The sequence below is a fragment of the Streptomyces sp. NPDC005393 genome, assembly GCF_040606675.1.
In the GTDB taxonomy this organism is placed as follows: Bacteria; Actinomycetota; Actinomycetes; order Streptomycetales; family Streptomycetaceae; genus Streptomyces.
In genome coordinates this window covers 1-57,671 of the sequence record NZ_JBEXFG010000019.1, presented here as the reverse complement: position 1 = coordinate 57,671, position 57,671 = coordinate 1, and the positions used below count along the sequence as shown (strand labels likewise).

48 protein-coding genes and 2 pseudogenes (1 of these 50 running past the window's edge) are annotated in these 57,671 nt (G+C 70.8%); 16 read left to right on the top strand and 34 right to left on the bottom strand.

Features of this window, described 5'->3' with window-relative positions; genetic code table 11:
• Positions 1 to 84, bottom strand: partial view of an alpha/beta hydrolase gene (locus tag ABZS71_RS17980; RefSeq protein WP_356211142.1) — the start only. Its footprint begins 756 nt before the window's first position; the window shows 84 of its 840 coding nt (coding positions 1–84); it begins with the start codon at positions 82 to 84; the stop codon falls past the left edge of the window.
• 63 nt (positions 85 to 147) lie between these two features.
• Complete coding sequence (locus ABZS71_RS17975) at positions 148 to 990, bottom strand: YwqG family protein (RefSeq protein WP_356211139.1); 843 nt, start codon at positions 988 to 990, stop codon at positions 148 to 150.
• A 129-nt stretch (positions 991 to 1,119) separates the two neighbouring features.
• Between ABZS71_RS17975 and ABZS71_RS17970 the strand changes: the two genes are divergently transcribed.
• Positions 1,120 to 2,322, top strand: coding sequence for a TerD family protein (locus ABZS71_RS17970; protein ID WP_356211251.1), 1,203 nt, complete (start codon positions 1,120 to 1,122; stop codon positions 2,320 to 2,322).
• A 311-nt stretch (positions 2,323 to 2,633) separates the two neighbouring features.
• Here ABZS71_RS17970 and ABZS71_RS17965 read toward each other — a convergent pair whose 3' ends face one another.
• Positions 2,634 to 4,076 carry an alkaline phosphatase PhoX gene (locus ABZS71_RS17965; RefSeq protein WP_356211136.1) on the bottom strand — a complete coding sequence of 481 codons (1,443 nt, stop codon included), beginning with the start codon at positions 4,074 to 4,076 and terminating at the stop codon, positions 2,634 to 2,636.
• 351 nt (positions 4,077 to 4,427) lie between these two features.
• Entirely contained in the window at positions 4,428 to 5,945 is a 1,518-nt protein-coding gene (locus ABZS71_RS17960; RefSeq protein WP_356211133.1) for a hypothetical protein, read from the bottom strand.
• A gap of 366 nt (positions 5,946 to 6,311) precedes the next feature.
• Here ABZS71_RS17960 and ABZS71_RS17955 point away from each other — a divergent pair, with 366 nt between their 5' ends.
• Together ABZS71_RS17955 and ABZS71_RS17950 are read left to right on the top strand one after the other, a co-directional pair.
• Positions 6,312 to 8,141: an endonuclease/exonuclease/phosphatase family protein gene (locus ABZS71_RS17955; RefSeq protein WP_356211130.1), complete on the top strand. Its 1,830-nt coding sequence runs from the start codon at positions 6,312 to 6,314 to the stop codon at positions 8,139 to 8,141.
• Between the two features lie 653 nt (positions 8,142 to 8,794).
• A pseudogene (locus ABZS71_RS17950) lies at positions 8,795 to 8,908 on the top strand (4-hydroxy-tetrahydrodipicolinate synthase); the annotation flags it as partial.
• Between the two features lie 78 nt (positions 8,909 to 8,986).
• Here ABZS71_RS17950 and dapD read toward each other — a convergent pair.
• The 11 genes from dapD to ABZS71_RS17895 form a co-directional block, all read right to left on the bottom strand.
• Complete coding sequence (gene dapD, locus ABZS71_RS17945) at positions 8,987 to 9,985, bottom strand: 2,3,4,5-tetrahydropyridine-2,6-dicarboxylate N-succinyltransferase (RefSeq protein ID WP_356211127.1); 999 nt, start codon at positions 9,983 to 9,985, stop codon at positions 8,987 to 8,989.
• 515 nt (positions 9,986 to 10,500) lie between these two features.
• Complete coding sequence (locus tag ABZS71_RS17940; protein WP_355847228.1) at positions 10,501 to 11,040, bottom strand: TetR family transcriptional regulator; 540 nt, start codon at positions 11,038 to 11,040, stop codon at positions 10,501 to 10,503.
• On the bottom strand, positions 11,040 to 11,360 hold the full coding sequence (locus tag ABZS71_RS17935; protein ID WP_355847225.1) for a multidrug efflux SMR transporter: 321 nt from the start codon (positions 11,358 to 11,360) through the stop codon (positions 11,040 to 11,042). The genes ABZS71_RS17940 and ABZS71_RS17935 overlap by 1 nt, the downstream gene beginning before the upstream one ends.
• A gap of 117 nt (positions 11,361 to 11,477) precedes the next feature.
• A complete protein-coding gene (locus ABZS71_RS17930) occupies positions 11,478 to 11,816 on the bottom strand; it encodes a metal-sulfur cluster assembly factor (protein WP_356211123.1) in 339 nt (112 codons plus the stop codon).
• Entirely contained in the window at positions 11,813 to 12,277 is a 465-nt protein-coding gene (gene sufU / locus ABZS71_RS17925; protein ID WP_355847219.1) for a Fe-S cluster assembly sulfur transfer protein SufU, read from the bottom strand. Before sufU ends, ABZS71_RS17930 begins: the two co-directional genes overlap by 4 nt.
• A gap of 9 nt (positions 12,278 to 12,286) precedes the next feature.
• Positions 12,287 to 13,543, bottom strand: a complete 1,257-nt coding sequence (locus ABZS71_RS17920; RefSeq protein ID WP_355847216.1) for a cysteine desulfurase — start codon at positions 13,541 to 13,543, stop codon at positions 12,287 to 12,289.
• Between the two features lie 45 nt (positions 13,544 to 13,588).
• Positions 13,589 to 14,356 (bottom strand): Fe-S cluster assembly ATPase SufC, encoded by a 768-nt coding sequence (gene sufC, locus ABZS71_RS17915; RefSeq protein WP_356211120.1) that lies wholly within the window; start codon positions 14,354 to 14,356, stop codon positions 13,589 to 13,591.
• Between the two features lie 7 nt (positions 14,357 to 14,363).
• Positions 14,364 to 14,684 carry a bifunctional 3-phenylpropionate/cinnamic acid dioxygenase ferredoxin subunit gene (locus ABZS71_RS17910; RefSeq protein WP_356211117.1) on the bottom strand — a complete coding sequence of 107 codons (321 nt, stop codon included), beginning with the start codon at positions 14,682 to 14,684 and terminating at the stop codon, positions 14,364 to 14,366.
• Complete coding sequence (gene sufD, locus ABZS71_RS17905) at positions 14,681 to 15,850, bottom strand: Fe-S cluster assembly protein SufD (protein ID WP_355847207.1); 1,170 nt, start codon at positions 15,848 to 15,850, stop codon at positions 14,681 to 14,683. Before sufD ends, ABZS71_RS17910 begins: the two co-directional genes overlap by 4 nt.
• Positions 15,851 to 15,939: 89 nt before the next feature.
• Complete coding sequence (gene sufB, locus ABZS71_RS17900; RefSeq protein ID WP_355847204.1) at positions 15,940 to 17,361, bottom strand: Fe-S cluster assembly protein SufB; 1,422 nt, start codon at positions 17,359 to 17,361, stop codon at positions 15,940 to 15,942.
• Entirely contained in the window at positions 17,358 to 18,161 is an 804-nt protein-coding gene (locus ABZS71_RS17895) for a helix-turn-helix domain-containing protein (protein ID WP_356211114.1), read from the bottom strand. Before ABZS71_RS17895 ends, sufB begins: the two co-directional genes overlap by 4 nt.
• A gap of 170 nt (positions 18,162 to 18,331) precedes the next feature.
• Here ABZS71_RS17895 and ABZS71_RS17890 point away from each other — a divergent pair, with 170 nt between their 5' ends.
• The 3 genes from ABZS71_RS17890 to ABZS71_RS17880 all read left to right on the top strand — a co-directional run bounded on the left by ABZS71_RS17890 (position 18,332) and on the right by ABZS71_RS17880 (position 21,086).
• Positions 18,332 to 19,258 carry an ABC transporter ATP-binding protein gene (locus ABZS71_RS17890; protein WP_356211111.1) on the top strand — a complete coding sequence of 309 codons (927 nt, stop codon included), beginning with the start codon at positions 18,332 to 18,334 and terminating at the stop codon, positions 19,256 to 19,258.
• Positions 19,255 to 20,028, top strand: a complete 774-nt coding sequence (locus tag ABZS71_RS17885; RefSeq protein ID WP_356211108.1) for an ABC transporter permease — start codon at positions 19,255 to 19,257, stop codon at positions 20,026 to 20,028. Before ABZS71_RS17890 ends, ABZS71_RS17885 begins: the two co-directional genes overlap by 4 nt.
• Positions 20,029 to 20,093: 65 nt before the next feature.
• Complete coding sequence (locus ABZS71_RS17880; RefSeq protein WP_356211105.1) at positions 20,094 to 21,086, top strand: COX15/CtaA family protein; 993 nt, start codon at positions 20,094 to 20,096, stop codon at positions 21,084 to 21,086.
• On the opposite strand, the gene ABZS71_RS17875 is transcribed toward ABZS71_RS17880, so the two are convergent.
• The 3 genes from ABZS71_RS17875 to ABZS71_RS17865 all read right to left on the bottom strand — a co-directional run bounded on the left by ABZS71_RS17875 (position 21,056) and on the right by ABZS71_RS17865 (position 23,639).
• Positions 21,056 to 22,105: an amidohydrolase gene (locus ABZS71_RS17875; protein ID WP_356211249.1), complete on the bottom strand. Its 1,050-nt coding sequence runs from the start codon at positions 22,103 to 22,105 to the stop codon at positions 21,056 to 21,058. The genes ABZS71_RS17880 and ABZS71_RS17875 overlap by 31 nt on opposite strands.
• Positions 22,106 to 22,289: 184 nt before the next feature.
• Positions 22,290 to 22,664: a hypothetical protein gene (locus tag ABZS71_RS17870; RefSeq protein ID WP_356211102.1), complete on the bottom strand. Its 375-nt coding sequence runs from the start codon at positions 22,662 to 22,664 to the stop codon at positions 22,290 to 22,292.
• Positions 22,665 to 22,688: 24 nt separating this feature from the next.
• The gene (locus tag ABZS71_RS17865; RefSeq protein WP_356211099.1) at positions 22,689 to 23,639 is read right to left on the bottom strand and encodes a heme o synthase; all 951 of its coding nucleotides are present in this window, start codon (positions 23,637 to 23,639) and stop codon (positions 22,689 to 22,691) included.
• A gap of 282 nt (positions 23,640 to 23,921) precedes the next feature.
• Between ABZS71_RS17865 and tkt the strand changes: the two genes are divergently transcribed.
• Genes tkt through pgl form a run of 5 tightly spaced genes read left to right on the top strand, consistent with a single transcriptional unit; the run spans position 23,922 to position 30,638 of the window.
• The gene (gene tkt, locus ABZS71_RS17860) at positions 23,922 to 26,015 is read left to right on the top strand and encodes a transketolase (RefSeq protein WP_356211096.1); all 2,094 of its coding nucleotides are present in this window, start codon (positions 23,922 to 23,924) and stop codon (positions 26,013 to 26,015) included.
• A gap of 42 nt (positions 26,016 to 26,057) precedes the next feature.
• Positions 26,058 to 27,176, top strand: coding sequence for a transaldolase (tal, locus tag ABZS71_RS17855; RefSeq protein WP_355847181.1), 1,119 nt, complete (start codon positions 26,058 to 26,060; stop codon positions 27,174 to 27,176).
• Entirely contained in the window at positions 27,173 to 28,708 is a 1,536-nt protein-coding gene (gene zwf / locus ABZS71_RS17850; protein WP_355847178.1) for a glucose-6-phosphate dehydrogenase, read from the top strand. Before tal ends, zwf begins: the two co-directional genes overlap by 4 nt.
• On the top strand, positions 28,705 to 29,862 hold the full coding sequence (opcA, locus tag ABZS71_RS17845) for a glucose-6-phosphate dehydrogenase assembly protein OpcA (protein WP_356211092.1): 1,158 nt from the start codon (positions 28,705 to 28,707) through the stop codon (positions 29,860 to 29,862). Before zwf ends, opcA begins: the two co-directional genes overlap by 4 nt.
• Complete coding sequence (pgl, locus tag ABZS71_RS17840; protein ID WP_355847172.1) at positions 29,859 to 30,638, top strand: 6-phosphogluconolactonase; 780 nt, start codon at positions 29,859 to 29,861, stop codon at positions 30,636 to 30,638. Before opcA ends, pgl begins: the two co-directional genes overlap by 4 nt.
• 94 nt (positions 30,639 to 30,732) lie before the next feature.
• On the opposite strand, the gene pgi is transcribed toward pgl, so the two are convergent.
• From pgi to ABZS71_RS17775, 13 genes are all read right to left on the bottom strand, one after another.
• Positions 30,733 to 32,385, bottom strand: coding sequence for a glucose-6-phosphate isomerase (gene pgi / locus ABZS71_RS17835; protein ID WP_356211246.1), 1,653 nt, complete (start codon positions 32,383 to 32,385; stop codon positions 30,733 to 30,735).
• 50 nt (positions 32,386 to 32,435) lie between these two features.
• Complete coding sequence (locus ABZS71_RS17830) at positions 32,436 to 33,665, bottom strand: MFS transporter (protein ID WP_356211243.1); 1,230 nt, start codon at positions 33,663 to 33,665, stop codon at positions 32,436 to 32,438.
• Between the two features lie 104 nt (positions 33,666 to 33,769).
• Entirely contained in the window at positions 33,770 to 34,105 is a 336-nt protein-coding gene (locus ABZS71_RS17825) for an RNA polymerase-binding protein RbpA (protein ID WP_009718803.1), read from the bottom strand.
• Positions 34,106 to 34,322: 217 nt separating this feature from the next.
• Positions 34,323 to 34,550 carry a preprotein translocase subunit SecG gene (gene secG / locus ABZS71_RS17820; RefSeq protein ID WP_355847423.1) on the bottom strand — a complete coding sequence of 76 codons (228 nt, stop codon included), beginning with the start codon at positions 34,548 to 34,550 and terminating at the stop codon, positions 34,323 to 34,325.
• Between the two features lie 113 nt (positions 34,551 to 34,663).
• On the bottom strand, positions 34,664 to 35,440 hold the full coding sequence (tpiA, locus tag ABZS71_RS17815) for a triose-phosphate isomerase (protein ID WP_355847169.1): 777 nt from the start codon (positions 35,438 to 35,440) through the stop codon (positions 34,664 to 34,666).
• Between the two features lie 5 nt (positions 35,441 to 35,445).
• A complete protein-coding gene (locus tag ABZS71_RS17810) occupies positions 35,446 to 36,648 on the bottom strand; it encodes a phosphoglycerate kinase (RefSeq protein WP_356211088.1) in 1,203 nt (400 codons plus the stop codon).
• A gap of 81 nt (positions 36,649 to 36,729) precedes the next feature.
• The gene (gene gap, locus ABZS71_RS17805; protein WP_356211085.1) at positions 36,730 to 37,734 is read right to left on the bottom strand and encodes a type I glyceraldehyde-3-phosphate dehydrogenase; all 1,005 of its coding nucleotides are present in this window, start codon (positions 37,732 to 37,734) and stop codon (positions 36,730 to 36,732) included.
• Positions 37,735 to 37,908: 174 nt separating this feature from the next.
• The gene (locus tag ABZS71_RS17800; RefSeq protein ID WP_356211082.1) at positions 37,909 to 40,872 is read right to left on the bottom strand and encodes a M14 family zinc carboxypeptidase; all 2,964 of its coding nucleotides are present in this window, start codon (positions 40,870 to 40,872) and stop codon (positions 37,909 to 37,911) included.
• Between the two features lie 183 nt (positions 40,873 to 41,055).
• Positions 41,056 to 42,045 (bottom strand): DNA-binding protein WhiA, encoded by a 990-nt coding sequence (gene whiA, locus ABZS71_RS17795; RefSeq protein ID WP_176183588.1) that lies wholly within the window; start codon positions 42,043 to 42,045, stop codon positions 41,056 to 41,058.
• The gene (yvcK, locus tag ABZS71_RS17790; RefSeq protein ID WP_355847154.1) at positions 42,036 to 43,055 is read right to left on the bottom strand and encodes a uridine diphosphate-N-acetylglucosamine-binding protein YvcK; all 1,020 of its coding nucleotides are present in this window, start codon (positions 43,053 to 43,055) and stop codon (positions 42,036 to 42,038) included. Before yvcK ends, whiA begins: the two co-directional genes overlap by 10 nt.
• Positions 43,052 to 43,993 (bottom strand): RNase adapter RapZ, encoded by a 942-nt coding sequence (rapZ, locus tag ABZS71_RS17785; protein WP_356211079.1) that lies wholly within the window; start codon positions 43,991 to 43,993, stop codon positions 43,052 to 43,054. The genes yvcK and rapZ overlap by 4 nt, the downstream gene beginning before the upstream one ends.
• Positions 43,990 to 46,050: an excinuclease ABC subunit UvrC gene (gene uvrC / locus ABZS71_RS17780; RefSeq protein ID WP_355847148.1), complete on the bottom strand. Its 2,061-nt coding sequence runs from the start codon at positions 46,048 to 46,050 to the stop codon at positions 43,990 to 43,992. The genes rapZ and uvrC overlap by 4 nt, the downstream gene beginning before the upstream one ends.
• A gap of 83 nt (positions 46,051 to 46,133) precedes the next feature.
• Positions 46,134 to 46,556, bottom strand: coding sequence for a Rieske (2Fe-2S) protein (locus tag ABZS71_RS17775; RefSeq protein ID WP_355847145.1), 423 nt, complete (start codon positions 46,554 to 46,556; stop codon positions 46,134 to 46,136).
• 359 nt (positions 46,557 to 46,915) lie between these two features.
• Here ABZS71_RS17775 and ABZS71_RS17770 point away from each other — a divergent pair, with 359 nt between their 5' ends.
• Both ABZS71_RS17770 and ABZS71_RS17765 read left to right on the top strand, forming a co-directional pair.
• Complete coding sequence (locus ABZS71_RS17770) at positions 46,916 to 47,914, top strand: LacI family DNA-binding transcriptional regulator (protein WP_356211076.1); 999 nt, start codon at positions 46,916 to 46,918, stop codon at positions 47,912 to 47,914.
• Between the two features lie 56 nt (positions 47,915 to 47,970).
• Positions 47,971 to 48,906, top strand: coding sequence for a carbohydrate kinase (locus ABZS71_RS17765; protein WP_356211073.1), 936 nt, complete (start codon positions 47,971 to 47,973; stop codon positions 48,904 to 48,906).
• Between the two features lie 48 nt (positions 48,907 to 48,954).
• On the opposite strand, the gene uvrA is transcribed toward ABZS71_RS17765, so the two are convergent.
• Positions 48,955 to 51,972, bottom strand: a complete 3,018-nt coding sequence (gene uvrA / locus ABZS71_RS17760) for an excinuclease ABC subunit UvrA (RefSeq protein WP_355859798.1) — start codon at positions 51,970 to 51,972, stop codon at positions 48,955 to 48,957.
• Between the two features lie 223 nt (positions 51,973 to 52,195).
• Between uvrA and ABZS71_RS17755 the strand changes: the two genes are divergently transcribed.
• The 3 genes from ABZS71_RS17755 (at position 52,196) to ABZS71_RS17745 (ending at position 55,002) form a co-directional block, all read left to right on the top strand.
• Positions 52,196 to 52,927 carry a maleylpyruvate isomerase family mycothiol-dependent enzyme gene (locus ABZS71_RS17755; protein ID WP_356211070.1) on the top strand — a complete coding sequence of 244 codons (732 nt, stop codon included), beginning with the start codon at positions 52,196 to 52,198 and terminating at the stop codon, positions 52,925 to 52,927.
• A 4-nt stretch (positions 52,928 to 52,931) separates the two neighbouring features.
• A complete protein-coding gene (locus ABZS71_RS17750; RefSeq protein ID WP_355859794.1) occupies positions 52,932 to 53,588 on the top strand; it encodes an MBL fold metallo-hydrolase in 657 nt (218 codons plus the stop codon).
• 103 nt (positions 53,589 to 53,691) lie between these two features.
• Positions 53,692 to 55,002 carry an MFS transporter gene (locus ABZS71_RS17745; RefSeq protein WP_356211067.1) on the top strand — a complete coding sequence of 437 codons (1,311 nt, stop codon included), beginning with the start codon at positions 53,692 to 53,694 and terminating at the stop codon, positions 55,000 to 55,002.
• Between the two features lie 26 nt (positions 55,003 to 55,028).
• On the opposite strand, the gene ABZS71_RS17740 is transcribed toward ABZS71_RS17745, so the two are convergent.
• Both ABZS71_RS17740 and ABZS71_RS17735 read right to left on the bottom strand, forming a co-directional pair.
• A complete protein-coding gene (locus ABZS71_RS17740) occupies positions 55,029 to 56,030 on the bottom strand; it encodes a TerC family protein (protein ID WP_356211064.1) in 1,002 nt (333 codons plus the stop codon).
• Between the two features lie 223 nt (positions 56,031 to 56,253).
• Positions 56,254 to 57,498, bottom strand: a pseudogene (locus tag ABZS71_RS17735) (export associated protein); the annotation flags it as partial.
• Between the last annotated feature and the right edge of the window lie 173 nt (positions 57,499 to 57,671).

Genomic DNA, 57,671 nt, shown 5'->3' with positions numbered 1-57,671 from the left:
ACCGGGCAGGCAGACCACCGGCGGGCCGTCTCCGAACACGTGGTAGGCAAGCTTGGTTCCGTCGTGCGCGGAGAAGGTAGGCATGGCCAAAACCCTGTCAGCGGCGTGCGGACAGGGCAACTGGGTTTCTGACCTGCGTGAGGGACGTCAGCCGCACTGCCAGGTGAACATGGCCGCCTCGAAGCGGCCCGCGGCAAGGTCGTCCGGGCGGATCAGCCAGTACAAGGCTCCCGCGTCGCCCCACATCATGTCCGCGTCCTCGTCCGAGTCGAACTGCGCGAGCAGCACCCAGCGCTGCGCCTCCTCCTCGATACGCGGATCCCGCCACGGCACATCACCGCCCAGCGCGCCGTGGGCCACCTCGATCTCCACGGCGTCCTGAACGCACTGCGCATGGCCGCCGATCTGATGCGCGGTGCCGCTCTGGTGGTCCCGGAGTGCCCTCTCGAACGCGTCCGGGAGGTCGGACGGACCGAACGCGGCCTGCTTCAGCGCGAGTGACGCGAAGTCGGGGGCGCTCGGCTCCATCCGGACGGTCAGCGGCACCGCCGGGTACGGGGTGAGACCGGCCGGCGCGGGCCGCTCGGGCGCCTCGGCGGACTCGGGCGGCAGGTGGATGACGCGGGCACCCGCCCAGGTGTCCGGGTCGGCGGTGTCCACCAGGGCGTCGTCGTCCTCGTCGCCGTAGTAGAAGAAGGCCAGCCAGCCGTCCGTGGGGAGCGGTATGTCCAGTTCGCCGGTGGGCAGCGCGGCGCAGTCGACCGCCGCCACGAAGCCCAGCGGTCCGTGCCCCTCCCATACCGGCCACTCCGTGCCCTCGGGCAGCCGGGGCAGCCCGCCGAGCCGGCCGACGACCGGATCGCCGGCGTGGGCCCTCCGCAGGTGGGCCGCCGGGCGCAGCAGACCGGCCCAGCGGTCGGCGAGGTCGGCGGGCAGATGGGCGTGGGCCAGGGTGCGCAGCGCGTCAGGGGCGGGCGTGGCGATCGTCATGCGCGCCATGATGGCGGGCGCCACTGACAACGGCGGCAGGGACCACCGTGGTGGTGACGACCGCGGCAGGCAAGGAGTGGGTCAAGGAACCGTAAAGCGGGGCTGTTCGTTACCCCGGACATGACCGCTATGACTCCCGGCTCGAACATCCCCCTCTCCGTCACGCGCGTGGCGGTTGACGTCACCGCGCCCGTGCGGCTCGACGTATCGGGCCTGCTGCTCACCGCCGACGGCAAGGTCCGCTCGGACGACGACTTCGTCTTCTACAACCAGCCCACCGGGTCCGGGGTGGCCCACCGCGCCGGGGCCGAGGGCGTGGGTGACACGATCAGCGTCGACACCGCCGCCGTCCCCGCCGACATCGACAAGATCGTGGTGACGGCGAGCCTGGACACGCCCGGTGCGACCTTCGCGGGCACCGAGCCGACCGCCACCGTGCGCGGCGCGGACGACGGTGCCGTGATCGCGACCTTCACCCCGCCGCGGCTCGGCTCCGAGACCGCGCTCGTGGTCGTGGAGGTCTACCGGCGCAATGGCGCATGGAAGGTCCGCGCGGTCGGGCAGGGGTATGCGAACGGGCTGGCGGGCATCGCCACCGACTTCGGCGTCTCGGTCGAGGAGCCCGCCGCGCCGGCCGCGCACGCCACCCAGACGCCGCCCCCGCCGAGCGGCCCGCCCGCCGGTTTCCAGCCCCCGCCGCCCATGCCGACCGCGCCCCCGCCCGCCGCGCCCGCCGCCCCGGCGCCGGCCACCGGGAAGATCAACCTGGACAAGGGCCGCGTCAACCTCCAGAAGAACCAGACGGTCTCCCTGGTCAAGGGCGGCCGCCCGCTGCTCAGCTCCGTGAAGATGGGCCTCGGCTGGGAGCCCGCCTTCCGCGGCGCGGACATCGACCTCGACGCGTCCGTGATCGCCTTCGGTGCCGACCGCAAGAAGATCGACGCCTGCTTCTTCGGCAAGCTCGCCATCCTCAACGGCGCCATCCAGCACTCGGGCGACAACCTCACCGGCGAGGGCGGCGGCGACGACGAGACCATCACCGTCCACCTCGGCGGCCTCCCGCCCGAGGTCACCGGCCTGGTCTTCACGGTCAACTCCTTCTCCGGCCAAAAGTTCACCGACGTGGCCAAGGCGTACTGCCGCCTGATCGACGCCGGGACGGGCGAGGAACTGGTCCGCTTCGACATCACCCACGCCGAGCCGCGCACGGGCCTGATGATGGCGAAGTTGATCAAGCAGTTCTCGGGCGAGTGGGAAATGACGGCGATGGGCGAGTACGTGGACTCACGCACCGTGCGCGGCATGGTCAAGCCTGCCGGAAAGGCCCTCTGAGCCCGCAGCGGATGGCCCTGCCCCCCGGGGGCAGGGCCAGGCCGAAAACGCGCGCGAGACGATGCCCTCCTGAAGCTCTCCAGCCGCATCCGGATGCTTCTGCAGGAACGCCGCCGGCTGGATCATCAGCTCACTGCGCAGCCGTTCCTCGACCGGACCGCGCTCACTCTCAGCGCTCTCGACGAGCCGCAGACGCGCCGCGTCGATCAGACATCAGACGCAACTCCTGCTCGGACCGCTCCCGCCCCTGCCGGGTGCGGGAGCGGTCCAGAACGATGGCGGGTCGGGAGGATTCCCGAGCCCGGTACGCATCAGCCGCGCTGGCGGCGCCAGGGGCCGGTGATCGCGAGCATGATGCCCGGCGTCTGGATGTTGGCGTAGAGGGTGCGGCCGTCGGGCGAGAAGCAGACCCCGGTGAACTCGCTGAACTCCGGCTTGTCCGCCGCGCCGATGTTGAGCTCGTTGCGCGCGATCGGGTACGTCCGCCCGTTCTCGGTGGCCCCGAAGAGGTGCTGGACGCCCTCGCCGTCCTCGGCGATGACCAGACCGCCGTAGGGCGAGACGGTGATGTTGTCCGGGCCGTCGAAGGCGCCGTCCTTGGCGGGGTCGGGGTTGACGGCGAGCAGCACCTTGAGGGTCAGGGTGCGCCGCTTGGGGTCGTAGAACCAGACCTGTCCGTCGTGCTGGACCGGGCTCTCGTCACGGGCGAACGAGGAGACGATGTACGCGCCGCCGTCCGCCCACCACATGCCCTCCAGCTTGCGCGCGCGGGTGATCTCGCCGTCGGCGAACTGCTTGCGCACCGGCACCGACTTCGCGTCGCGGTCCAGCACCGCCTCCCAGTCGACGCCGTAGACCGTGCCGGTCTTGGTGGCGCGCGAGAGGTCGTCCACGAACTTGCCGCCGGAGTCGTAGCACTTGGGCGCCTGGAGCACGCCCGCGTCGTCGGCCAGCGTGCGCAGCTGTCCGCGCCCGTGCCGGAAGCCGTGCGGCGGCACCCACCGGTAGAAGAGGCCGTTCGGGCCGGAGGCGTCTTCGGTGAGGTAGAGATGGCCGCGCTTGGGGTCGACCACGACGGCCTCATGGGCGTACCGGCCGAGGGCCTTGATGGGCTTCGGGTTCCGGTTGGCCCCGCGGTCGTGCGGGTCCACCTCGAAGACGTAGCCGTGGTCCTTGGTCATACCGTGCTGGCCGGCCTTGTCCTCGGTCTCCTCGCAGGTCAGCCAGGTGCCCCAGGGAGTGCGCCCGCCCGCGCAGTTGGTGGAGGTGCCCGCGATGCCGACCCACTCGGTGACATGGTCGCCGTGCTTGGAGACCTCGACCACGGTGCAGCCGCCGGAGGCCGCCGGGTCGTAGACCAGGCCCTCGGCCAGCGGCACCGGATGCGGCCAGTCCGAGCGGGGGCCCTTCAGCTCGTGGTTGTTGACGAGCAGCGTCGCGCCGCGCGTGCCCTCGAAGGTGGCGGTGCCGTCGTGGTTGGACGGGGTGGACTCGCCCGACTCCAGCGTCGTCTCACCGGTGCGGGTGATGATCCGGTAGCTGAACCCCTCGGGCAGGGCCAGGATGCCCTTCGGGTCGGCGACGAGCGGGCCGTAGCCGAGCGCACCGCCAGGGCCGTGGTGGTCGCTCTGGTCGCTCTCGTCGGCGGCGAGCGCGCCGGGCGCGGTGGCGAGCACACCGGCGCTGCCGACGAGGGCGACCCCGGCCCCGGTGTACGCGGAACGCTTGGCGAAGTCTCTTCGAGTGAGCGGCATGTCATCTCCTGAGCGGCGGGGACGGTCCTCCGGACTGCGGGCACAGATTCGCGTCCCCGACCGAACAGCAGTTGAACGAGACGCGACATCGATGGGCCAATGGGCCGTCGGCCCACGACGTCGGGCGCGCCTGACGTCATCGGACTTGCCCTGCCGGGGCTCCGCCCCCTGCCCCCGCTCCTCAGTCGGGGCTCCGCCCCGGGCCCCGGACGCCCTTCGGCCGTGTTCTCGAACGCCGGACGGGCTGGATCCTGCCCGGCCGGGCTCGATCGGTCTCCTGGCGCCCCAGGAGCGGGGCAGGGGCGGAACCCCGGCGGGGTTCCGGGCTCACGGCGTCAAGCGGCTACGGCGTCAGGCCCGTGAGCGTGCCTTGAAGGCCGCCTTGCGGGCCTCCTTGGCCGCCTTCTTGTCCGGGTGCAGCCGGCCCATCGCCTCCAGGACCTCCGCGGTCGCCGGGTGGTCCACCCGCCAGGCCGAGTCGAAGAAGCTCCCGGTCTGGTCGACCAGGCCCCGCACCAGATCCCGCAGCTCCTCGGAGTCGCCCTCGGTGGCGAGCTGCGCCGCGAGGGTGTCCACGGTCAGCCAGAAGACCATCTCCTCCGACGGCTCCGGAACGCCCGCCGCGCCGTGCTCTGCCAGCCAGACCCGGGCGAGCCCGCCCAGGTGCCGGTCGTCCAGCACCTCGCGCAGCGCGGGCTCGGCCGCCCCGCCGACCAGCGAGAGCGTCTGCTGACAGGTGAGGCGGCGCAGCGGCGCGTCCTCGTCGTCGCCGCGCGCGGCGGCCAGCAGCTCGCGGGCGGCGTCCTCGGACGTACGGCGCGCGAGCCACTGTTCGGCCTCGGCGTGCGCGGCGGGCTCGGGGTGGCCGGGCAGGGCGCCGAGCAGGACGTCGGCGCCCTGGTCGGCCAGATCGCCGACGACCGGGGCGGCGATGCCCGCCTCGACCATTCGGGACCGTACGGCGTAGACGCCGAGCGGGGTGAGCCGGACCATGCCGTAGCGGGAGACGTCCTCCTCGTCGTCGGCGGTCTGCGCGGCGTCGGGGTCGTGGATCCGGCCCTCGCCGTCGACCTCCTCGATGAGCGCCTCGTCCACCGGCTGGTAGTCGATGAGACCGGTCGGCGCGAGCAGCCGGAACTGGTCGTCCAGCCGCACCATCGCCTCGGAGACCTCTTCGAGGATGTCGTCGGTGGGCTCCTCCATGTCATCCGGGACGATCATGGAGGCGACGAGCGCGGGCAGCGGCACGGAGCCGACGGCCGCCTCCTCGTCCAGGGCGGTCAGCAGATACAGATTGCCGAGCACCCCATCGAGGAACTCGGCCTCCTCCTCCGGGTTCCAGTCGATCGCGTCGAGGTCGAGCTCACCGCCCTCGCTGATCTGGTCCACGATGTCGCCGAGGTCGGGGGCGGCGGCGTCGGCCAGCACCGTCTCGAATCCGTCGAGCCAGATGTCCAGGACGTCCTGGGGGCTGCCCCGGGTGATCAGAGCGAGCTCCTCTCCGCTGACCGCGACGGCGGACGGCTCGTTCTCGTTCTCGTCCTCGCCCTCGTCCTCGCCCTCGCCCTCGGTGGACGCCCCGGGCGCGTCGAACTCCTGGATCTCGACCAGCCCGGTATCGACGGCCAGCTGCCACGCCTGTGCCGTGTACTCGGGCCCGTCCTCGTCCGCCGTGAGCCCCAGCAGCTCGACCGCCGCCCGCAGCTCATCCGCCGGCAGCACCCCGCCCGACCCCACCGGCTTCCCCGGCTCGACCCAGCGGGCGAGCCGCACCGCACGGGCGAGGAGCGGCGCGGCGAGCGCGTCCCGCGCGAGTTCCGCGTCGGTGCGCAGCCGCACGGGCGGCATGGTGGGGCGGTCTTCGGGCATGGGCGGAGTCATCTCCTCGAGGGTGCGGTTATCACGGGCACGGGTGGGTACGCAGGGCCCGGCCCTGGGGCGCGTCTCGCGGACCATGCCGGGCTCGCGGGGTCTGCTCCGTAAGACGCCCCCCAGCGTAGACGGAAGACAGCGGCACTTTCGTCCCGATGTGGCCCCGCGGGACGCCAACTGGTGAATTCTGCCATGGACCGCCAGGTCGGCCCGGGGCGCCGGGTCGTTCAGAAGTTCCCGGTTCATGCGTCCGACCGGTGCCGTACATCGTTCCGCCCTTGACAACTGCCGTGGCAAGGCAAGACATTGACGCGCGTAGAGGCCCACTTTCCCTCTGTTCACTCCTTTCCGGAGGCCACCACCATGTCCCCTCGCGCCCTGCGCGGACCCGTCGCCGTCACCGCCGTCGCCGCCTCCGCCCTCGCGGCCGGGCTGCTCGTCGCGCCGTCGTCCTCGGCTGCCGCCGCCGAGACCCGTATCCACGACATCCAGGGCAGCACCCGAATATCCCCGCTGGCCGGAAAGCAGGTGACCGACGTCCCCGGCACGGTCACGGCGATACGCGCCTTCGGCTCGTCGCGCGGCTTCTGGATCCAGGACGCCAAGCCCGACCGTGACCCGGCCACCAGCGAGGCGGTCTTCGTCTTCACCGGTTCCACCACGCCCTCCCTCACCGTGGGAGACACGGTGCTGGTCTCCGGGACGGTGTCCGAGTACTACCCGGGCGGCGCCGACGCCGGTCTGCAGTCGCTGACCGAGATCTCCAAGGCGACCTGGACGGTCCAGTCCTCCGGCGACGCGCTGCCCGCCGCCTTCAAGCTGAACCCCCAGGCCGTCCCCAACCGGTACGCGCCGGACGCCGAGGGCGGCTCCATCGAGGGGCTGACGCTGCGGCTCCGCTCGTACGCGCTGGACCGCTACGAGTCCCTGGAGGGCATGCGGGTCTCGGTCGCGGACGCGCCCGTGGTCGGCGCGACCAACACCTACAAGGAGCTGTGGGTCACCGCCGAGCCCCACCACAAGCGCACCGCGCGCGGCGGTGCCCTCTACGACGCGTACCGCGATCCGAACGCCGGCCGGGTGAAGGTCGTCTCCCTCCTCCCGTACGCCCAGCACCCGTTCCCCGTCGCGGACGTGGGCGACGAGCTGACCGGCACCACCGCGGGCCCGCTGGACTACGACAACTTCGGCGGCTACACGATCGCGGCCACCGCGCTCGGCGACCTCGCCGACCACGGCCTGGAGCGGGAGCGGACGCGCGCGCAGAAGTCCGACGAACTCTCCCTCGCCACCTACAACGTGGAGAACCTCTCCCCCAAGACCGCGCAGTCGAAGTTCGACCGGCTCGCCTCGGCTCTGGTCGACAACCTCGCCTCGCCCGACATCGTCGCGGTGGAGGAGGTCCAGGACGACAACGGCGCGACCAATGACGCGGTCGTGAGCGCCGGCGCCACGCTCAGGAAGCTCACCGACGCCATCGCGGCGGCCGGAGGTCCCTCGTACGAGTGGCGCCAGATCGACCCGGTGGACGACCAGGACGGCGGACAGCCGGGCGGCAACATCCGGGTCGCCTTCCTCTACAACCCCGAGCGGGTCTCCTTCACCGACATCCCGGGCGGCGACTCCACCACGCCGGTGAAGGTCGTGGCGAAGGGCGGGACGGCCACCCTGTCGGCCTCCCCGGGCCGTATCGACCCGGCGAACGGCGTCTGGAAGGACAGCCGCAAGCCGCTCGTCGGGCAGTTCTCCTTCCGCGGCCGCCCGGTCTTCCTGGTCGCCAACCACTTCAACTCCAAGGGCGGCGACCAGGGCCTGGACAGCCGCTTCCAGCCCCCCGCCCGCTCCTCGGAGACCCAGCGCACCGGCCAGGCCACGGCGGTCAACACCTTCGTCAAGCAGCTGCTGGCCACCGACCCGAAGGCCGCGGTCGTCGTCGCGGGCGACCTCAACGACTACCAGTTCTCGCCCGCGCTGGCCGACCTCACCCAGGGCGGGGTGCTGACCGACCTGGTCACCGGGGTGCCGCGCGCTGAGCGCTACGGCTATGTCTACAGCGGCAACTCGCAGGTGCTGGACCACATCCTCACCAGCCGCGCCCTGCGCCGCCCCGACTACGACATCGTCCACATCAACGCCGAGTTCTCCGACCAGTCCAGCGACCACGACCCGCAGGTGGTGCGGGTGCGCCCCTGATTAAGGTGGCCCGGAGCCCGGCCGGCACCCGTCCGGGCTCCGGAGCGCGAACACCAGCGGGGAACACATGTCTGCGAGCGGACGACGGTGGATGATCACGTTGGCGACCCTCGGCGGGGCGCTCGCCCTGGTCATGGGCTTTCTGGCCCTGATCCTCGGCTCGCAGGACAGCGACGCCCGACCCTAGGCACTCGACCGCGCCGAACAGCGCGCCCACCTCTCCCCCGGCCAGAACCCCCAGGCCGGCCGCTACTACATCCCGGACGCGGGCCGCTCCACCGAGCACACCGCGTATCTGCGCTACCGGCTCCTCGGCGGACAGGACAGCAACCCCAAGGACTTCTGCCGCACCTACCGGATCACCGGCCCGGGACGGACCGACGCCCCCATTCGCCGGGACGTCGCCGACGGGCTGGGGGCCACGGTCCCGGCCCGCGCGGACATCGCCTTCACCGATCGCGACGGCGGCGTACGCCAGCAGGTGTACGCCGGCAGGTGTACACCGTCTACGCCGGCCCGGACGGCGGCAGCAGCGATGCCGAGCGGTTCGGGGAAGCGGGAGCCCGTGTCTTCGTCCGCGCCCAAACCCCGTAGCGACGGCGCCCAGCTGCTCGCCACCCACCTCGTCGATCACGTACACCTCCCGCCGGACCCCGCTGACCGACGCGATGATGTCGGACCTGCCCGGCACGGTCACCGCCAAGGCGCTGCTGGACGCGCTCGGGCTGCCCGCGGGGCCGGTCCGTCCGCCGCTGCTCGCGGCGGACGCGGGCGTGGCGGCCGGCCTGGTCGACGCCTGGAAGCGGGCGGCGGCCGGCCGGCCGGCCGCCGGTGATCTGAAGCGATCAGTCGTTGCTGTGCAGCGCCGCGTTGAGCCCGCCCCACGAGCCGGTGCGCGGCAGGGCCTCGACCGTGCCGGTGATGGAGTTGCGGCGGAAGAGGAGGTTGTTGGCGCCGGACACGTCCAGCGCCTTGATGATCTTGCCGTCGGGCAGCGTGACCCGGGTGCCCGCGGTCACGTACAGGCCCGCCTCCACGATGCAGTCGTCGCCGAGCGAGATGCCGATGCCCGCCTCGGCGCCCAGCAGGCAGCGCTCGCCGATCGTGACGGTCTGCTTGCCCCCGCCGGACAGGGTGCCCATGATCGACGCGCCGCCGCCGATGTCGGAGCCGTCACCGACCACGACGCCGGCGCTGATCCGGCCCTCGACCATGGAGGTGCCGAGCGTTCCGGAGTTGAAGTTGACGAAGCCCTCGTGCATCACGGTGGTGCCGGCGGCGAGATGCGCGCCGAGCCGTACGCGGTCGGCGTCACCGATGCGGACCCCGGCCGGGACCACGTAGTCGGTCATCCGCGGGAACTTGTCGACACTGGTCACCGACAGCTGGAGCCCCTCGGCGCGGGCGGCCAGCCGGGCCCGCTCCACCTGGTCGGCGGCGACGGGGCCGAGCGAGGTCCAGGCGACGTTGGCGAGCAGGCCGAACTGGCCGTCCAGGCTCAGGCCGTGCGGCTTGACCAGCCGGTGGCTGAGCAGGTGCAGCCGGAGGTACACGTCATGCGCGTCCAGGGGCTTGTCGTCGAGCGAGCCGATGACCGTGCGGACGGCCACGACCTCGACCCCACGGCGCGGGTCCGGGCCGAGAGCCTTGGGGGCGGCGTCGCCCAGCAGTCGCGCGGTGCGCTCGGCGTCGAGCCGCTCGGTCCCGGCCGGACCGGGCTCATCGGTCAGCTCGGGGGCCGGGAACCAGGTGTCGAGAACGGTGCCGTCCTCGGTGAGCGTGGCGAGACCGGCGGCGACGGCGCCGGTGGCGGTGGTGCGAGTGGTGGCTGCTGCATCGGTCATGGTCAGAACGCTAACCGGAGGCGGGCCCGGGAGGCGAACCGGTCTCATCGAACAGACACGGCCCGCCCCCGGTTCCCGTGCGGCCCGGGGGCTCAGGGGCGCCGGCCGTCGCCGTCGACCAGGGCCTGTTGCCTGATGGTGCTGGAGATGACCACGTCACCGGCCGTCCACTTGTCCTCGGGGCCGCCGTTGCCGCCGTCCCGGTCGCGGACCGCGATTTGCCGGTTCCCGACGTACGCGAAGCTCTGCGGGTCGTAGGCATCTGGCTCCGAAAACCGCGTATGTCCACTGCCCGTCGTGGGGCCGCGGGTCCGGCATCTTCTCCACCGTGTCGGCCACCTGCCGCAGCGTCTCGGCCAGCGGCCGACGGGTGGCCTCGGCCGCGACCCGTCTGTCGGCCCGCTCGACCCAGGACGGGATCGGTGTGTCATCCCCTGTTCCCCGGACGCGGCGAACGGGTTCACGATGCCCCGTCAGCCCTGTCAGCCCCGTCAGCCCGTCAGCCCGTCAGCCCCTCAGCCCGTCACCCTCGCGAACGCGGCCCGCGCCTCCTCCCGTTCGAACGGCCGCCCGGTCAGCAGGATCTGCAGCAGCAGCCCGTCGAACAACGCCCCCAACGCCCGCGCGACGCCGAGATCCCCGGTGCGCCGGGCCAACAGCGCGGCCATCTCGTCGAGATACGCGGCGGCGATGGGCCGCGCCGCCTCCCGGCGCAGTGCCGCGAGATACAGCTCGGACTCCAGCTCCAGCCGGGTCCGGTCCCCGGCCAGCAACTCTTCCATCAGCCGCGCCAGCTCATCCGCGAGCGGCACCCCGGGGTCGGCGTCGCGCTCCCAGCGCTCCATATCGGCCAGCCACTCGGCGCTGACCTGCCGGAGCGCGGCGACCAGCAGATCGTCCAACGTCGCGAAGTGATACGTCGTCGACCCCAGCGGCACATCCGCCTCGGCCGCCACGGCCCGATGGCTCAACCCCCCGATCCCCCGCTCCCCCACCACCGCGATCGCCGCGTCGATGATCCGCTGCCGCCGCCCGGGATCGTAGCGCCGCCCCATCAGTGCGCCCCGCCGAGATTCAGCACGATCACACCGGCGATCACCAGCAGCACCCCGATCACCTTCGCGGCGGTCACCGCCTCCCCGAGAAAGACCATGCCGATCGCGGCGATGACAGCGGTCCCGGCCCCGGCCCATATGGCGTACGCGGTGCCCACCGACACCGTCTTGAGCGTCTGCGCGAGCAGCGCGAAGGCAATGACATACCCCACCGTCGTCCCGACCGAGGGCCAGGGCTTGCTGAAGCCGTCGCTGTACTTCATCGAGGTGGTCGCGAGGATCTCGGCCAGGATCGCCCCGGAGAGCATCACATATCCCATGCGTACGATCGTACGCAACGATGCGTACGGCTGTACACATCAATATCCCGGCCGGATACGCGAAGCGGCCCCCGCGGGTGCGCGGGGGCCGCTCTTGGCCTGGAGAAGGCGGACGTCTCAGACGTTGAAGCCGAGCGCGCGGAGCTGCTCGCGGCCCTCGTCGGTGATCTTGTCCGGGCCCCACGGCGGCATCCAGACCCAGTTGATCCGGAGCTCGTTGACGATGCCGTCGGTCGCGGACTTCGCCTGGTCCTCGATGACGTCGGTCAGCGGACAGGCCGCCGAGGTGAGCGTCATGTCGATGGTGGCGATGTTGGCGTCGTCGATGTGGATGCCGTAGATCAGACCGAGGTTGACGACGTCGATGCCCAGCTCGGGGTCGACGACGTCGTACAGGGCCTCGCGGACCTCTTCCTCGCTGGCAGGCTTGGTGGTCGTTTCGACGTTGTCGGTCATGCGGTCTTCCCTCCGGCGGTCTCGCCCAGTGCCTGAGCCGTCGCGTCCTTCCACGCCATCCAGCTCAGCAGGGCACATTTCACCCGGGCCGGGTACTTGGAGACGCCGGCGAACGCGATCGCGTCCTCCAGCACCTCCTCCATCGCGTCGTCCGGCTCGGCCTGGCCCTTGGACTGCATCAGTTCCAGAAACGCCGCCTGGATCCTGCGAGCGTCGCTCAGCTCCTTGCCCACCAGCAATTCGTTGAGCACGGACGCGCTGGCCTGGCTGATCGAACAGCCCTGGCCCTCGTAGCTCACGTCCTCGATCGTCTCGCCGTCAAGCCGCACACGGAGCGTGATCTCGTCACCGCATGTCGGATTGACATGGTGTACCTCGGCGTCGCCGTCCCGCAGTCCCCGGCCATGGGGGTGTTTGTAGTGGTCCAGGATGACGTCCTGGTACATCGAATCCAGCTTCACGCGCAGCCCCTACCCGAAGAAGTTCCGTACGTGCTCCAGGCCCTCCACCAAGGCGTCGACCTCGGCCGGAGTGGAGTACAGATAGAACGACGCTCGCGTGGTCGCAGGAATTCCATAGCGCAGGCAGACGGGGCGGGCGCAGTGGTGGCCGACCCGGACCGCGATGGCCTGCTCGTCGAGGACCTGGCCCACATCGTGGGGGTGGATGTCGCCGAGCGTGAAGGAGATCGTGGCGCCGCGCTCCTCGGCCGTGGTGGGGCCGATGATGCGCAGACCGGGGACCTCCAGAAGCCTGCCGACCGCGTAGTGGGTCAGGGCGTGCTCATGGCGGCTGATGTTGTCCATGCCGATCGAGGTGAGGTAGTCCACGGCCGCGCCGAGGCCGACGGCCTGGGCGATCGGGGGCGTACCCGCCTCGAACTTGTGCGGCGCCGGGGCGTACGTCGAGGAGTGCATCGAGACGGTCTCGATCATCTCGCCGCCGCCGAGGAACGGAGGCAGGTCCTCCAGCAGCTCCTGGCGGCCCCACAGCACACCGATGCCGGTCGGGCCGCACATCTTGTGGCCGGTGAAGGCCACGAAGTCGGCCTGGAGCGCCTGGACGTCCAGCTCCATATGCGGGGCGGCCTGGGAGGCGTCGATGACGACGAGGGCGCCGACGTCCTGCGCACGGCGGACGATCGCCTCGACCGGGTTGACCGTGCCCAGGATGTTGGAGACCAGGACGAACGAGACGACCTTGGTCTTCTCGGTGATGACCTGCTCTATCTCGGACAGGTCGAGACGGCCGTCCTCGGTGAGGCCGAACCACTTCAGCTTCGCGCCGGTGCGCTGCGCGAGCAGCTGCCACGGAACGATGTTGGAGTGGTGCTCCATCTCGGTGATGACGATCTCGGTGTCGCGGTCCACCCGGTAGGGCTCATCGGCCCAGCCGAGCATGTTGGCGACGAGGTTCAGCGACTCCGACGCGTTCTTGGTGAAGATCACCTCGTCGCGGCTGGGAGCGTTGATGAAGGCGGCGACCTTGTCGCGGGCGCCCTCGTACAGCGCCGTGGCCTCCTCGGCGAGCACATGGACGCCACGGTGCACATTGGCGTTGTAGCGCTCGTAGTACGTGTTCAGCGCGTCCAGCACCTGGCGCGGCTTCTGGGATGTCGCCGCGTTGTCCAGGTAGACGAGCTTCTTCCCGTCGTGGACGACGCGGTCCAGAATCGGGAAGTCCTTACGGATCGCCTCGGTGTCGAGGAGGCCCGGCAGCTGTGTCATGTCCCTGTGCCTCCGTTCGTTACGCCGCCTGAGCGGCCGATGTGATCACTCACTCGTCGCGCCGCCCTTCACATACTGCTCGTAGCCCTCTTCCTCCAGCTTGTCGGCGAGCTCCGCACCGCCGGACTCGGCGATCCGGCCCGCCGCGAAGACGTGGACGTAATCGGGCTTGATGTAGCGCAGGATGCGGGTGTAGTGCGTGATCAGCAGGGTGCCGACCTGGCCGGACTCCCGGACCCGGTTGACGCCCTCGGAGACCACGCGCAGCGCGTCGACGTCCAGACCGGAGTCGGTCTCGTCGAGGATCGCGATGGCCGGCTTCAGCAGCTCCAGCTGAAGGATCTCGTGGCGCTTCTTCTCACCGCCGGAGAAGCCCTCGTTGACATTCCGCTCGGCGAAGGACGGGTCGATGTGAAGGCGCTCCATGGCCTCCTTGACCTCCTTCACCCAGGTGCGCAGCTTCGGGGCCTCGCCACGGATGGCGGTCGCGGAGGTGCGCAGGAAGTTGGAGACGGAGACGCCGGGGACCTCGACCGGGTACTGCATGGCGAGGAAGACACCGGCGCGGGCGCGCTCGTCGACGGACATCTCCAGCACGTTCTCACCGTCGAGGGTGACGGTGCCGCCGGTGATCGTGTACTTCGGGTGGCCGGCGAGCGAGTAGGCCAGGGTGGACTTGCCGGAGCCGTTGGGGCCCATGATGGCGTGCGTCTCGCCCTGCTTAACGGTCAGGTCGACGCCGCGCAGAATCTCGCGGGGGCCGCCCTCGGCCTCGACGGAGACGTGCAGGTCGTGAATCTCAAGCGTTGCCATGGGTGCCTCAGGACTCCTGGGTGACGGAGACGAGCACGTCGTCCCCTTCGATCTTTACGGGGTATACGGCGATCGGCCGCGTCGCGGGAAGGCCGGACGGCTTGCCGGTGCGCAGGTCGAAGCTGGAGCCGTGCAGCCAGCACTCGATCTGGCAGTCCTCCACCTCGCCCTCGGACAGCGAGACATTCGCATGCGAGCAGATGTCGTTGACGGCGAACACCTCGCCCTCGGTGCGCACCAGCGCGATGGGCACGCCCTCGAGCTCGACCCGCTTGGGGGTGCCGTCCTCGAGCTCGTCCAGCGAGCAGGCGCGTACGAAGGTCGTCATCCTACGGATGCCTCCAGCTCCGCCTCGATCTTGGCGATCAGACGCTCCTCCAGCTCGGGGAGCCCGATCTGCTGGACGAGCTCGGCGAAGAAGCCGCGGACGACCAGACGGCGGGCCTCGTCGGCCGGGATGCCGCGGGCCATCAGATAGAACAGCTGCTCGTCCTCGAAGCGGCCGGTCGCGCTCGCGTGACCGGCGCCGACGATCTCGCCGGTCTCGATCTCCAGGTTCGGCACCGAGTCGACGCGGGCGCCGTCGGTGAGGACCAGGTTGCGGTTGAGCTCGTAGGTGTCGGTGCCCTCGGCGGCGGCGCGGATCAGCACATCGCCGATCCAGACCGCGTGGGCGTCCTTGCCCTGCAGCGCGCCCTTGTAGGCCACATTGCTGCGGCAGTGCGGGGTGTCGTGGTCGATGAAGAGCCGGTGCTCCTGGTGCTGGCCGTTGTCGGTGAAGTACAGGCCGTAGAGCTCCGCCTCACCGCCCGGGGCGCCGTAGACGACGCGCGGGCTGAGCCGCACCAGATCGCCGCCGAAGGTGACGACCACGGACTTGAAGGTGGCGTCCCGGCCGACCAGCGCGGTGTGCTGGCCGGCGTGAACGGCGGTGTCGTCCCAGTCCTGGACGGAGACCACGGTGAGCTTGGCGCCGTCGCCGATCAGGTACTCGATGTTGGCGGCGAGCGTCGCGTCACCGGTGTGGTCGATGACCACGACCGCCTCGGCGAAGGCACCGACCTCCACGACCTGGTGGCCGTAGGCGGTGCCGCCCTCGCCGTGCACGGAGATCCGCACCGGCTCGGTCAGCACCATCTCCTTGGGCACGGAGACGACCGACGCCTTCTCGAAGGAGCTGTATGCCTGGGCCGCGACCCGGTCCACCGGCTTACCGGCCTTGCCCAGACGCGCGTCGGTGCGGTCCACGGTCTCGACGGTGACGCCCTCGGGGGCGGTCACCTCGACCCGCAGCCCGCCGGTGGCCTCCGCGGTGCCGTCGTGGAGACCGCGCAGCCGCTCCAGTGGGGTGAACCGCCAGTCCTCCTCGCGGCCATGGGGCACCGGGAAGTCGGCCACGTCGTATGACGCGGGGGCGCTCACCCGCGCATCGGTGGGCTGGCCCACCTGGATGACGCCGTCCGTGGTGGATCCGGCCGGAATGGTTTCAGCCATGGCTGTCGTACTGCTCGCTTTCTCTGCCTGATGGGGCCTGAACGGGTGTCCCGCCGGGGACGGTGCCCCCGGCGGGGAGGGCGGTGGCGTCAGCCGACCGCGCCCTCCATCTGCAGCTCGATCAGCCGGTTGAGCTCCAGCGCGTACTCCATGGGCAGCTCGCGCGCGATCGGCTCCACGAAGCCGCGCACGATCATCGCCATGGCCTCGTCCTCGGACAGACCGCGGCTCCTGAGGTAGAAGAGCTGGTCGTCGCTGACCTTCGAGACGGTCGCCTCGTGGCCCATGGACACATCGTCCTCGCGGACATCCACATACGGGTAGGTGTCCGAGCGCGAGATGGTGTCGACCAGCAGGGCGTCACAGAGCACATTGGACTTGGAGCCCTCGGCGCCCTCGCCGATCTCGATCAGACCGCGGTAGGAGGTGCGGCCACCGCCGCGCGCCACCGACTTGGAGACGATGTTCGAGGAGGTGTTGGGCGCCATGTGCACCATCTTGGCGCCGGCGTCCTGGTGCTGGCCCTCACCCGCGAAGGCGATCGACAGGGTCTCGCCCTTGGCGTGCTCGCCCATCAGGTAGACGGCGGGGTACTTCATGGTCACCTTGGAGCCGATGTTGCCGTCGACCCACTCCATGGTCGCCCCCTCGTACGCCACGGCGCGCTTGGTGACGAGGTTGTAGACGTTGTTCGACCAGTTCTGAATGGTCGTGTAGCGGCAGCGGGCGCCCTTCTTGACGATGATCTCGACGACCGCGGAGTGCAGCGAGTCCGACTTGTAGATCGGCGCGGTGCAGCCCTCGACGTAGTGGACGTACGCGTCCTCGTCGACGATGATCAGCGTCCGCTCGAACTGGCCCATGTTCTCGGTGTTGATCCGGAAGTAGGCCTGCAGCGGGATCTCCACGTGCACGCCCTTCGGCACGTAGATGAACGAGCCGCCGGACCACACCGCCGTGTTCAGCGAGGCGAACTTGTTGTCGCCCGCCGGGATCACGGTGCCGAAGTACTCCTGGAAGAGCTCCGGGTGCTCCTTGAGCGCGGTGTCGGTGTCCTGGAAGATGACGCCCTGCTCCTCCAGGTCCTCACGGATCTGGTGGTAGACGACCTCGGACTCGTACTGGGCCGCGACACCCGCGACGAGGCGCTGCTTCTCGGCCTCGGGGATGCCCAGCTTGTCGTACGTGTTCTTGATGTCCTCGGGCAGCTCATCCCAGGAGGCGGCCTGCTGCTCCGTGGAGCGGACGAAGTACTTGATGTTGTCGAAGTCGATGCCGGACAGGTCCGAGCCCCAGGTGGGCATGGGCTTCTTGCCGAAGAGCTTCAGGCCCTTCAGCCGGAGCTTCAGCATCCACTCCGGCTCGGACTTCTTCGCCGAGATGTCGCGGACGACGTCCTCGGAGAGGCCGCGCTTGGCCGAGGCTCCGGCCAGGTCGGAGTCGGCCCAGCCGTACTCGTAGGTGCCCAGGCCCTCGAGCTCGGGGTGAGCGGTCTCCGTGGGGAGAGTCATTCGGGGTTCCTCCCGGCCGTGGTGGCAGATGCTGTGGTGGGCTTGATGGTGCTGGGGTCGGTCTTCTCAACCGGGGTGCCGGTCTTCGGAATGAACGTCGTGCACACTCCGTCGCCATGGGCGATGGTGGCCAGACGCTGCACATGAGTCCCGAGCAGCTGGGAGAAGACCTCGGTCTCCGCCTCACACAGCTGCGGATATCGCTCGGCTGCGTGGGCGACCGGGCAGTGGTGCTGGCAGAGCTGTTCGCCGACCGGCGCGCTGCGCGCCGTAGCAGCGTACCCGTCCGCGGAGAGTGCGCCGGCGAGGGCCGCCGTACGGCCACCGGGGGCGGCGGCCTCCACGGCGCCGCGGTACCCCTCCGCCTGGGCGGCGAGCCTGGCGCGCGCGAACGCCGCGACCGCGGCCCGGCCCGCTTCGCCGCCTCCGGCGCTCTGCTCGATCCAGCGCAGGGCGTCGACGGCCAGCTTGTCGTAGGCCTGGTCGAAGGCGTCACGACCGCAGTCGGTGACCGCGAAGACCTTGGCCGGGCGGCCGCGCCCCCGCGCCCCGTACACCCTCTTCTCGCGGGGCTCGACGACGCCGTCGGCGACGAGGGTGTCGAGGTGGCGGCGCACGGCCGCCTGGGTCAGCTCCAGCCGCTGCGCCAGCTCGGCGGCGGTGGACGGGCCATGGTCGAGGATGGAACGCGCCACCCGGTTACGGGTGCCGTGCTGCTCCTCGGGCGCGGGCGTGGGCGTGGCAGACCGCGCGGCCGTCTCGGCCGCGCGTCCCCTCGGAGCCTCGCTCGCATATTTCACAACGCCATTGTTGCGTAATTCCCCGGCAAACGACAACCGAGTACATCAGGGGTTCCGGTGGGGTGCGTCACTTAGGCACTCCTAAGTCCACCTGCGGTAACGCGGCCGTGGGACGAGAGCTTCCGGCCCTGCCGCCCACGGCGCCCCCGGCGATTCGTAGACTGCCGGACATGCGAGATGAGCCCGCGGTCGACATCGTCGGCCTGGTCAAGCGGTACGGGTCGAAGACCGCGGTCGACGGGCTCGACCTGTCCGTCGCGCGCGGCACCGTGAGCGCCGTCCTCGGCCCCAACGGAGCCGGCAAGACCACCACCGTCGAGACCTGCGAGGGGTACCGCCGCCCCGACGCCGGCACGGTCCGGATATTCGGGCTCGACCCGGTCGCGGACGCGCCCACGCTGCGCCCGCGCATCGGCGTGATGCTCCAGTCCGGAGGCGTTTATTCCGGTGCGCGCGCAGAAGAGATGCTGCGCCACACCGCCTCCCTGCACGCCCAGCCCGTGGACGTCGGTCTGCTGATCGAGCGGCTCGGCCTCGGCTCCTGCGGCCGGACGACCTACCGGCGGCTCTCCGGCGGCCAGCAGCAGCGGCTCGCCCTCGCCATGGCCGTCGTCGGCCGCCCCGAGCTGGTCTTCCTCGACGAGCCGACCGCCGGACTCGACCCCCAGGCCCGCCGCGCCACCTGGGACCTCATCCGCGATCTGCGCGACGACGGGGTCACCGTGGTCCTGACGACGCACTATATGGACGAGGCCGAGCAGCTCGCCGACGATGTCGCGATCATCGACGGCGGCAAGGTCATCGCCCAGGGCACCCCCGAGCAGCTGTGCCGCGGCGGCGCCGAGAACACCCTGCGCTTCACCGGCCGCCCCGCGCTCGATGTGGCCTCGCTGCTCAAGGCGCTGCCCGCCGACAGCACGGCCGCCGAGCTGACCTCCGGGTCGTACCGGATCACCGGCAAGGTCAACCCCCAGATGCTGGCGACCGTCACCTCCTGGTGCGCGCAGAACGGGGTGATGCCGGACCGGATCTCGGTCGAACGGCACACCCTTGAGGACGTCTTCCTGGAGCTCACCGGTAAGGAGCTGCGAGCGTGACCGCCACGGGCACTTTCCTCCCGAAGCCGGGGGCGGCGCCGCTGCTCCGGATGATCCGGGCGCAGGCCGCGCTGGAGACCCGGATGCTGCTGCGCAACGGCGAGCAGCTGCTGCTGACCGTGGTCATCCCGTCCCTGGTGCTGGTGCTGTTCAGCAGCGTCGACATCGTCGACACAGGCGCGGACGGCAGCGCGGTGGACTTCCTGGCGCCCGGCGTCCTGGCGCTGGCCGTGCTCTCCACGGCGTTCACCGGACAGGCCATCGCGACCGGCTTCGAGCGGCGCTACGGCGTGCTCAAGCGGCTCGCCGTCTCCCCGCTGCCGCGGTGGGCGCTGATGGCCGCCAAGACCTGCGCGGTCCTGGTCACCGAGATGATGCAGATCGCCCTGCTGACGGCGATCGCGCTGGCGCTCGGCTGGTCGCCGCACGGCAACCCACTGGCCGTCGTCCTGCTGCTGATCCTCGGCACCGCGGCGTTCTCCGGCCTCGGCCTGCTCATGGCGGGCACCCTGAAGGCCGAGGCGACCCTGGCCGCGGCCAATCTCGTCTTCCTGCTGCTGCTCGTGGCCGGCGGGGTGATCGTGTCGCTGGACAAGTTCCCGGGCGCGGTACGGGGCGTACTGGAGCTGCTGCCGATCTCCGCCCTCTCGGGCGGGCTGCGGGACGTGCTCCGGGACGGCGCCCCGGTGCCCTGGCGCGACGTGGGGATCCTGGCGGTGTGGGCGGTGCTGGGGCTGGGCGCGGCGGCGCGTTTCTTCCGCTGGGAATAGGTGGTTCTCCCCTGGCCCCGCACCCCTCGTGAAAAGCTGCACAAGCTGCCGCCTACGATGGGCCCGTGCCCACTTCGCTGAACCCCTTCGAGCTCATCGCCCGGCGCTGGCAGCCCTCCGCGCGCTTTGTGGAGCGCGCCGCGCTGGCCACCGTGGTGATGGCCGTGGTCATCGTGGTGACCGGCGGCGCGGTCCGGCTCACCCAGTCCGGCCTCGGCTGTGACACCTGGCCGAAGTGCACCTCCGGGAGCCTGACGCCGACCGCCGAGATGGGCATCAACGGCATCATCGAGTTCAGCAACCGCATGCTGACGTACGTCCTGTGCGCGGTCGTGGGTGTGCTGATCATCGCCGCCCGCGCCCGTACGCCGGTGCGCACCTCGCTCACCAGGCTCGGCTGGGCGCAGTTCTGGATCGTCATGGGCAACGCCGTTGTCGGCGGCATCACGGTCCTCACCGGACTCAACCCGTACATCGTCAGCTCGCACTTCCTGCTGTCCACCGCGCTCCTTACGGTCGCCGTGCTGACCTGGTGGCGGGCGCGGGAGGGTGACGCCGAGCCGCGCGAGCTGGTCGCCCGGCCGGTACGCCAGCTGGCCTGGCTGCTGGTCGCCGCGACCGGCGTGCTCATCGTCATCGGCACGGTGGTGACCGGAGCCGGTCCGCACGCCGGTGATGCCCATAAGGTGCACCGGATCCCGCTGGACTGGCAGGAGATCACCCAGCTGCACGTGGACTTCGTCTACATCGTGCTGGGCCTGACCGCCGCCCTGTGGTTCACCCTGCGCGCCGTGAAGGCCCCGGCCGTCCCGCGCCGTACGGTGCTGGAGCTGCTCGCCGTCCTGCTGCTGCAGGGCGTGATCGGCTACGTCCAGTACTTCACCCATCTGCCCGAGGTCGTCGTCGGCATCCACATGTTCGGCTCCTGCCTGGTGTGGATCGCGGCGCTGCGGATGCTGCTCTCGCTGCGCGAGCGCGCCGGGCTTCCGGCTTCCGTGCCCTCCCCGGCGGGGGACCACGAGACGGTTCAGCCCGAGCCCGCCGCGTCCAGCCGGTAGATCCGGCGCGCGGTGCCGGCCGCGACCAGCCCGGCGATCCGCCGCGCCTCGGACCGGGTGCAGATGCCGTCGGCGACCCACTCGGCCGCCAGTCGCGACATGGCCCGGACGAACAGCCGGGACGCGGTCACATACAGCTCGGGCAGCGCCCGCGCGCCCGTCGAGAAGAGCAGCTTGCCGAACGGCGCCTCGCCCAGCGTCTCCCCGGGCCGCGGTCCCGCGTCCGCGTAGACATGCGGAAAGGCCGCGGCCAGCTGCGCGGCCCGCCGGTGGTGCGGCCGCTCGGGCAGCAGCACCAGATCGGTGCCGAAGCCGGCCGTGGCGCGCAGGAAGCCGAGGAGCGGCTGCGGGTCGCCGCAGTGCAGCTGAACCGGCAGACCGGTCGCGACGGCGCTCCACAGCAGATGCTGGGCGAGCGCGGGGTCGGTGGCGCGGTGCCCGGCCGCCGGGCGGCCGGTGAGCCAGCGGGCGGTCGCGCGCCGCACCTCGCGCGGGTCCGGCGGGGTCTCGTCGCAGAAGGTGATGCCCATGGCGAAGGCGGTCGCGTGCTGGGCGGCCGCGTACAGCGCCTCGGCGGTGTTGCCGATGAACGAGTCGACGGTGCCCGAGGTGTCCGCCACCTGCTCGGCCAGCGGTTCGAGCCGGACGACCTCATGGACCCGGCCGTCGGCCGCCGCGGCCAGCTCGGCGGGCGAGGTGAGGTCGTTGGGCGTGCCGGACTCCAGCAGGAAGGTGCCGATGCCCGCGCCGCGCAGCAGCAGCCGGGCGGCGCGGTAGGCGCCCAGCTCACGGCGGCGGGCGAGATAGCTGACGGGCGTGCAGTGGGGTTCCATGCCGAGCAGCGGGGGGCACCAGCGGCGCACGGCAAGCCCCGTCCAGCTGTCGAAGAAGGTGGTGCCGGCCGGGGCCGCGCCCGATCCGGCGGCGCCGGCCAGATGGGTTTCGAACGAGCCGATCCCGAGCTCTCCGTGGACCGTCCCGTGGCTGTGCTGGTCGACCAGCGGTGGCAGGGCGGCCAGGCCCGCCACCGGGCCCGGTCCGTCCCGGGGGACCGGGCCGGGCCCGGGGCCCAGGGTGTCCGCGGAGTCCGTCGCCTCGTCCATCGCCCGCCGCCTCCTAGCCCTCCGGCATCGAAGGGCTTAACGGACGGAGGGCACGCGAGGTGTCGCGGACCCGCTCTCAGGCGTCGCGCACGAGCCGTTCTCAGTCGTTGCTCGGGCCGCCGAGCTGGATGCCCGCCATGCGCGTCCACTCGTAACGACCGGTGCGGACCTTCGCGGCCAGGTCGCCGTCGAAGTCGTTCTGGAGGGTGAGCCCGGCGATCTCGGCGGCGCGGCGGGCGCTCTCCCGCGTGGGGGCGACGAGGGTGCCCCACTCGCCGTTGGCACCGACCAGGGCGATCCGGACGGTGCCGCGGCCGATATGGGCGAGCTGGCCCTCGGCGCTGCCGCCGTGGCTCGTGGCGAAGGCCGTGATCTGGTGGGCGAGCCGCTTGGCCCGCTTCTCGTCCTTGGAGGGCTTGGCGGGCTTGCCGCTCTCGACCGTCTCCGCCGTCTCCGCCTGGGTGGTGTCTGCCATACAGCCGATGCTACCCGCCGGTAATCACCGCAGGAAGGGGTCCACGGCGATGGCGACGAAGAGCAGCGACACATAGGTGATCGACCAGTGGAACAGCCGCATCTCCCTGAGCTTCGCGCCCGTGACCTCGGCCTTGGCGCGCGCGTGGAGCGCATGCGCCTCCTTCAGCCACATCCCGCCCAGCACGGCCGCCACGACCGGGTAGAACCAGCCGGTGTAGCCCAGCGGCCACAGCAGCAGCGAGACGCCGACCATGGCCCAGCTGTAGAGGACGATCTGCCGGGCGACCGCCTTGTTGCCCGCGATGACCGGCAGCATCGGCACGCCCGCGCGCTCGTAGTCGTCCTTGACCTTCATCGACAGCGGCCAGTAGTGCGGCGGCGTCCAGAAGAAGATGACCAGGAAGAGGATCAGCGAGGCCCAGGAGACCGAGTCGGTGACCGCCGACCAGCCGATGAAGACGGGCATGCATCCGGCGATCCCGCCCCAGACGATGTTCTGCGAGGTACGCCGCTTGAGCCACATGGTATAGACGACGACGTAGAAGACCAGCGCACCGAGCGACAGCATCGCGGACAGCGGGTTGACCAGCACCCAGAACCAGGCCGTCGACCCCACGGTGAGCGCGGAGGCGAAGACGAGGCATTCGCGCGGGGAGACCATGCCGGTCACGAGCGGGCGCTGCGCGGTGCGGTCCATGAGCGCGTCGATGTCGCGGTCGTAATACATGTTGAACGCCGCCGCGCCGCCGGCCGACAGATAGCCGCCGACGCAGGTCGCGAGGACCAGCCACAGATCCGGGACGCCCTCGGCCGCCAGGAACATCACCGGCACGGTCGTCATCAGCAGCAGTTCGATGACGCGCGGCTTCGTCAGCGCCACGAACGCCTTGACACGGGCCCCGAACGGCCGGTGACCGGAGCTCGTATCGCTTGTCTCGAGCACCCCCGCAGGACGGGATTCGACGGCCGTCACGCACACCCCTGGTGGAAGCAAGAACCAGCAAGCACCGGACATGAAGAGCCGGTAAAGACTTGCGCGTACCACGCCACTCTAGACGTACGGGATACGCCGCCCGCCCCCGGGGTCCGGTCGTGTTGGCGGCGCCCAGGGGAATGCGGCAACCCCCTGGAATCGTTCCTTATCTCGTCGGGACGAACTCGAAAAGATGACCGTTGTTCCAGGGGTAGGCTCGACACCGCCGGTGTGCATACGGTCACCGGATTCCGACATTGTGGAGAGGAGCCCTGACTCAGGGTGAGCACCAAGCCGACTGCCACAGACCTCGAGTGGACCGATCTGGACCAGCGGGCCGTGGACACCGCCCGCGTCCTGGCCATGGATTCCGTACAGAAGGTCGGTAACGGCCACCCTGGCACGGCCATGAGTCTGGCGCCCGCCGCATACCTTCTCTTCCAGAAGCTGATGCGGCATGACCCCTCCGACGCAGGCTGGGCGGGCCGCGACCGGTTCGTCCTGTCCCCCGGGCACACCAGCCTGACCCTCTACATCCAGCTCTACCTGGCCGGCTTCGGCCTGGAGCTCGAGGATCTGAAGTCGTTCCGCACCTGGGGCAGCCTGACCCCGGGCCACCCGGAGCACGGGCACACCACCGGTGTGGAGACCACCACCGGCCCGCTCGGCCAGGGCATCGCCAACGCGGTGGGCATGGCGATGGCCGCCCGCTACGAGCGTGGACTGTTCGACCCGGAGGCGCCCGAGGGCGCCTCTCCGTTCGACCACACCATCTGGGCGATCGTCTCGGACGGCGACCTGGAGGAGGGCATCTCCGCCGAGGCTTCCTCGCTGGCCGGCCACCAGAAGCTCGGCAACATCGTCGCCCTCTACGACGACAACCACATCTCGATCGAGGGCGACACCGCCACCGCCCTCTCCGAGGACGTCCTGAAGCGCTACGAGGCGTACGGCTGGCACGTCCAGCGCATCGAGCAGGGCTCTGACGGCGACTTCGACATCCAGCAGCTGCACGCGGCGCTCACGGCGGCGCAGGCCGAGACCGAGCGCCCCTCGATCATCGCGGCCCGCACGATCATCGCCTGGCCCGCCCCGAACGCGCAGAACACCGAGGCGTCGCACGGCTCGGCCCTCGGCGCCGACGAGGTGGCCGCCACCAAGCGCGTCCTCGGCTTCGACCCCGAGCAGCACTTCCAGGTCGACACGGACGTCATCAACCACACCCGCGGCCTCGTCGAGCGTGGCCGTCTGGCGCACGCCGCCTGGGACAAGAAGCTCCAGGAGTGGCGGAACAACAACCCCGAGCGGGCCGCCGAGTTCGACCGGATCACCGCGGGCGAGCTGCCCGAGGGCTGGGAGAGCGTGCTGCCCGTCTTCGAGGCGGGCAAGGATGTCGCCACCCGTAAGGCGTCCGGCCAGGTGCTCAAGGTGCTCGGCGGGGTCATCCCCGAGCTGTGGGGCGGCTCGGCCGACCTCGCGGGCTCGAACAACACCACCATCGACGCGTCGTCGTCCTTCCTCCCGAAGGACAACCCGCTGCCGGAGGCCGACCCGTACGGCCGCACGATCCACTTCGGCATCCGCGAGCACGCCATGGGTTCGACCATGAACGGCATCGCGCTGCACGGCAACACCCGGGTCTACGGCGGCACCTTCCTCGTCTTCTCCGACTACATGCGCCCGGCCGTCCGGCTCGCCGCGCTGATGAAGCTGCCGGTCACCTACGTGTGGACGCACGACTCCATCGGCCTCGGCGAGGACGGCCCGACCCACCAGCCGGTCGAGCACCTGTCCGCGCTGCGCGCCATCCCGGGCCTGAACATCGTCCGCCCGGCCGACGCCAACGAGACGGCCATCGCCTGGCGCGAGATCACCCGCCGCCACGGCGACAAGCCGGCCCCGCACGGCCTCGCGCTCACCCGGCAGAACGTGCCGACGTACGAGCCCAACGAGGACGCCGCCAAGGGTGGTTACGTCCTCTTCGAGGCCGAAGGGCCCGAAGGGCGGAGCACAGCACCGCAGGTGATCCTGATCGGCACCGGCTCCGAGGTCCAGCTCGCCGTCGAGGCGCGGGAGCAGCTGCAGGCGGCCGGGGTTCCGACCCGGGTCGTGTCGATGCCCTCGGTCGAGTGGTTCGAAGAGCAGGACAAGGGGTACCGCGACAGCGTGCTGCCGCCGTCCGTGAAGGCTCGAGTGGCCGTCGAGGCCGGCATCGGCCTGACCTGGTACCGCTTCGTCGGTGAGGCCGGCCGCATCGTCTCGCTGGAGCACTTCGGCGCCTCCGCCGACTACAAGGTGCTCTACCGGGAGTTCGGTCTGACCTCCGAGGCCGTGGTCACCGCCGCCCGCGAGTCCCTCGACGCCGCCGGGCGCTGACGTCCGCAGACGACTAGTAGCGACGAGTAGGAGATACTCCCCATGACTGAGGCACTGAAGCGGCTGGCCGACGAAGGCGTCGCGATCTGGCTCGACGACCTTTCGCGTAAGCGGATCACCACCGGCAATCTCGCCGAGCTGATCGACCAGCAGCACGTGGTCGGCGTGACCACGAACCCGTCGATCTTCCAGAAGGCGATCTCCAGCGGCGACGGCTACGAGCAGCAGCTCGCCGACCTCGCGGTCCGTAAGGTCACCGTCGAGGAAGCCGTCCGCATGATCACCACGGCGGACGTCCGCGACGCCGCCGACATCCTGCGGCCCGTCCACGACGCGACGGGCGGCCAGGACGGCCGGGTCTCCATCGAGGTCGACCCGCGGCTGGCCCACAACACGGCCGCCACCATCGCCGAGGCCAAGCAGCTGGCCTGGCTGGTGGACCGGCCCAACACCTTCATCAAGATCCCCGCGACCCAGGCGGGGCTCCCCGCGATCACCGAGGTGATCGGCCTGGGGATCAGCGTCAATGTCACGCTGATCTTCTCCCTGGAGCGCTACCGCGCGGTCATGGACGCGTTCCTGACCGGTCTGGAGAAGGCCAAGGCCGCGGGCCTGGACCTCTCCAAGATCCACTCGGTGGCGTCCTTCTTCGTCTCCCGCGTGGACACCGAGATCGACAAGCGCATCGACAAGATCGGCACCGACGAGGCCAAGGCGCTGCGCGGCAAGGCCGCCATCGCCAACGCCCGGCTCGCCTACCAGGCGTACGAGGAGGTCTTCAGCTCCGACCGCTGGGCCGCCCTGGACCGGGCGGGCGCCAACAAGCAGCGTCCGCTGTGGGCCTCGACCGGCGTCAAGGACCCGGCGTACAAGGACACGATGTACGTCGAGGAGCTGGTCGCCCCGGGCACGGTGAACACCATGCCGGAGGCCACCTTGGAGGCCGTCGCCGACCACGGCGAGATCCGGGGTGACACCGTGCGCGGCACCTACGAGCAGGCCAAGGCCGACCTCGACGCGCTGGCCTCCATCGGGATCTCGTACGACGAGGTCGTCCAGCTCCTGGAGGACGAGGGCGTCGAGAAGTTCGAGGCGTCCTGGAACGACCTGCTGAAGTCCACTGAGGCGGAGCTGAACCGTCTCGCACCTTCGGAGGCGTGAAGACCTTGACCAGCAGCAGCAATCCGCTGCGTGACCCCCGGGACCGACGGCTCCCGCGTATCGCGGGGCCGTCCGGCCTGGTCATCTTCGGCGTCACGGGCGACCTGTCCCGTAAGAAGCTGATGCCGGCCATCTACGACCTGGCCAACCGCGGTCTGCTGCCGCCGGGCTTCTCGCTCGTCGGCTTCGCCCGCCGCGACTGGGAGAACGAGGACTTCGCCCAGGTCGTGCACGACGCGGTGAAGGAGCATGCGCGGACCCCGTTCCGCGAGGAGGTCTGGCAGCAGCTCGCCGAGGGCTTCCGCTTCGTGCCGGGCGAGTTCTCCGACGACGAGGCGTTCGACAAGCTGCGGGCGACCATAGAAGAGCTCGACAAGGCGCGCGGCACCGGCGGAAACTTCGCCTTCTATCTGTCGGTCCCGCCGAAGTTCTTCCCCACCGTCGTCCAGCAGCTCAAGAAGCACGGGCTGTCGGAAGGGCCCAAGGACTCCTGGCGGCGCGCGGTCATCGAGAAGCCCTTCGGCCACGACCTGAAGAGCGCACAGGAGCTCAACCAGGTCGTCCACGAGGTCTTCCGGCCGAGCGACGTCTTCCGCATCGATCACTACCTGGGCAAGGAGACGGTCCAGAACATCCTGGCGCTGCGCTTCGCCAACACGATGTTCGAGCCGATCTGGAACCGGTCGTACGTGGACCATGTACAGATCACCATGGCCGAGGACATCGGCATCGGCGGCCGCGCGGGCTACTACGACGGCATCGGCGCGGCCCGCGACGTCATCCAGAACCATCTGCTGCAGCTCCTCGCGCTGACCGCCATGGAGGAGCCCACCTCCTTCGAGGCGGACCCGCTGGTCACCGAGAAGCTGAAGGCGCTCAAGGCCGTCAAGCTGCCCAAGGACCTGGGCAAGTACACCGTGCGCGGCCAGTACGCCCACGGCTGGCAGGGCGGCCAGGAGGTGCGCGGCTACCTGGAGGAGGAGGGCATCGACCCCAACTCCAAGACCGACACCTACGCGGCGATCAAGCTGGAGATCGACAACCGCCGCTGGGCGGGCGTCCCCTTCTACCTGCGCGCGGGCAAGCGGCTCGGGCGGCGGGTCACCGAGATCGCCGTGGTCTTCCAGCGCGCCCCGCACTCCCCCTTCGACGCCACCGACACCCAGGAGCTCGGGCAGAACGCCCTGGTCATCCGGGTGCAGCCGGACGAGGGCGTCACCATCCGGTTCGGCTCCAAGGTGCCCGGCACCTCCATGGAGATCCGGGACGTGACGATGGACTTCCAGTACGGCGAGTCCTTCACCGAGTCCAGCCCCGAGGCGTACGAGCGGCTGCTGCTCGATGTGCTGCTGGGCGATGCCAACCTCTTCCCCCGGCACCAGGAGGTCGAGGAGTCCTGGCGGATCCTGGACCCGATCGAGGAGTTCTGGGAGAAGCACGGCAAGCCCGAGCAGTACACGGCCGGGACCTGGGGGCCGAAGGCCGCGGACGAGATGCTCGCACGAGACGGACGGAGCTGGCGGCGGCCATGAACATCGATCTCACGGACACCACGTCCAGCCGGATCAACTCCGCTCTGGTCCAGGCGCGCCGGTCCACCGGCACCCCGGCCGTCGGCATGGTGCTCACCCTCGTCATCGTCACCGATGAGGGCAATCACTACGACGCGCTGAGGGCCGCGAGCGAGGCGTCCAAGGAGCACCCCTCGCGCACCCTGGTCGTCATCAAGCGGCCGGGCCGGTCGCCGCGCGACCGCAAGATGGCCCGGCTGGACGCCGAGGTGCGGGTCGGCGGGGAGACGGGCACCGGCGAGACGGTGCTGCTGCGGCTGCACGGCGAGCTCGCCAACCACGCCCAGTCGGTCGTCCTGCCGCTGCTGCTGCCGGACGCCCCGGTGGTGCTGTGGTGGCCCGAGGACGCCCCGGAGCACCCCGCCGACGACCTGCTCGGGCAGCTGGCCCAGCGCCGGATCACCGACGCCCAGGCCACCGAGGACCCGGTCGCGACGCTGGGCCTGCGGGCCGAGACGTACACCCCGGGCGACACCGATCTGGCCTGGACGCGGATCACCCCGTGGCGCAGCGTGCTCGCGGCCGCGCTGGACCAGAAGCACTCCCCGATCACCTCCGCGGTCGTCGAGGGCGAGGCGTACAACCCGAGCAGCGAGCTGCTCGCGCTGTGGCTCGCCGAGCGGCTGCGGGTGCCGGTCCGGCGCGAGGTCTCGGACGGCCCCGGGCTGACCGCGGTACGGCTGGAGACCGCCGACGGCGTGATCTGCCTGGACCGTGCGAACGGTTCGCTGGCCGAGCTGGCGATGCCGGGCCAGCCGGACCGCCATGTCGCGCTCCACCGGCGTGAGATGTCGGAGCTGATCGCCGAGGAGCTGCGCCGGCTGGACCCGGACGAGATGTATGCCACGTCGGTGAAGTTCGGCGTGAGCAAGCTCGGCGGGGTGGGGACGCTGGAGCGGGACGCCAAGGCCGCCCCGGCGACCGAGCTGGCGCCGCCGCAGTCGGACCGGCCGCCGCTGCCGAGCCGGGACACGGACGCCGCACCGGCGCACGTACCCGCGTCGCCGAAGAACCCGCCGCAGGCACCGGCGCAGCCGCCGAAGCCCCATCCCCCGGCGCGGGCCGCGGAACAGAAGCCGAACGGCAAGACGGGGGACGGAAAGGCGGACAAGTGACCGCGCCGCAGGTCGTCGTCCACCGCGACAAGGAGCTGATGGCCCAGGCCGCGGCGGCCCGGCTGATCACGAAGATCGTGGACGCCCAGGCCGCCCGCGGCTCCGCCTCCGTCGTCCTCACCGGCGGGCGCAACGGCAACGGCCTGCTGGCCGCGATCGCCGCGTCCCCGGCGCGCGACGCGGTGGACTGGTCGCGCCTGGACCTGTGGTGGGGCGATGAGCGGTTCCTGCCGGAGGGCCATCCGGAGCGGAACGTCACCCAGGCCCGGGAGGCGCTGCTGGACGCGGTGGAGCTGGATCCGGCGCGGGTGCATCCGATGCCGGCGTCGGACGGTCCCTACGGCGATGTGGACGCCGCCGCGGAGGCGTACGCCGCCGAGCTGGCGCGGGCCGCGCGGCCCGAGAACCACGGCGCCGTGCCCTCCTTCGACGTCCTGCTGCTGGGCGTCGGCCCGGACACCCATGTCGCCTCGCTCTTCCCCGAGATGCCCGCCGTCCGGGAGACCGAGCGGACGGTGGTCGGGGTGCGCGGCGCGCCCAAGCCGCCGCCGGTCCGGATCTCGCTGACCCTGCCCGCGATCCGGGCGGCACGGGAGGTGTGGCTGCTGGCGGCCGGCGAGGACAAGGCGAAGGCGGTCACCATCGCTCTGTCGGGGGCCGGGGAGTTCCAGGCTCCGGCGGCGGGGGCGTACGGCCGCAGCCGTACGCTGTGGCTGCTGGACCGGGCCGCGGCGGCGGGACTGCCGCGCGAGCTCTACCCCCCGGCGTCGCCATAAGGCGTGAGCCGTCGGCCATAAGGGCGATATGACGATCGATCCCCCGTGCGCGCCGTGCTGCACGGGGGATCGTCGCGTCCGGGGGCGCTCTTGCTCAACGGCCGTGCAGCGAGCGGTAGGTGGCGACCAGATGCTCGGTGGAGGTGTCGAGACCCGGCACCGCGGCGCCCTCGGTCACGGCGGGCTCGAGCCGCTTGGCGAGGACCTTGCCGAGCTCCACGCCCCACTGGTCGAAGGAGTCGATGTTCCAGACGGCGCCCTGGACGAACACCTTGTGCTCGTAGAGGGCGACCAGCTGGCCCAGCACCGACGGGGTGAGCTCGCTGGCGAGGATCGTGGTGGTGGGGCGGTTGCCGGGGAACGTCCTGTGCGGCACCAGCTCCGGGGGCACGCCCTCGGCGGCGACCTCTTCCGCGGTCTTGCCGAAGGCCAGCGCCTGGCCCTGGGCGAAGAGATTGGCCATCAGCAGATCGTGCTGGGGGACGAGTCGGGAGGGAAAGCCCTCCACCGGACGGGCGAACCCGATCAGATCGGCCGGGACGAGCTTGGTGCCCTGGTGGAGCAGCTGGAAGTAGGCGTGCTGGCCGTTGGTGCCGGGGGTGCCCCAGACCACCGGGCCGGTCTGCCAGCTGACCGGGTTGCCGTCCCGGTCCACGGACTTGCCGTTGGACTCCATGTCCAGCTGCTGCAGATAGGCGGGGAATTTCGCCAGATAGTGGCTGTACGGCAGGACGGCGTGCGACTGCGCGTCATGGAAGTCGTCGTACCAGATGCCCAGCAGGCCCAGCAGCAGCGGTACGTTCTGCTCCGGCGGGGCGGTGGCGAAGTGCTCGTCGACGAGATGGAAGCCGGCCAGCATCTCGCGGAAGTGGTCCGGGCCGATGGCGAGCATCAGGGAGAGGCCGATGGCCGAGTCGAAGGAGTAGCGCCCGCCGACCCAGTCCCAGAACACGAACATGTTGTCCGTGTCGATGCCGAACTCGGCGACCTTCTCCGCGTTGGTCGACACCGCCACGAAGTGCTTGGCGACGGCCTCCCCGCCGGCCCCCAGCCCGGTCAGCAGCCAGTCGCGGGCGACGGTGGCGTTGGTGATGGTCTCGATGGTGGTGAAGGTCTTGGAGGCGACGATGAACAGCGTCTCGGCCGGGTCCAGGTCATGCACCGCCTCGTGCAGATCCGCGCCGTCCACGTTCGAGATGAACCGGAACCGCATCGAGCGGTCGGTGTAGGGGAGCAGTGCCTCGTAGGCCATCGCAGGGCCCAGGTCGGAGCCGCCGATGCCAATGTTCACGATGTTCTTGATGGGCTTGCCGGTGTGGCCGGTCCAGTCGCCCGACTTGATGCGGTCGTGGAAGACGGCCATCTTGTAGAGCACCGCGTGCACCTCACCGACGACATCCTCGCCGTCCACCATGATGGGCGTCGAGCGCGGCGCGCGCAGCGCGATGTGCAGCACCCGGCGGTTCTCGGTGGTGTTGATCCTCTCGCCGCGGAACATGGCGTCCCGCAGCTCGGCCACCCCGGTCGCCGCGGCCAGCTCGCGCAGCAGCCTCAGCGTCTCGTCCGTCACCAGGTGCTTGGAGTAGTCGACATGGAGATCGCCGACCTGAACGGTGAGCCGGCGACCGCGCTCCGGGTCATTGGCGAACAGCTCGCGCAGATGCGCGTCACCCAGCTCCTTGCGGTGTTCGGCCAGCGCATGCCACTCCGGCAGCTGGTCGAGCCTGGTGCGGCCTTCAGCGTTCATCTCGGACATCAGCCCACTTCTCGTCGGTGCCTGGCCCCCGTGGCACCAACCTAATTGATGGCGGTCCGCATTCCTGGAACGAGGGGCGCCAGACCGCAGGCGAAGAGCACCGCGGCCCCCAGCGCCGGGGTGTTCAACCCCCACGCCGCCGCCATCACCCCGCCGAGCAGGGCGCCGAGGGGGGCGCCGGCGATCGACAGCGTACGGAACGCGGCGCTCACCCGGCCGAGCGTCTCGGCGGGGCTGCGCTGCTGCATCATCGTCACCTGGGTGACATTCCAGACGATCCCCGCGAGGCCGAACAGGCCCATGGCGGCGACGGCGGCCGACAGGCTCCGTATCGCCCCGAGAGCGGTCAGGGCGCCGATCTGGACGGTCCCGCACACCATGATGACGCGGGTCCGCCCCAGCCATTCGGTCAGCCGCGCGGCCACCAGCCCCCCGGTCACGCTCCCGATCCCGTACACCGTGATGACCGCCGCATAGCCGGTGTTCCCGGCGTCGAGCCAGCCGGTGATGTGCAGTACGAGGGTGGCGATGAGCGCGCCGATGCCGATGTTGCACAGCATGGTGGACGCGCACAGCGCCCGCAGCAGCCGGTCCCGCCACAGCACGCCGATGCCCTCGGCCATATCGCGCCGTATCGACCGGCCCGGCGGGCGCGGCGCGCGCTCGGCGGGTGCCGCCCCGAGCGAGCCGACCAGGGCGGCGGCGATCAGATAGGTGGCCGCGTCCGCCGCGTACGGCATGGCGGCGCCGAGCCCCAGCAGCACCGGCACCAGCGGGGCGCCCACGAACCGGCCCATGACCTCCTGGCCGGTCATCAGCCGGGCGTTGGCCCGGCCCAGCGCCTCCTGCCCCACCACGGACGGCAGCAGGGCCGTGGCCGCGTTGTCGAAGAGCGTCTGCAGCGTGGTCAGGGCGAACCCGAGCGCGAGCAGCAGCCCGATGGTGGCGTGGCCCGTCCACACCGCGAAGGCGAACCCCGCCATCAGGGCGGCCCGCACCCCGTCCACCACCCACATCGCCCGCCGCTGGTCCACCCGGTCGGCGATCGCCCCGCCGATCAGCCCGAAGAGCAGCCAGGGCAGAAATCCGCAGGCCGTCACGAGCGACACCAAAACGGGCGAATCGGTCAGGGAGACGGCCAGCAGCGGCAGCGCCGCCCCGCGCAGCGCATCCCCGAACCGGGAGACGACCGCGGCCGCCCACAGCCGCCCGAACCCCCCGCGCCAGGCGGGCACCGCCGCCGGCGCCCGCTCCCCACCCCTTTGGATCAGCACCCCGTGACCGTAGCCCCCGCCACCGACAACGGCCCGGCCGCGCACCCCCCTGAGAGGGTTCCCGGCCGGGCCGTCGTACCGCGCGCTCGCTCGCGGTGGGTCTAGATCTCGCCCCGCAGCTTGGCGAGTGCCTCGGCGAGAATCGCCTCGCCGTCGGCATCACTGCGCCGCTCCCGCACATACGCCAGATGCGTCTTGTACGGCTCGGTGCGCGGCGGGTCCGGCGGATTGTCCCGGTCCTTGCCGGCCGGGAAGCCACAGCGGGGGCAGTCCCACGTGTCCGGAATCTGCGCGTCGCTGGCGAAGCTCGGCACGGTCTCGTGCCCGTTCGAGCACCAGAAGGAGATGCGCAGGCGCGGTGCCGATTCGCCTCGCTCGGCTTCTCCCATCGGCCCCGCTCCGACCCGACTTCCACGGATCGCGTTGCCACTTGCCACGGTCGTAACTCCCTGCGTGATGGTGCCGCGAAGCATCGATTGTCAGCCCCGCTGCCCGGCGCCCCAGTCTACGTAAGGCCCAACGCGCGTCCAGTGAGAGGAGTTACATCCGCCACCGAGGACGCCACCCCCATGATAGGCCGCTTATGGGCCACCCTGACGACGGTACGTCAGATATCGGGCGTCAGCCGGACCCGGATCGGGCCCCGCTCGAACCTCAGTCGAGCTTCATCAGCAGCCCGAGCACGACGATGCAGACGAACCACAGCAGCCCGATCACCACGGTGATGCGGTCCAGGTTGCGCTCGGCGACCGAGGAGCCGCCCACGGAGGACTGCATGCCGCCACCGAACATATCGGACAGGCCACCGCCCTTGCCCTTGTGCATGAGCACCAAGATCATCATCAGAATGCTGAAGATGATGAGGGCGATCGAGAACCCCATGATCACGGCTGGACCAACCTTCTCGGGCTTGTACGGACGTCGGGGGCCGGGCGGTGCCGATCGCACCACCACGACCCCCGACAGGGTACGACGACCCGCGCCCTACGGCCTACTCACTGGTCGCGGAAACGGACGATCTTGACGAATTCCTCCGCGTCCAGTGACGCGCCGCCGACCAGGGCGCCGTCCACATCCGGCTGCGCCATGATCGCGGCGACGTTCCCGGACTTCACCGAGCCGCCGTACTGGATGCGGACCTTGTCGGCCAGCTCCTGGCTGTAGAGCTCTGCGAGCCGGCCGCGGATCGCCCCGCAGACCTCCTGGGCGTCCTCGGGGGTGGCGACCTCGCCGGTGCCGATCGCCCAGACCGGCTCGTACGCGATCACGATGGTCTCGGCCTGCTCGGCCGGGACGTCCTTGAGACCGCCGTCGATCTGCGCGAGGGTGTGCGCGACCTGGTTGCCCGCCTTACGGACGTCCAGACCCTCCCCGACACACAGGATCGGGGTGAGGTCGTTGCGGAAGGCCGCCTTGACCTTGGCGTTGCAGAGCTCGTCGGTCTCACAGTGGTACTGACGCCGCTCGGAGTGCCCGACGACGACGTAGGCGCACTTGAGCTTGGAGAGCATCGGGCCGGAGATCTCGCCGGTGTACGCACCGGAGTCATGCGCGGAGATGTCCTGGGCACCGTACTTGATCTTCAGCTTGTCGCCGTCGACCAGCGTCTGCACCGACCGCAGATCGGTGAAGGGGGGCAGGACCGCGACCTCTGTGGCCTCGTAGTCCTTGTCGGCGAGCGCGAAGGCGAGCTTCTGGACGTGCGCGATGGCCTCGAGGTGGTTGAGGTTCATCTTCCAGTTGCCCGCCATCAGCGGCATACGGTCACTCACGGTGTTCAGTCCTCCAGTGCGGCGAGGCCGGGGAGCGTCTTGCCCTCGAGGTATTCGAGGCTCGCTCCGCCGCCGGTCGAGATGTGGCCAAAAGCGTTCTCGTCGAAGCCCAGGATGCGGACGGCCGCGGCGGAGTCGCCGCCGCCCACCACCGTGAAGGCGGGGCTGTCGATGAGCGCCTGGGCGACGGCCCGGGTGCCCTCGGCGTAGTCGGGGTGCTCGAAGACGCCCATCGGGCCGTTCCAGAAGACGGTGGCCGTATCGGCGAGCTTCGAGGCGTACAACTTGCGGGTCTCCGGGCCGATGTCCAGCCCCTGCTGGTCGGCCGGGATGGCGTCCGCGGGGACGGCCTGCGGGTGCGCCGGGGCCTTCGTCTTCAGGTCCGGGAACTCCGGCGCCGCCAGAACGTCGACGGGGAGCACGAACTCCACGCCGCGCTCCTCGGCCCGCCGCAGATAGTCCTGGACCGCCGGGATCTGGTCCTCCTGCAGCAGCGAGCGGCCGACCTCGTGGCCCTGGGCCTTGAGGAAGGTGTACGCCATACCGCCGCCGATGAGGATGCGGTCGGCCTTCTCCAGGAGGTGGTCGATGACGCCGAGCTTGTCGGAGACCTTGGCGCCGCCGAGGACCACCGCGTACGGGCGCTTGACGTCCTCGGTGAGTTTCTTGAGGACGGCGAGCTCGGTGGCGATCAGGTCGCCGGCGGCGTGCGGCAGCCGCGCCGGGAGGTCGTACACGGAGGCGTGCTTACGGTGCACCGCGCCGAACCCGTCACCCACGTAGAGGTCGGCGAGGGCGGCGAGCTGGTCGGCGAACGCGCCGCGCTCGGCGTCGTCCTTACTGGTCTCACCGGGGTTGAACCGCAGATTCTCCAGCAGCGCGACCTCGCCGTCGGAAAGGCCCGCGACGGTGGCCCGCGCGCTGTCGCCCACGGTGTCGGTCGCGAAGGCGACCTGCTTGCCGAGGAGTTCGCCGAGTCGCCGCGCGACCGGGGCGAGCGAGAACTGCGGGTCGGGCGCGCCCTTGGGGCGGCCGAGGTGCGAGGCGACGATCACCTTGGCGCCCCGTTCCAGGAGCTTGGTGATGGTCGGGACGGCGGCGCGGATCCGGCCGTCGTCGGTGATCGTGTCGCCGTCGAGCGGGACATTCAGATCGGCGCGGACGAAAACCCGCTGCCCGGCGACCTCAAGATCGTCAATCGTCTTCACTGCATGACTCCTTGTTCATGGAACGGGGCCCGTTACGACGGCGTCGTAGCGGGCCCCGTTCCTAGCTCATCCCGGCAGTGGTCAGAGCTTGCCGCCGACGAAGACGGTCAGGTCGACGAGGCGGTTGGAGTAGCCCCACTCGTTGTCGTACCAGCCGATGACCTTGACCTGCTTGCCCTGAGCCATGGTCAGCGAGGAGTCGAAGGTGCAGGACGCCGGCCAGTTGACGATGTCCGAGGAGACGATCGGGTCCTCGGTGTACTCGAGGATGCCCTTGAGCTGACCCTCGGCGGCCTTCTGGAAGGCGGTGTTGATTTCGTCCTTGGTGACCTCGCGGTCGAGCTCGATGACGAGGTCGGTGACCGAGCCGGTCGGGACCGGGACGCGCATCGCGATGCCGTCCAGCTTGCCCTTGAGCTGCGGCAGGACCAGCGCGGTGGCCTTGGCGGCACCGGTGGAGGTCGGGATGATGTTCTCCGCGGCGGCGCGGGCGCGACGCAGGTCCTTGTGCGGGAAGTCCAGGATGCGCTGGTCGTTGGTGTACGCGTGGACCGTCGTCATCATGCCCTTGACGATGCCGAAGTTCTCGTCGAGGACCTTCGCCATCGGCGCCACACAGTTGGTGGTGCAGGAGGCGTTGGAGATGACGTGGTGATTGGCCGCGTCGTACTTGTCGTTGTTGACGCCCATCACGATCGTGATGTCCTCGCCCTTGGCGGGCGCGGAGATCAGGACCTTCTTGGCGCCGGCGGCGAGGTGCTTGGCCGCGTCCTCGCCCTTGGTGAAGATGCCGGTGGACTCGACCACGATGTCCGCGCCGAGCTCGCCCCACGGGAGGGCGGCCGGGTCGCGCTCGGCCATCGTCTTGAAGGTCTGGTTGCCCACCGTGATGGTGTCCTCGGTGTGGCTGACCTCGTGCTTCAGCCGACCCAGGATCGTGTCGTACTTCAGCAGATGCACCAGGGTGGCATTGTCGGTCAGGTCGTTGACACCGACGATCTGGATGTCCGCGCCCTGCTCAAGGAGCGCGCGGAAGTAGTTGCGACCGATGCGGCCAAAGCCGTTGATGCCTACGCGGATCGTCACGAACCGATCTCCTCGTTGGTGTGCCGGTCTGGACGCCGGCGAGCTGTATGGGATGTCCCCGACCGCCTCCGACCCTACCGCTATCACGGGACGTACGTGACATTGGCTTCGGCGGCCCATGACCACCGGAAAGTGGTATGGACCGCCGATTCAGTCACGATCTGTCACATTCTGTCAACGACGCAGTGCACGCAGCGCGGCGCCCACGAGCTTCGCCCGCTGGGCGGCGGCCGGAACATGCTCCAGACCGAAGCCCAGCAGCACGGTGTCCCCGGTGGTGACCGCCGCCGAGGTGTGGAACAACTCGCGCGAGCGGGACCAGTCCGCGGCGTTCGCCGGGCTGCCCTGCGGCGCCCCCGGCGCGGACCAGGGGCCGAGCGCCGTCTCGAAGCCCTCGGAGTCCTTGGCGGTGCCGCCGACGGTGAGCGCGGTGCTGTCCACGAAGGCGCCGCGGCCGCCCGTGCCCGGGTCGGTGACGTACGAGACGGCCAACTCGACCTTCTTGCCCGCGTAGCCGCTCAGGTCCACGGAGACCGGCCGCCAGCCCTCGGAGGAGCCCGTGAAGCTGTTCCAGGCGCCCGTGGTGCCCTGGGCCCGGCAGCCGTCGTCGCCAGGGGTCAGATAGTGCTTCAGGAACGGGTGGAGGTTGAGCAGGAAGCCCGCCTCGCATTCGGTGGGGACCTCCGTGGAGGAGCCGCCGTTCGCGTCCGGGAGGGTCGTCCAGTCGTCCTGGCCCACGGTGTGCGCCTCGACGATCACATGGTCGTACCCGGACTCGGTGTCGAAGCTGAGCCGGAAGGTGAGACCGGGCGTGTCGGCGGCGGCGACACCCGTCAGATCGACGGAGCGCGACAGCCGCATCCAGGAGTTGTCACGGTGCCCGGCGGCCGCCATCCAGTCGCCCTCGTACGGCTGGTAGGGCGTGCGCGCGCCCGGGTACTCGCCCGCGCCCGCGCTGCGGAACCGCGGGAAGTCCTTCGGCGGCAGCACATCGGAGGTAACGGTGTAGGCGCCCGCGGCGTCCAGGGCGTTGCCCGGGGCGTCGGCGAGGGTCGCGGCGGTGCCCGCGAGCGCGCCGGCCCCCTGGAAGGCGGTCGGCGACTTCAGGGTGAGACGGCTGTCGGCGCCCAGGTAGTACTGGCTGAAGTCGTCGGTGTCGGCGGGGCCCACCTCGGAACTGCCGCCCGCCCGCTCACCGGTGGTGATGAGCTTGCCGCCCTCGTTGAGGAAGTCGCGCACGGCGAGCAGGGTCGGACCGCCGGGACGCTCGGCGCCGGTGTACCAGAGCACGGTCCGGAAGTGGCCGAGCACGCCGAGCGCGGACGGCGCGCCCTGGGTGGCGACGTCCCAGACGGCGGCCTTACGGCCGTTGTCGGCGAGGGCCTTGGCGTACGCGGCGGTGTGCCGGGCCGGGGAGCTGCCGCCCTCCTCGGCGATCACCAGGGTGTCGGCGCGGGGCCGCTTGGCGACGGTGTAGGTGAACGGCTCGCTGACGGTCCGTTTGCCGCCCTTGGTGCGGCCGGTGAACCAGACCTTGACCGCGTCGCCGGGATCCGCCCCCTTGACCGCGGCACGGTACTGGTCGAAGCGGACGTTGTCGGCGCCCCCGTAGGTCTCGCCGCCCTTCCAGGGCTTCAGCGAGGCGGTGTGGGTACGGCCGCCGTCCATCCGGTAGTTGAGCCGCTTGTCGCGGACGCTTCGGCGGACGGTCACGGAGACGTCCTGGCCGGCGCCGCGGGCGTAGGAGGTGGCGAAGGCGTCCGGGGTGAAGTCGGGCGCGGCGAGGCCGACGGAGGAGGACGGCCGGTCGGGGTGCTCGGCGGTCTCGGCGACGGAGAGCGCGAAGGGGATGTTCTTGGCGAACTCCTGCTGGATCAGCTTCTCGTCGTCCGGGAAGGTGAAGACGGACGCGCAGTCACCCGGCCGCCAGGCGTCGTTCGGGTCGATGGCGGACGCGGTCTGACAGGTCGACATCTCCGGGGTGAACATCATCATCCCGTGGACGTTGGCCGCGTGGCCGTCGGCCTCGCCGTTGGTGGTGTACAGCTCGGAGGAGACCATCGGGTGGTAGCCGGGGATCGCGGAGTGCTCGGGGGTTCCGGCGAGGGCCTTGTAGAGGACGTCGTCGGGGGTCGGGGTGGCGACCTGCCAGCCGACACCGTAGAGCAGCAGTTCGGCGGCGGAGTGGTAGTTGATGCCGTAGTCGAAGCCGATGCGCTTCTCGAAGCGGTCCAGCGCCTTGGTCTCCGGCTCGGAGCCGGGAGCGGGGCCCCGGTAGGTCTCGTCGGCCGGATCGGGGGACGAACCCTCGTTGTCGTAGCCCCACTTGTAGGAGAAGTTGCGGTTGAGGTCGACGCCGTCGCCTGCGGCGATCTTGCCGTCGCCGTTGTTGTCCCGGAGGTTCTTGCGCCACTGCCGGTTGGCGGGGCTTTCATGCGTGTAGTCGTAGCCGTCCGGGTTGGCGGAGAGGACGAACCACAGCTCCGTACGGTCCACGATCTTGGTGACGCGGTCGTCCTTGCCGTAGTTGTCGAGGTAGTAGTGCATCAGCCGGCGGGTCATCTCCGGGGTGATCCACTCACGGGCGTGCTGGTTGGACACGTAGAGCACCGACGGCTTGCTGCCGTCGGGGGTCCGCCGGGCACCCTTGCCGATCTTGAGCGCGAGGATGTCCTTGCCCCGGGTCGTCTTGCCGATGTTGACGACCTTGGTGAGGCCGGGATGGGCCTGACCGGTCTCGACGATCTCGTGTTTGAGCCCGCCGTCGCCGCTGTAGGGGCGGAAGACGCCGGCGCCGGCGGCCTTGAGGCGGTTACGGGCCTGGTGGGAGAGTTTCTTCTCGGTGAGCCGGATGCCCTGGCCGCGCAGCGCGGCGGCCTGCTGTCCGGTGAGATAGAGCTCGACCGGACCGGTGCCCTTCTCGGGCACCTGATGCCCGAGTTCGGTGCCGTCCACTCCGGCGCGGAGCAGCAGCGGAATCTGAGCCTTGGTGACCTGGGCGGTCCATACGGACAGTCCGTCGGCCGAGGCGTCCGCCGTGGGTTGTGCGTGTGCCGCGGGAGCCGCGGCCAGTCCCCCCAGTAGCAGTGAAGCCACTGCGACAACCGATCCGACCGATCTCGCCGTGCGTCTCTTCATGAGCCCCCCTGGCTGTCATCCGACGCGGTGGGTACGCAGGCGCACAAGACTTGCCACGGCACATGGTCATGTCAACAGTGGCGCGCGGCCATGCTCCGGCGCGTACCCGCGGGGATGCGCGCGCCCCCGGGCCCGTGCGGGCGTCCGGGGGCGTGGGGGCCGGTTCGGCCGGGCTCGGGTCGGTCAGCCGACCATGCCCTCGGCCATCTCGTCCGTCAGGCTCGACTCCGTACCGGGAATCCCCAGGTCCTGCGCGCGCTTGTCGGCCATGGCGAGCAGCCGGCGGATCCGGCCCGCGACGGCGTCCTTGGTCAGCGGCGGGTCGGCGAGGGCGCCCAGCTCCTCCAGGGACGCCTGCTTGTGCTCCATGCGCAGCCGTCCGGCCGCGGCGAGGTGCTCGGGCACCTCCTCGCCCAGGATCTCCAGCGCGCGCTGCACCCGGGCGCCCGCGGCGACGGCGGCACGGGCCGAGCGGCGCAGATTGGCGTCGTCGAAATTGGCCAGCCGGTTGGCGGTGGCCCGGACCTCGCGGCGCATCCGCCGCTCCTCCCAGGCGAGGACGGACTCATGCGCCCCCAGCCGCGTCAACAGCGCGCCGATGGCATCACCGTCCCGGACGACCACCCGGTCCACCCCGCGCACCTCGCGCGCCTTCGCGGCGATCTGCAGCCGGCGGGCGGCGCCGACCAGCGCCAGCGCGGCCTCCGGGCCGGGGCAGGTCACCTCCAGGGAGGACGAGCGGCCGGGCTCGGTGAGCGAGCCATGGGCGAGGAAGGCCCCGCGCCAGGCGGCCTCGGCGTCACAGGTGGCACCGGAGACGACCTGCGGCGGCAGTCCGCGGATCGGCCGGCCGCGGCCGTCGACCAGGCCGGTCTGCCGGGCCAGCTGGTCACCGCCCGCCACCACCCGCACCACGTACCGGCTGCCGCGGCGCAGTCCGCCGGGGGCCATCACCACCAGGTCGGAGGAGTGGCCGAAGATCTCCAGGATGTCCTTGCGCACCCGCCGGGCCGCGATGCCCGTATCCAGCTCCGCCTCGATCACGATGCGCCCGCTGACCAGGTGCAGGCCGCCCGCGAACCGCAGGATCGCCGAGACCTCCGCTTTCCGGCAGCAGGTGCGGGTGACGGGGAGCCGGGAGATTTCATCCTTCACCGCTGCCGTCATCGCCATGGGCCGATCCTTCCATGCATCCGAAAAATACGGTCGTACGCGGCCGCCAGAAGCTCCGGGTCATGCTTCGGGGCACCGTCGGTCGCGGCCACCGGCGCCAGCTCGACCGTGCCGCCCAGCCGCTTGGCGGCGTCGCACAGACTGCTCTGGTCGGGGACGGCGGCCTCGTCGGCCAGCACCACGTCGAAGGCGAGTTTAGGGGCGTGTCGGGCCAAAACCTCCAAATGACGCTGCGGGGAGAAGCCATCGGTTTCGCCCGGCTGGGGGGCGAGGTTCAGCGAGAGCACCCGCCGGGCCTTGGTCGCGGTGAGCGCCTGGAGGAGGTCCGGGACCAGCAGATGCGGGATGACGGAGGAGAACCAGGAGCCGGGCCCGAGCACCACCCAGTCGGCGTCCATGACCGCCTCGACGGCCTCGGGGACGGCCGGCGGATCATTCGGCACCAGATGGACCGACTGCACCTCGCCGGGCGTGAGCGCGACGGTGGCCTGCCCGGCCACCGTGGAGACCTCGTCCGGGCGCGCCGGATCATGGCCGCGCACATACGCCTGGAGCTCCAGGGGGACGGCCGACATGGGCAGCACCCGGCCGTGCGCGCCCAGCAGCTTGCCGACCAGGTCGAGCGCCTTGACATGGTCGCCCAGCTGCTCCCAGAGGGCGACGATCAGCAGATTGCCGACCGCGTGGCCGTGCAGCTCCCCCTCGCTGATGAAGCGGTGCTGGATGACCCGGGCCCAGGTCTGGCCCCAGTCGTCGTCCCCGCACAGCGCGGCCAGCGCCTTGCGCAGATCGCCGGGCGGCAGCACGCCCAGCTCGTCACGGAGCCGTCCGCTGGAGCCCCCGTCGTCGGCCACGGTGACCACGGCGGTCAGATCGCCGGTGATCCGGCGCAGCGCGGCGAGCGACGCGGACAGGCCCATACCGCCGCCGAGCGCGACGACCTTGGGCTGGGCACCCCGGCTCGTCCGCCCACCGACCAGCCGACGCAGCCGCCTGGTACGAATCGTCACTCGCGCCCCATGTCACGGTGGACGATGACGGTCTCCACGCCTTCGGCGGCCAGCCGCGGGGCGAGCCGCTCGGACATCGCGACGCTGCGGTGCTTGCCGCCGGTGCAGCCGACGGCGATGGTCACATAGCGCTTGCCCTCACGGCGGTAGCCCGCGGCGATGAGCTGGAGCAGCTCGGCGTAGCGGTCGAGGAACTCCTTGGCGCCGGGCTGGTTGAAGACGTAGCCGGACACCTCCTCGTTGAGCCCGGTGAAGGGGCGCAGCTCGGGGACCCAGTGCGGATTGGGCAGGAAGCGGCAGTCCACCACCAGATCGGCGTCGACCGGCAGACCGTACTTGTAGCCGAAGGACATGACGGTGGCGCGCAGCTCCGGCTCCTCCTCGCCCGCGAACTGCGCGTCCATCTTGGCGCGCAGCTCGTGCACATTGAGGCTGGAGGTGTCGATGACCAGATCGGCGTCGCCGCGCAGCTCGCGCAGCAGATCGCGCTCGGCCGCGATGCCGTCCACGATCCGGCCGTCACCCTGCAGGGGGTGCGGACGGCGCACGGACTCGAAGCGGCGCACCAGCGCCTCGTCGGACGCCTCCAGGAACAGCACACGCCGCTTGACGTTCTTGGCGGCCAGATCCGCGAGGGACTCGCGGAGGTTGTCGAAGAAGCGGCGGCCGCGGACGTCCACCACCACGGCGATCCGGGCCACATTGCCCTGGGAGCGGGCCCCAAGGTCGACCATGGTGGGGATCAGCGCGGGCGGCAGGTTGTCGACGACGAACCAGCCGAGGTCCTCCAGACACTTGGCGGCGGTGCTGCGGCCCGCGCCGGACATTCCAGAGATGATCACCAGCTCGGGGATGGCCGCCGCCTCGGCGGACTCTCCCGACGTGCCCGTATTCACCTGCGCTCCGTCTCCGTCTGGGTGGGTGGTGTGCTCAGTCATGGTCTCGTCCCCCGATTCGCTGACGACGCCGCGGGGGCGGCCTCGTCCTCAATGATCTCTCCTGTGGCGGTGTTCACGGCGGGTGCGGCCGGGGCCGCCCGGGTGAGGGCCGCGGCGACTGTCTCCGCCGTCTTACGGCCGATACCCGGGACCTCGCAGATCTGCTCGACCGTCGCGGCGCGCAGCCGTTTGAGTGAGCCGAAGTGCTTGAGCAGCGCGTGCTTACGGCTCTCGCCGAGGCCCGGCACGGTGTCCAGCGGCCCGGCCTTCATCGACTTGGCGCGCTTGTTGCGCTGGTAGGAGATGGCGAAGCGGTGCGCCTCGTCGCGGACCCGCTGGAGGAGGTAGAGGCCCTCGCTGCTGCGGGGCAGCACCACGGGGTCGTCCTCGTCGGGCAGCCAGACCTCCTCCAGCCGCTTGGCGAGGCCGCAGACGGCCACATCGTCGATCCCGAGCTCGTCGAGGGCCCGCTTGGCGGCGGCGGTCTGCGGCTTTCCGCCGTCGACGACCACGAGCTGGGGCGGATAGGCGAACCGCTTCGGCCTGCCCTCCTCCTCGGTCGGGCCGGAGGTGCCCTCGGCCGGACCGTCGGCCTCCTGCCCGGAGGTCACATCGCCCTCCTGCCCGGAGGTCTCCTCCTCCCACTCCCCCGTCTTCTGCTTCTCCTGCAGATAGCGGCGGAAGCGGCGGCCGACGACCTCGTGCATGGAGCGGACGTCGTCCTGTCCGGCGAAGCTCTTGATCTGGAAGCGGCGGTATTCGCTCTTACGGGCGAGACCGTCCTCGAAGACGACCATGGAGGCCACCACATCGTCGCCCTGCAGATGGGAGATGTCGAAGCACTCGATCCGCAGCGGCGCGGAGTCCAGACCGAGGGCCTCGGCGATCTCCTCCAGGGCCCGGGAGCGCGTGGTCAGATCGGAGGCGCGCTTCGTCTTGTGCAGCACGAGCGCCTGCTGGGCGTTGCGCTGGACGGTCGCCATCAGGTCCTTCTTGTCGCCGCGCTGCGGGATGCGCAGATCGACCCGGGAGCCCCGGCGCTCGGTGAGCCACTCGGTGACCGGCTCGGCGGGGTCCGGCACGGCGGGGACCAGGACCTCCTTGGGGACGGCGTCGCCCCGCTCCTCCCCGTACAGCTGCTGCAGGGCGTGCTCGACCAGCCCGGCGGTGTCGACGGCCTCCACCTTGTCGGTGACCCAGCCGCGCTGGCCGCGCACCCGGCCGCCGCGGACATGGAAGATCTGGACGGCCGCCTCCAGCTCGTCCTCGGCGACCGCTATCAGGTCGGCGTCGGTGGCGTCGGCGAGCACGACCGCGTTCTTCTCCATGGCGCGCTTGAGCGCCCCTATGTCGTCGCGCAGCCGGGCCGCCTTCTCGTACTCCAGCTCCTCGGCGGCCTGCTGCATCCGCTGTTCCAGACGGCGCAGATAGGTGCCGGTGCGGCCGGCCATGAAGTCGCAGAACTCCTCGGCGAGTTCCCGGTGCTCCTCGGCGGTGACCCGGCCGACGCAGGGGGCCGAGCACTTGCCGATATAGCCGAGCAGACAGGGGCGGCCGATCTGGGCGGAGCGCTTGAACACCCCGGCCGAGCATGTCCGGACGGGGAAGACCCGCAGCATCAGATCGACGGTCTCCCGGATGGCCCAGGCGTGTCCGTACGGGCCGAAATAGCGCACGCCCTTCTTCCTGGGGCCGCGCATGACCTGGACCCGCGGGAACTCCTCGTTGAGCGTGACGGCGAGCGAGGGATAGCTCTTGTCGTCACGGTATTTGACGTTGAACCGAGGGTCGAACTCCTTGATCCATGAATATTCGAGCTGCAGAGCCTCGACCTCGGTGGAGACCACCGTCCACTCCACGGCCGCGGCCGTGGTGACCATGGTGCGGGTGCGCGGGTGGAGGTGCGCCAGGTCCTGGAAGTACGAGGAGAGCCGCGGGCGCAGGCTCTTCGCCTTTCCGACGTAGATCACCCGGCCGTGCTCATCACGGAACTTGTAGACCCCCGGCGACTCGGGGATCTGTCCCGGCTTGGGACGGTAGCTGCTCGGGTCGGCCATGGTCACCACCCTACTGGCGGCGGGTGACAGTTTCCGGTGCCGTCGGGGCCCGGGTCCGGGAGGTCCGGGGCGTCCCGGGCCGCTCAGGCGTCCGGGCCCGCGACGAGCTTGCCGCCCACACTCTTGACGGAGACAGACGGCAGCGGCTTCCCGGCGGGCCCTTGGAGGACCTTCCCGGTTTGGGCGTCGAACTGGCTCCCGTGGCAGGGGCAGCTGATCTTCCCCTCCTCGACGGTGTCGACGACGCATCCGGCGTGGGTGCACACCGCGCTGAACGCCGTGAACTCGCCCTTGGCGGGCTGGGCGACCACCAGCCGGTCCTCGCGGTAGAGCTTGGCTCCGCCGACCGGGACAGCGTCCGCCGCGCCGAGGTCCACGGGGGCGGTGGGGAGCTGGGAGGCCTTGCCCGATCCGTCCGGGGAGCAGGCCGCCGCCCCGAGCCCGCCGGCTCCGGCCAGCGCGGCGCAGCACAGCACGGTTCGTCGGGAGGCGGGCTGGCCGGTCATGGCGGACTCCAGGGGTTCGTCGTTGCCCTGCGACGATACCGGTAGGAATCCTTCCGCTTGCTGTCGCCTCCCGGATGGACGTAAACGCTTGCGCAAACGTTTACGTCGCGCCGAGGACGCGGTACGGTCCTTTTTCCAAGGGCTCGGTTCGCCTCCGGGGCGCCTCAGCCTCCCCCTGCCTTCGGCGGGGGGACCCCTGTCGACGGTCCGACCGTGCTCGACCCCTCGTTCCTCGGGGTCTCCGCGCGCTCCCTTTCGACAGCGGCGCGCCCCTTCGGCTCACTCGCCGGCTACCGCTGGGAGGTGCCCCCGGCCCCGACGCATCGAGGCGTCGAGACCTCGACGGGAGGACGGCGCGGATGGCAACCATGAGCGACGTGGCCCGGCGCGCGGGCGTCTCCGTGGCGACCGTCTCGCATGTGCTCAATGAGACCCGGCCAGTGCGGCCCGACACCCGCAGGGCCGTGCTGGAGGCCATCGACGACCTGGGCTACACCCCCAACACCCTCGCGCGCTCCCTGGTCACCGCGCGCACCCGCTCGATCGGTCTGGCCGTCTCGGCGATCAGCAATCCGTACTTCACCGAGATTCTGCAGGGCGTCGAGTCCAGCGCCCTCGCCCACGGCTACAGCCTGCTGATCGCCGATCCGCACGACGACCCCGCGCATGAGCGCACGGTCGTCCAGCTGCTCCATGAGCGGCGAGTGGACGGTGTGATCGTCGCCCCGTCCGCCGAGCCCACCGCGCTGGTGGAGTATCTGACCCGCCACGAGGTCCCCGCCGTCTCTCTCGACCGGCTGATCGGCGGCGGCTACGACCAGGTGTGCGCCGAGAGCGCCTTCCACGTCGAACAGCTCGTCCTCCATCTCGCCGACCTCGGCCACACCCGTATCGGCCTGGTCGCGGGGGTCCCGGGGCTGAGCACCACCATCGAGCGGATCGCCGGCTACCGGGCCGGGCTGGAGCGGCGCGGGCTGCCGTTCCGCCCCGGGCTGCTGGCCGACGGCCACTCCGAGGCGCGGGGCGCGCAGGACGCCACCCATCGGCTGCTGGCCGCCGCCGAGCCGCCCACCGCGATCATCACCGCGAACAACGCGATGACCATCGGCGCGCTACGCGCCCTGCGGGAGACGGGCCGCGGCGTACCGGACGACCTCGCGCTGGTCTGCTTCGACGACTTCTCCTGGGCGGATGTCTTCTCCCCCGGGCTCACCGCGATCTCCCAGCCCAGCCGGGAGATCGGCAGCACGGCCGTCAGGCTGCTGCTCGACCGGCTGGAGAACCCGGCGCGGCCGCCGCGTACGGTCCGGCTGCCCTGCACCTTCGTCCACCGCACCTCCTGCGGCTGCCGGCCCTGACAGCCCACCCCGCCCCCGCCACCCCGCCTTGAGGACCTGAGGAAAGGATCCGCCTCATGATCGTCGTCGCCGGAGAAGCCCTGATCGATCTCGTCCCCGTGGACGACCCCTCGGCGGGCGACACCCTGCCCGCGCTGCGGCCACAGCGCGGCGGCGGCCCGTACAACACCGCGATGGCGCTGGGGCGGCTCGGCTCGCCCACCGCCTTCTGCTCGCGGGTCTCCCGGGACGGCTTCGGCGAGGCGCTGCTGGAGCGGCTGCGGAAGGACGGCGTGGACACCGCGCTGGTGCAGCGCGGCCCGGAGCCGACCACCCTCGCGGTCGCCTCCATCGGCGCCGATGGCTCGGCGGGCTACGGCTTCTATGTGGAGGGCACCGCGGACCGGCTCTTCGAGCTGCCCGAGGCCCTGCCGGACGGGGTCACCGCGCTGTCGCTGGGCACCTGTTCGCTGGTGCTGGAGCCGGGCGCGAGCGCGTATGAGGCGCTGCTGCGGCGCGAGGCGCGGCGCGGCGTCTTCACCGCGCTCGACCCGAATATCCGCACCGGTCTGATCCCCGACGCCGACGCCTACCGCGCCCGCTTCCGCGGCTGGCTGCCGTACGTCGATCTGCTCAAGCTGTCGGTCGAGGACGCGACCTGGCTGGCCGCCTCCGAGGATGTGGACGCTGCCATACGGGAATGGCTGGCTGCGGGCCCGGCGGCCGTGGTCCTCACCCATGGCGGGGACGGTATGAGCGTGCGGCGCCAGGACGGCTCCGGCTGCTCCGTCCCCGGTCAGCGGGTGGAGGTCGTGGACACCATCGGAGCGGGCGACACCGTGAACGCCGCGCTGCTGCACCGCCTCGCGGCCCATGACGCGCTCTCGGCGCCCGCGCTGGCCACACTCGGTGAGGCGGTCTGGCGGGATGTGCTCGGCTTCGCCGCCCGCGCCGCCGCGATCACCTGCTCCCGCGCGGGAGCGGAGCCGCCCTACGCGGCCGAGCTGGTCTGAGAAAATGACGGTGCGCCGCGCCCGGCCGGGCGCGGCGCACCGCATGGGCTACTTCGCGGCCGTCCGCTTCGAGGCGGCCGTGGTCTTCGCCGCCGCCTTCTTCGCCACGGTCTTCTTCGCGACGGCCTTCTTCGCCGCGGCGCCCTTGGCGGGGGCCTTCTCGGCGGGGGCCTTCTTAACGGTCTTCCCGCCGTTGCGCGCGGCGGGCACCATCGCGTCGCTCACCCGGTCGCCCAGCATGTCCCGCAGGAACTTCCCGGTGTGGCTGGACGGGATCGAGGCCACCTCTTCGGGCGTGCCCTCGGCGATCACCAGACCGCCGCCGCTGCCGCCCTCCGGGCCCATGTCCACGACCCAGTCGGCCGTCTTGATCACCTCGAGGTTGTGCTCGATGACGATCACGGTGTTGCCCTTGTCGACCAGTCCGGACAGCACATTGATCAGCTTGCTGATGTCCTCGAAGTGCAGACCGGTGGTCGGCTCGTCCAGGACGTAGACCGTCCGTCCGGTCGACCGCTTCTGGAGCTCGCTGGCGAGCTTGACGCGCTGCGCCTCACCGCCGGAGAGGGTCGGCGCGGGCTGCCCCAGCCGGACATATCCCAGCCCGACCTCATTGAGCGTGCGCAGATGGCGGGAGATCGTCGGCACCGCCTCGAAGAAGTCCATCGCCTCCTCGATGGGCATGTCCAGCACCTCGGCGATGGACTTGCCCTTGTAGTGCACCTCCAGGGTCTCCCGGTTGTAGCGCGCGCCATGGCAGACCTCGCACGGCACATACACATCCGGCAGGAAGTTCATCTCGATCTTGATGGTGCCGTCACCGGAGCAGTTCTCACAGCGACCGCCCTTGACGTTGAAGGAGAAGCGCCCCGGAAGGTATCCGCGGACCTTCGCCTCCATCGTCTCGGCGAACAGCCGGCGCACATGGTCGAAGACCCCGGTGTAGGTGGCCGGGTTGGACCGCGGCGTACGGCCGATGGGCGACTGGTCGACATGGACCACCTTGTCGACCAGATCGTCGCCGGCGACCCGGGTGTGCCGCCCGGGAACCGTCCGCGCCCCGTTCAGCTCACGGGCCAGATGGGTGTACAGGATGTCGTTGACCAGCGTGGACTTACCCGAGCCGGAGACGCCCGTGACGGCGGTGAGCACGCCGAGCGGGAAGGACACATCGATGTCCTGGAGGTTGTTCTCCCGGGCGCCGTGCACCGTCAGCTGCCGCTTCGGGTCCACGGGCCGGCGCATCGCGGGCAGCGGGATCGCCTTCTTGCCGGACAGATAATGCCCGGTCATCGACTCGTCGTTGACCAGCATCTCGCTCAGCGGCCCGCTGTGCACCACCTTGCCGCCGTGCTCGCCCGCCCCCGGGCCGATGTCCACCACCCAGTCCGCGGTCTTGATGGTGTCCTCGTCATGCTCCACGACGATCAGCGTGTTACCGAGGTCGCGCAGCCGCACCAGCGTCTCGATCAGCCGGTGGTTGTCGCGCTGGTGCAGCCCGATCGACGGCTCGTCCAGGACGTAGAGCACACCGACCAGACCGGAGCCGATCTGGGTGGCCAGCCGGATGCGCTGCGCCTCGCCGCCGGAGAGCGTGCCCGCCGCGCGGTTGAGCGAGAGATAGTCGAGGCCGACGTCGACCAGGAACCTCAGCCGCTCATTGACCTCCTTCAGCACCCGCTCGGCGATGGTCTTCTCGCGGGCGGTCAGCTTCATGCCCCGCAGGAACTCGGCGCACTCGCTGATCGACATCGCGGCGACCTCCGCGATGGACCGGCCCTGCACGGTGACCGCGAGGACGATCGGCTTCAGGCGGGTGCCCTCACAGGACGGGCAGGGCACCTCGCGCATATAGCCCTCGAAGCGCTCACGGCTGGAGTCGCTCTCGGCCTCGGAGTGGCGCCGCTTCACATACGGCACCGCGCCCTCGAAGGCCGTGGTGTACGCGCGCTGGCGCCCGTAGCGGTTGCGGTAGCGGACCTCGATCTGTGTCCGGTGACCGTTGAGCAGCGCCTTCTTGGCGCGCTGCGGAAGCCCGGCCCAGGGGATGTCCGTACGGAAGCCGAGCGCGTCGGCGAGCGCGTCGACCAGCCGGCCGAAGTAGTCCTTGGTGTGACCGTGGGACCAGGGGTGGATGGCGCCCTCGTCGAGCGACTTCTCCACGTCCGGGACGATCAGCTCCGGGTCGACCTCCATACGGGTGCCGATGCCGGTGCAGTCCGGGCAGGCGCCGAAGGGCGAGTTGAACGAGAAGGAGCGCGGCTCCAGCTCCTCGAACGACAGATCGTCGTACGGGCAGTAGAGGTGCTCGGAGAACATCCGCTCGCGCTGCGGATCGTCCTCTTCGAGATCCACGAAGTCGAGGATCACCATGCCGCCGGACAGGCCCAGCGCGGTCTCCACCGAGTCGGTCAGCCGCCGCTTGGCGCTCTCCTTGACGGTGAGGCGGTCCACGACCACCTCGATGGTGTGCTTCTCCTGCTTCTTCAGCTTGGGCGGATCCGACAGCTGGATGGTGGTGCCGTCCACCCGCGCCCGGCTGTAGCCCTTGGTCTGGAGATCGGAGAAAAGATCGACGAACTCCCCCTTGCGCTCGCGCACCAGCGGCGAGAGCACCTGGAAGCGGCTGCCCTCGGGCAGCTCCAGCACCCGGTCCACGATCGCCTGCGGCGACTGGCGGGCGATGGGGCGGCCGCACTCGGGGCAGTGGGGCTTGCCGATCCGGGCGAACAGCAGCCGGAGGTAGTCATAGACCTCGGTGATGGTGCCGACCGTCGAGCGCGGATTGCGCGAGGTCGACTTCTGGTCGATCGACACCGCAGGGGACAGGCCCTCGATGAAGTCCACATCGGGCTTGTCCATCTGGCCCAGGAACTGGCGGGCGTAGGAGGAGAGCGACTCGACGTAGCGGCGCTGCCCCTCGGCGAAGATCGTGTCGAACGCGAGGGACGACTTACCCGACCCGGACAGTCCGGTGAAGACGATAAGGGAGTCGCGAGGGAGGTCGAGTGAGACGTTCTTGAGATTGTGCTCGCGAGCGCCACGAACGATGAGACGGTCGGCCACGCCGGTCGGCACCTTTCTTGAGAGAGGTGGGTGCGCCGGGCCCGGTCCCGCGGCCCTGCCGGACAGGCAGTGGCGGCGCGGAGCGAAGCCCCCAGACCAGGGTATGGGGGCGACACGGCGATGTCTTAAGGATGCAGCACACCGAGCCTATAGCACGCACATTCGATTTACGGGAAGAGTGAGCCGACTTCACCCGATCGTGTGGTGCGACTACGGTCGGGTCATGGCCGACTACATGACGGACGCCGCCGCCGTACAGGCAGCGACGGACCGGCTGCTCACCGCGGTCGCCGGGCTGGACGACGCCGCCGTCGCGGCACCTTCCGCACTGCCCGGCTGGACCCGCGGCCACGTTCTCGCGCATCTGGCGCGCAACGCGGACGCTCTGGTGAACCTCCTCACATGGGCGAGGACCGGGCAGGAGACCCCGATGTACGGAAGCGGGGACGCGCGCGACGCCGAGATCGAGCGCGACGCCGCGCGCCCGCTCCCCGTCCATCTCGACGATCTGCGCACCAGCGCCTTCCGTTTCAACGCCGCGGCCGCGGCCCTGACCCGGGAGCGCTGGTCGTACGAGGTCACCTTGCGCCAAGGGGTCCGGGAACGGGCCGCCGGGCTGCCGCTGCGCAGACTCGCCGAGGTCGAGCTGCACCATGTCGATCTCGACATCGGCTACACGGTGGCGGACCTGCCCGCCGGGTTCGTCGAGAAGCACCTCGACGTCCTTACGGGTACAAGGTTCACCGGGCACCCGGATATTCCCCCGCTGCGGCTGACCACCGGCGCCGACGGACAGGGCGTACGGCACACCGGCCGCGCCGCGGCCCCGGGCGAGAGCCCGGTCACCGTCACCGGCTCCCCCGCCGCCCTGCTGGGCTGGCTCACCGGCCGTACGGACGGCTCGGATCTCTCCTGCCCCGACGGCCCGTTGCCGGTCCTCCCCGCACTAGGCTGAGCCCATGACCTACAGCGGAGCGGTGACGGTCGGCGGACCGGCGGATGTGCACGAACTGCCCGACCTCATGATCTCGAAGGTCGCGGTCGGCCCCATGTCCAACAACGCCTATCTGTTGCGCTGCCGGGCCACCGACGAGCAGCTGCTGATCGACGCCGCCGCCGAGCCGCACACCCTGCTCGCCCTCATCGGCGAGAGCGGTATCGCCTCGGTCGTCACCACCCACCGCCACCAGGACCACTGGGGTGCGCTGCGCGAGGTGATGGAGGCCACCGGCGCCCGCACCCACGCGGGCCGCTACGACGCGGAGGCCATCCCGGTCCGGACCGATGTCCTGGTCGAGGACGGCGACACCGTGCGGGTGGGCCGGGTCGAGCTGACCGCCCGCCATCTGGTCGGCCACACCCCGGGCAGCATCGCCCTGGTCTACGACGACCCGCACGGCCATCCGCACGTGTTCACCGGCGACTGCCTCTTCCCGGGCGGGGTCGGCAACACCCGCAAGGACCCCAAGGCGTTCGAGAGCCTGATCAACGACGTCGAGACCAAGCTCTTCGACGCCCTGCCGGACGAGACCTGGGTCTACCCCGGCCACGGCGACGACACCACGCTCGGCGCCGAGCGCCCGCACCTCGGCGAATGGCGCGAGCGCGGCTGGTAGCGCCGCGTCCACGCCGCCCTCGCACCTCACACCTCCGTACGCCCCGTAACCGGCGGCGCGTCGCGGCTGTTGGCGCGTCATGCACCATGACCGCTCTCCGTCCATGGCCCGCCTCGCCGCCGCGTCCCTGGCCGGCACCGCGATCGAGTTCTACGACTTCTTCGTCTACGGCACGGCCGCGGCCCTCGTCCTCGGCCCGCTCTTCTTCCCCACCTTCTCCCCGCTCGCCGGCACCCTCGCCGCCTTCGGGACCTTCGCCGTCGGCTTCATCTCCCGGCCGCTCGGCTCGATGCTCTTCGGGCCCATCGGCGACCGCCACGGCCGCCGGCCCGTCCTCATCGCCTCACTGCTGCTGACGGGCCTGGCCACCGTCGCCGTCGGCTTCGTACCGACGTACGACGCGATCGGCATCGCCGCCCCCGCCCTGCTGCTCGTCCTCCGCTTTCTGCAGGGGCTCGGGCTCGGCGGCGAATGGGGCGGCGCGGTACTGCTGACCGCCGAGCACGCGCCCGCCGAGCGGCGCGGGCTGTGGTCGGGCTTTCCCCAGATCGGCCCGGCTGTCGGCTTTCTGCTGGCCAACGGCACCATGCTGGTCCTGTCCGCCGGGCTGACCGACGCACAGTTCCGCTCCTGGGGATGGCGGGTGCCGTTCTGGGCCGCGGGGGTGCTGGCGGGCGCCGGGCTGCTGCTGTGCGCCCAGCTGACCGAGAGCCCGCGGTTTCAGGAGCTGGCCGAGCGCGACGACCGCGCCGCCGCGCCGCTGGCCGAGGTGGTGCGCGGTCACTGGCGGCTGGTCCTGCTCACCGCGGGCGGGCTGGCGGTCGGCTACGCCGTCTTCTACGCGGTGACGACCTGGTCCCTGGCGTACGGGACGAAACGGCTCGCTGTGGACCGTACGGTGATGCTCGGCTGCGTCATGGCGGCCGTGGCGGTCATGGGAGCCCTGACCCCCTTCGTGGCCCACCTCGGCGACCGCTTCGGCCGGCGGCCGCTGTGTCTGGTGGGCTGCGCCGCCACCGTGGTGTGGATGTTCCCGCTGATCGCGCTGTTGCGCACGGGTCAGCCGCCGCTGATGTTCCTCGGCTTTCTGGGCGCGCTGCTGGCCTTCATCACCATGTTCGCGGTGACCTCGGCCTATCTGCCCGAGCTGTTCGAGGCGCGGGTGCGCTGCACGGGCGCGGCGCTCGGCTACAACCTCGCGGGCGTGCTGGGCGGGGCGCTCACCCCCCTCGTCGCGACCGCGGTCTCCCACGGCGACGGCCCGCCGTGGGGCGTCGCCGCTTACCTGACCGCCGTCGCACTGCTCAGCCTGGGCTGTTTCGCGCTGCTGCCGGAGACACGGCCGACGGCCGACCGGCCCTGGGACGGGCGGTCGGCCGCGCGGCCGCTGGAGACCGGGGAGGCGCCCGCCTGAGGGGGCGGCATCCCCAAGGGGACGCGTCAGACGTCGACGCTGTCCTTCTCGCGCTCCGGCTCACCGGCCTCCGCCTCCGCCCGCGCCTGCTTCCTTGAGGCGTAGAGGCTGGTGACCGTGGTGACGGCGAGCACCACGCAGATGACGCCGAGCGAGACCGGGATGCTGATCTCGGGGACATGCACCCCGGACTCGTGCAGCGCGTGCAGCACCAGCTTCACGCCGATGAAGCCGAGGATGACCGACAGGCCGTACGACAGGTGGACCAGCTTCTTGAGCAGTCCGCCGATGAGGAAGTGCAGCTGGCGCAGCCCCATCAGCGCGAAGGCGTTGGCGGTGAACACGATGTACGGGTCCTGGGTGAGGCCGAAGATCGCGGGTATCGAGTCCAGCGCGAAGAGGACGTCCGTGGTGCCGATCGCCAGCATGACGATCAGCATCGGGGTCATCAGCCGCTTGCCGTTCTCGACGGTGAACAGCTTGGTGCCGTGGTAGGTGTCGGTGGACGGGAAGCGCCGCTCGACCATTTTCAGCAGCCGGTTCTCCTCGAACTCCGCCTCCTCCTCATCGGCCCGCGCCTCCTGGATGAGCTTCCACGCGGTCCAGACGAGGAAGGCACCGAAGAGGTAGAAGACCCAGGAGAAGGTCGAGAGGATCGCCGCGCCGCCCGCGATGAACCCCGCCCGCAGCACCAGCGCGATGAGCACACCCACCATCAGCACGCGCTGCTGGTAGATCGGCGGCACCGCGAACTTCGCCATGATCAGGACGAAGACGAAGAGGTTGTCGACGCTCAGCGACTTCTCGGTGATGAAGCCCGCGAAGAACTCGCCGGAGGGCTGCCCGCCCGCGAAGAGGAAGAGCCCGAGCCCGAAGAGCCCGGCGAGGACGACCCAGACGGCGGTCCAGATCCCGGCCTCCTTGAGGGAGACCTCATGCGGTTTGCGGCCGCCTATGAAGAAGTCGACGGCGATGAGGGCGCCGAGACCCACGATGGTCAGCGCCCACATGGTCAGGGAGACGTCCACGGTTCCTCCGGCATTTCGTACGGCAAATTCAGCGTCGTCGCTGCCGGAGGTCTCTTCCGCCCGTGCCTGCGCACCGGACCGGCGCCCCGGGATTCGCCCGGCCTCATGGGGCGCCGGACGTGATCTGTGGTGACGGGGACACCGCTACACGAGTACTCCCCTCCGCACCAATCACAGTACAGGAATACCCATGGAAGAGTAAAGAATTGGACAAAAGCACTGGTCAACGGCCATACGTCTGCCGGGCCCTGACCACCTTCCCCAGTACGTCGTGCAGGATCTGGCTGCCCGCCGGGGCGAGCGAGGGCTCGTACGTCCACGCATGGCCGACCCAGGGGTCGGCGAGGTGGTCGTCGGCGACCGGTGTGAGCCGCAGCAGCGACCGCCACAGCGGGTCGAGCACCGGCCCGTACTCCCGTGCGTCCTCGCGGTCGGCCACCATCATCAGATGCACGCCCACCGAGGGCCCCTCGTCCGCCAGATAGCGCAGCTGGGTGACGGACCGGTCGTCGAAGCCGTGCGGGAAGTCATTGACGATCAGCAACTGCTCGGCGACGTCAAGATCCGGCGGCAGCGCGTCCGCGGCGCCGCTGCGGACCGCCATCTGCACCAGATCGACGCGCCGGGTCAGCCCGGCGAGCATCGAGGCCACCCCCTGGGCCCCGGCCGCGGGCGGCTCGCGCAGCGCACCGGACCCCAGCAGCGGGGCGAACGAGGCCGTGGCCGAGCCCGCCGGGTCGATCACCCGCACCGAGAACTCACCCGCCGGATAGACGGCCAGCAGCCGCGCGGCATGCGCGACCGCCGTGGCCGCGGCCAGCCGGCGCAGCTCTCCGGAGTCCATGAGCGCCCCGTCGGCGGAGCCCGTACTACGGCCGGCATCGATCCACAGCCCGCGCTCCAGCGGCAGCCGCACCAGCATGGGAATCCGCAGATCCGTGCGCTCCGGGAGGTGCAGATCGCCGAGGCGCAGGGCCATCGGGATCTCCATCGGCACCTGATAGCCCTGCCAGACCGGGCTGTCCCAGCGGGCATACGCGGGCGGCAGCGCGGGCTCGACGACCTTGGCCTCGGCGGCGAGCTGCGCGAGATCCCGGTCGAGGGCGGCGCGGGCCTGCTCGACCAGGCCGGTGTGCTTGGCGCGGGCCTCCGCGCGGGCGGAGTCGGCGACCGGGCCCACCCGGGTGCGCGGATCGGAGAGCACCCGGTCCAGCTCCTGCTCCATCCGGGAGTCGGCGAAGTCCACGGCGCTGCGGTAGGCCGCCGCCGTACGGGCGAGATCCTCGAACATCCCCCAGACCTGGTTGTAGAGCCGCTCGTCCAGGGTCCAGCCGGTCGCGTCCCCCGCGACGGGCCGGGCGGGCTGTCCGGGCGGGGCGGGCGGCGCGGCCGGCGGAGGCGGGGGCGGCGCGGCCGTACGGCGGCCGGGGTGCTGGTAGTCGACCGGCCCGCCCCCGGCCGGCGCGGCGGGAGCCTGCTGCGGCTGCTGCGGCTGCTGCGGCTGCTGCGGCTGCTGCGGGATCTGCGGCCGGCCGGCGGCCGCCGGATCGGCCCGGCGGTGAGGATCATGCCGAGGCCGGTGGGCTTGCCGCGCGAGACGGTCAGCCCCGAGGTGTCCGAGTGCAGTCGTATGCCGTTCAG

Bases quoted from the DNA above. Each gene is read 5' to 3' on its own strand.
- ABZS71_RS17975 (WP_356211139.1), bottom strand. From the start codon at position 990: ATGACGATCGCCACGCCCGCCCCTGACGCGCTGCGCACCCTGGCCCAC.
- ABZS71_RS17970 (WP_356211251.1), top strand. From the start codon at position 1,120: ATGACTCCCGGCTCGAACATCCCCCTCTCCGTCACGCGCGTGGCGGTT.
- ABZS71_RS17965 (WP_356211136.1), bottom strand. From the start codon at position 4,076: ATGCCGCTCACTCGAAGAGACTTCGCCAAGCGTTCCGCGTACACCGGG.
- ABZS71_RS17960 (WP_356211133.1), bottom strand. From the start codon at position 5,945: ATGCCCGAAGACCGCCCCACCATGCCGCCCGTGCGGCTGCGCACCGAC.
- ABZS71_RS17955 (WP_356211130.1), top strand. From the start codon at position 6,312: ATGTCCCCTCGCGCCCTGCGCGGACCCGTCGCCGTCACCGCCGTCGCC.
- dapD (WP_356211127.1), bottom strand. From the start codon at position 9,985: ATGACCGATGCAGCAGCCACCACTCGCACCACCGCCACCGGCGCCGTC.
- ABZS71_RS17940 (WP_355847228.1), bottom strand. From the start codon at position 11,040: ATGGGGCGGCGCTACGATCCCGGGCGGCGGCAGCGGATCATCGACGCG.
- ABZS71_RS17935 (WP_355847225.1), bottom strand. From the start codon at position 11,360: ATGGGATATGTGATGCTCTCCGGGGCGATCCTGGCCGAGATCCTCGCG.
- ABZS71_RS17930 (WP_356211123.1), bottom strand. From the start codon at position 11,816: ATGACCGACAACGTCGAAACGACCACCAAGCCTGCCAGCGAGGAAGAG.
- ABZS71_RS17920 (WP_355847216.1), bottom strand. From the start codon at position 13,543: ATGACACAGCTGCCGGGCCTCCTCGACACCGAGGCGATCCGTAAGGAC.
- sufC (WP_356211120.1), bottom strand. From the start codon at position 14,356: ATGGCAACGCTTGAGATTCACGACCTGCACGTCTCCGTCGAGGCCGAG.
- ABZS71_RS17910 (WP_356211117.1), bottom strand. From the start codon at position 14,684: ATGACGACCTTCGTACGCGCCTGCTCGCTGGACGAGCTCGAGGACGGC.
- sufD (WP_355847207.1), bottom strand. From the start codon at position 15,850: ATGGCTGAAACCATTCCGGCCGGATCCACCACGGACGGCGTCATCCAG.
- sufB (WP_355847204.1), bottom strand. From the start codon at position 17,361: ATGACTCTCCCCACGGAGACCGCTCACCCCGAGCTCGAGGGCCTGGGC.
- ABZS71_RS17890 (WP_356211111.1), top strand. From the start codon at position 18,332: ATGCGAGATGAGCCCGCGGTCGACATCGTCGGCCTGGTCAAGCGGTAC.
- ABZS71_RS17870 (WP_356211102.1), bottom strand. From the start codon at position 22,664: ATGGCAGACACCACCCAGGCGGAGACGGCGGAGACGGTCGAGAGCGGC.
- tal (WP_355847181.1), top strand. From the start codon at position 26,058: ATGACTGAGGCACTGAAGCGGCTGGCCGACGAAGGCGTCGCGATCTGG.
- opcA (WP_356211092.1), top strand. From the start codon at position 28,705: ATGAACATCGATCTCACGGACACCACGTCCAGCCGGATCAACTCCGCT.
- pgi (WP_356211246.1), bottom strand. From the start codon at position 32,385: ATGAACGCTGAAGGCCGCACCAGGCTCGACCAGCTGCCGGAGTGGCAT.
- secG (WP_355847423.1), bottom strand. From the start codon at position 34,550: ATGGGGTTCTCGATCGCCCTCATCATCTTCAGCATTCTGATGATGATC.
- ABZS71_RS17800 (WP_356211082.1), bottom strand. From the start codon at position 40,872: ATGAAGAGACGCACGGCGAGATCGGTCGGATCGGTTGTCGCAGTGGCT.
- whiA (WP_176183588.1), bottom strand. From the start codon at position 42,045: ATGGCGATGACGGCAGCGGTGAAGGATGAAATCTCCCGGCTCCCCGTC.
- rapZ (WP_356211079.1), bottom strand. From the start codon at position 43,993: ATGACTGAGCACACCACCCACCCAGACGGAGACGGAGCGCAGGTGAAT.
- uvrC (WP_355847148.1), bottom strand. From the start codon at position 46,050: ATGGCCGACCCGAGCAGCTACCGTCCCAAGCCGGGACAGATCCCCGAG.
- ABZS71_RS17775 (WP_355847145.1), bottom strand. From the start codon at position 46,556: ATGACCGGCCAGCCCGCCTCCCGACGAACCGTGCTGTGCTGCGCCGCG.
- ABZS71_RS17770 (WP_356211076.1), top strand. From the start codon at position 46,916: ATGGCAACCATGAGCGACGTGGCCCGGCGCGCGGGCGTCTCCGTGGCG.
- ABZS71_RS17765 (WP_356211073.1), top strand. From the start codon at position 47,971: ATGATCGTCGTCGCCGGAGAAGCCCTGATCGATCTCGTCCCCGTGGAC.
- ABZS71_RS17755 (WP_356211070.1), top strand. From the start codon at position 52,196: ATGGCCGACTACATGACGGACGCCGCCGCCGTACAGGCAGCGACGGAC.
- ABZS71_RS17750 (WP_355859794.1), top strand. From the start codon at position 52,932: ATGACCTACAGCGGAGCGGTGACGGTCGGCGGACCGGCGGATGTGCAC.
- ABZS71_RS17745 (WP_356211067.1), top strand. From the start codon at position 53,692: ATGGCCCGCCTCGCCGCCGCGTCCCTGGCCGGCACCGCGATCGAGTTC.